General features: G+C 42.7%; 51 protein-coding genes and 1 pseudogene (2 of these 52 running past the window's edge). 34 read left to right on the plus strand and 18 right to left on the minus strand.

Going from position 1 to position 57671, the window contains the following annotated elements; genetic code table 11:
* A protein-coding gene (gene bcaP / locus C6344_RS17145) for a branched-chain amino acid transporter BcaP (RefSeq protein ID WP_106048674.1) crosses the window boundary here: on the minus strand, window positions 1-457 show its beginning. It extends 935 nt beyond the left edge of the window; 457 of the gene's 1392 nt are visible here — the first part of the coding sequence; it begins with the start codon at window positions 455-457; its stop codon lies beyond the left edge, outside the window.
* Between the two features lie 181 nt (window positions 458-638).
* Window positions 639-1712, minus strand: a complete 1074-nt coding sequence (locus C6344_RS17150) for a tetratricopeptide repeat-containing glycosyltransferase family 2 protein (RefSeq protein ID WP_106048675.1) — start codon at window positions 1710-1712, stop codon at window positions 639-641.
* A 133-nt stretch (window positions 1713-1845) separates the two neighbouring features.
* Here C6344_RS17150 and C6344_RS17155 point away from each other — a divergent pair, with 133 nt between their 5' ends.
* Window positions 1846-3735: an ABC-F family ATP-binding cassette domain-containing protein gene (locus C6344_RS17155; protein ID WP_106048676.1), complete on the plus strand. Its 1890-nt coding sequence runs from the start codon at window positions 1846-1848 to the stop codon at window positions 3733-3735.
* Window positions 3736-3760: 25 nt separating this feature from the next.
* On the opposite strand, the gene folE2 is transcribed toward C6344_RS17155, so the two are convergent.
* Window positions 3761-4657, minus strand: a complete 897-nt coding sequence (folE2, locus tag C6344_RS17160) for a GTP cyclohydrolase FolE2 (protein ID WP_106048677.1) — start codon at window positions 4655-4657, stop codon at window positions 3761-3763.
* A gap of 143 nt (window positions 4658-4800) precedes the next feature.
* Here folE2 and C6344_RS17165 point away from each other — a divergent pair, with 143 nt between their 5' ends.
* On the plus strand, window positions 4801-5226 hold the full coding sequence (locus C6344_RS17165; RefSeq protein ID WP_060595739.1) for a MerR family transcriptional regulator: 426 nt from the start codon (window positions 4801-4803) through the stop codon (window positions 5224-5226).
* A 56-nt stretch (window positions 5227-5282) separates the two neighbouring features.
* Complete coding sequence (locus tag C6344_RS17170; protein WP_106073138.1) at window positions 5283-6473, plus strand: MFS transporter; 1191 nt, start codon at window positions 5283-5285, stop codon at window positions 6471-6473.
* A 49-nt stretch (window positions 6474-6522) separates the two neighbouring features.
* Here the strand turns inward: C6344_RS17170 and C6344_RS17175 are convergent, their stop codons facing one another.
* Window positions 6523-8076: an ABC-F family ATP-binding cassette domain-containing protein gene (locus C6344_RS17175; protein WP_106073139.1), complete on the minus strand. Its 1554-nt coding sequence runs from the start codon at window positions 8074-8076 to the stop codon at window positions 6523-6525.
* Between the two features lie 152 nt (window positions 8077-8228).
* Between C6344_RS17175 and C6344_RS17180 the strand changes: the two genes are divergently transcribed.
* Complete coding sequence (locus tag C6344_RS17180) at window positions 8229-9371, plus strand: DEAD/DEAH box helicase (RefSeq protein WP_066031182.1); 1143 nt, start codon at window positions 8229-8231, stop codon at window positions 9369-9371.
* A 35-nt stretch (window positions 9372-9406) separates the two neighbouring features.
* Here C6344_RS17180 and C6344_RS17185 read toward each other — a convergent pair whose 3' ends face one another.
* Both C6344_RS17185 and C6344_RS17190 read right to left on the minus strand, forming a co-directional pair.
* Window positions 9407-10411 (minus strand): NADP-dependent oxidoreductase, encoded by a 1005-nt coding sequence (locus tag C6344_RS17185; protein WP_060595742.1) that lies wholly within the window; start codon window positions 10409-10411, stop codon window positions 9407-9409.
* Window positions 10412-10519: 108 nt separating this feature from the next.
* A complete protein-coding gene (locus C6344_RS17190) occupies window positions 10520-10909 on the minus strand; it encodes a YfmB family protein (protein WP_060595743.1) in 390 nt (129 codons plus the stop codon).
* A 221-nt stretch (window positions 10910-11130) separates the two neighbouring features.
* Between C6344_RS17190 and C6344_RS17195 the strand changes: the two genes are divergently transcribed.
* The 12 genes from C6344_RS17195 to C6344_RS17250 all read left to right on the plus strand — a co-directional run bounded on the left by C6344_RS17195 (window position 11131) and on the right by C6344_RS17250 (window position 27154).
* The gene (locus C6344_RS17195) at window positions 11131-11478 is read left to right on the plus strand and encodes a YflT domain-containing protein (protein WP_060595744.1); all 348 of its coding nucleotides are present in this window, start codon (window positions 11131-11133) and stop codon (window positions 11476-11478) included.
* 962 nt (window positions 11479-12440) lie between these two features.
* A complete protein-coding gene (locus C6344_RS17200) occupies window positions 12441-13097 on the plus strand; it encodes a class I SAM-dependent methyltransferase (RefSeq protein ID WP_106073140.1) in 657 nt (218 codons plus the stop codon).
* Window positions 13098-13445: 348 nt separating this feature from the next.
* Entirely contained in the window at window positions 13446-14171 is a 726-nt protein-coding gene (locus C6344_RS17205) for a GTP cyclohydrolase II (RefSeq protein ID WP_066031179.1), read from the plus strand.
* A gap of 33 nt (window positions 14172-14204) precedes the next feature.
* Entirely contained in the window at window positions 14205-15008 is an 804-nt protein-coding gene (locus C6344_RS17210) for a formylglycine-generating enzyme family protein (RefSeq protein WP_106073141.1), read from the plus strand.
* A 4-nt stretch (window positions 15009-15012) separates the two neighbouring features.
* Window positions 15013-16770 carry a WD40 repeat domain-containing protein gene (locus C6344_RS17215; protein WP_106073142.1) on the plus strand — a complete coding sequence of 586 codons (1758 nt, stop codon included), beginning with the start codon at window positions 15013-15015 and terminating at the stop codon, window positions 16768-16770.
* A 283-nt stretch (window positions 16771-17053) separates the two neighbouring features.
* Window positions 17054-18136 carry a bifunctional diaminohydroxyphosphoribosylaminopyrimidine deaminase/5-amino-6-(5-phosphoribosylamino)uracil reductase RibD gene (gene ribD / locus C6344_RS17220; RefSeq protein ID WP_060595748.1) on the plus strand — a complete coding sequence of 361 codons (1083 nt, stop codon included), beginning with the start codon at window positions 17054-17056 and terminating at the stop codon, window positions 18134-18136.
* Window positions 18137-18252: 116 nt separating this feature from the next.
* Window positions 18253-20433 (plus strand): exosporium glycoprotein BclB-related protein, encoded by a 2181-nt coding sequence (locus C6344_RS17225; protein WP_106073143.1) that lies wholly within the window; start codon window positions 18253-18255, stop codon window positions 20431-20433.
* A 138-nt stretch (window positions 20434-20571) separates the two neighbouring features.
* On the plus strand, window positions 20572-22170 hold the full coding sequence (locus tag C6344_RS17230; protein WP_106073144.1) for a sensor histidine kinase: 1599 nt from the start codon (window positions 20572-20574) through the stop codon (window positions 22168-22170).
* Between the two features lie 3 nt (window positions 22171-22173).
* Complete coding sequence (locus C6344_RS17235; RefSeq protein ID WP_066031780.1) at window positions 22174-22872, plus strand: response regulator; 699 nt, start codon at window positions 22174-22176, stop codon at window positions 22870-22872.
* A 3-nt stretch (window positions 22873-22875) separates the two neighbouring features.
* Window positions 22876-23853: a tripartite tricarboxylate transporter substrate-binding protein gene (locus C6344_RS17240; RefSeq protein ID WP_106073145.1), complete on the plus strand. Its 978-nt coding sequence runs from the start codon at window positions 22876-22878 to the stop codon at window positions 23851-23853.
* Between the two features lie 191 nt (window positions 23854-24044).
* Window positions 24045-25343, plus strand: a complete 1299-nt coding sequence (gene citM, locus C6344_RS17245; RefSeq protein ID WP_034665220.1) for an Mg(2+)/citrate complex secondary transporter CitM — start codon at window positions 24045-24047, stop codon at window positions 25341-25343.
* Between the two features lie 179 nt (window positions 25344-25522).
* Complete coding sequence (locus C6344_RS17250; RefSeq protein WP_106071869.1) at window positions 25523-27154, plus strand: M14 family metallopeptidase; 1632 nt, start codon at window positions 25523-25525, stop codon at window positions 27152-27154.
* 72 nt (window positions 27155-27226) lie between these two features.
* Here the strand turns inward: C6344_RS17250 and C6344_RS17255 are convergent, their stop codons facing one another.
* The gene (locus C6344_RS17255) at window positions 27227-27712 is read right to left on the minus strand and encodes a phenolic acid decarboxylase (RefSeq protein WP_106031346.1); all 486 of its coding nucleotides are present in this window, start codon (window positions 27710-27712) and stop codon (window positions 27227-27229) included.
* 112 nt (window positions 27713-27824) lie between these two features.
* On the opposite strand from C6344_RS17255, the gene C6344_RS17260 reads away from it, so the two are divergent.
* Window positions 27825-28382 carry a PadR family transcriptional regulator gene (locus C6344_RS17260; RefSeq protein ID WP_034665213.1) on the plus strand — a complete coding sequence of 186 codons (558 nt, stop codon included), beginning with the start codon at window positions 27825-27827 and terminating at the stop codon, window positions 28380-28382.
* Between the two features lie 104 nt (window positions 28383-28486).
* Window positions 28487-29593 carry a nitric oxide synthase oxygenase gene (locus C6344_RS17265; RefSeq protein WP_066031173.1) on the plus strand — a complete coding sequence of 369 codons (1107 nt, stop codon included), beginning with the start codon at window positions 28487-28489 and terminating at the stop codon, window positions 29591-29593.
* A 19-nt stretch (window positions 29594-29612) separates the two neighbouring features.
* Here C6344_RS17265 and C6344_RS17270 read toward each other — a convergent pair whose 3' ends face one another.
* Window positions 29613-29882 (minus strand): acylphosphatase, encoded by a 270-nt coding sequence (locus C6344_RS17270; RefSeq protein ID WP_034665208.1) that lies wholly within the window; start codon window positions 29880-29882, stop codon window positions 29613-29615.
* A gap of 122 nt (window positions 29883-30004) precedes the next feature.
* On the opposite strand from C6344_RS17270, the gene C6344_RS17275 reads away from it, so the two are divergent.
* Window positions 30005-30655 (plus strand): MOSC domain-containing protein, encoded by a 651-nt coding sequence (locus C6344_RS17275; protein ID WP_060595758.1) that lies wholly within the window; start codon window positions 30005-30007, stop codon window positions 30653-30655.
* Between the two features lie 41 nt (window positions 30656-30696).
* On the opposite strand, the gene C6344_RS17280 is transcribed toward C6344_RS17275, so the two are convergent.
* From C6344_RS17280 to map, 3 genes are all read right to left on the minus strand, one after another.
* Entirely contained in the window at window positions 30697-30834 is a 138-nt protein-coding gene (locus tag C6344_RS17280; RefSeq protein ID WP_003214303.1) for a YflJ family protein, read from the minus strand.
* Between the two features lie 134 nt (window positions 30835-30968).
* Window positions 30969-31130 carry a hypothetical protein gene (locus tag C6344_RS19070; protein WP_003214360.1) on the minus strand — a complete coding sequence of 54 codons (162 nt, stop codon included), beginning with the start codon at window positions 31128-31130 and terminating at the stop codon, window positions 30969-30971.
* A 123-nt stretch (window positions 31131-31253) separates the two neighbouring features.
* Window positions 31254-32003 (minus strand): type I methionyl aminopeptidase, encoded by a 750-nt coding sequence (map, locus tag C6344_RS17285; RefSeq protein WP_044139748.1) that lies wholly within the window; start codon window positions 32001-32003, stop codon window positions 31254-31256.
* Between the two features lie 191 nt (window positions 32004-32194).
* Here map and nagE point away from each other — a divergent pair, with 191 nt between their 5' ends.
* Window positions 32195-33556: an N-acetylglucosamine-specific PTS transporter subunit IIBC gene (gene nagE / locus C6344_RS17290; RefSeq protein ID WP_223250510.1), complete on the plus strand. Its 1362-nt coding sequence runs from the start codon at window positions 32195-32197 to the stop codon at window positions 33554-33556.
* An 18-nt stretch (window positions 33557-33574) separates the two neighbouring features.
* Here the strand turns inward: nagE and C6344_RS17295 are convergent, their stop codons facing one another.
* Window positions 33575-34333, minus strand: coding sequence for a DUF817 domain-containing protein (locus C6344_RS17295; RefSeq protein ID WP_106073146.1), 759 nt, complete (start codon window positions 34331-34333; stop codon window positions 33575-33577).
* 195 nt (window positions 34334-34528) lie between these two features.
* Here C6344_RS17295 and C6344_RS17300 point away from each other — a divergent pair, with 195 nt between their 5' ends.
* Window positions 34529-35032 carry a DoxX family protein gene (locus C6344_RS17300; RefSeq protein WP_060595762.1) on the plus strand — a complete coding sequence of 168 codons (504 nt, stop codon included), beginning with the start codon at window positions 34529-34531 and terminating at the stop codon, window positions 35030-35032.
* Between the two features lie 44 nt (window positions 35033-35076).
* Here the strand turns inward: C6344_RS17300 and C6344_RS17305 are convergent, their stop codons facing one another.
* Both C6344_RS17305 and ltaS read right to left on the minus strand, forming a co-directional pair.
* A complete protein-coding gene (locus C6344_RS17305) occupies window positions 35077-35664 on the minus strand; it encodes a YjgB family protein (RefSeq protein ID WP_060595763.1) in 588 nt (195 codons plus the stop codon).
* Between the two features lie 99 nt (window positions 35665-35763).
* Window positions 35764-37746 (minus strand): lipoteichoic acid synthase, encoded by a 1983-nt coding sequence (ltaS, locus tag C6344_RS17310; RefSeq protein ID WP_106073147.1) that lies wholly within the window; start codon window positions 37744-37746, stop codon window positions 35764-35766.
* Between the two features lie 578 nt (window positions 37747-38324).
* Between ltaS and C6344_RS17320 the strand changes: the two genes are divergently transcribed.
* The 7 genes from C6344_RS17320 to C6344_RS17350 all read left to right on the plus strand — a co-directional run bounded on the left by C6344_RS17320 (window position 38325) and on the right by C6344_RS17350 (window position 46777).
* Entirely contained in the window at window positions 38325-39983 is a 1659-nt protein-coding gene (locus C6344_RS17320; protein ID WP_060595765.1) for a pyridoxal phosphate-dependent decarboxylase family protein, read from the plus strand.
* A 31-nt stretch (window positions 39984-40014) separates the two neighbouring features.
* Entirely contained in the window at window positions 40015-41739 is a 1725-nt protein-coding gene (locus tag C6344_RS17325) for a methyl-accepting chemotaxis protein (RefSeq protein WP_034665174.1), read from the plus strand.
* Window positions 41740-41818: 79 nt separating this feature from the next.
* On the plus strand, window positions 41819-42205 hold the full coding sequence (locus C6344_RS17330) for a DnaJ family domain-containing protein (RefSeq protein WP_060595766.1): 387 nt from the start codon (window positions 41819-41821) through the stop codon (window positions 42203-42205).
* Between the two features lie 163 nt (window positions 42206-42368).
* A complete protein-coding gene (treP, locus tag C6344_RS17335) occupies window positions 42369-43805 on the plus strand; it encodes a PTS system trehalose-specific EIIBC component (protein WP_034665169.1) in 1437 nt (478 codons plus the stop codon).
* A 15-nt stretch (window positions 43806-43820) separates the two neighbouring features.
* On the plus strand, window positions 43821-45521 hold the full coding sequence (gene treC / locus C6344_RS17340) for an alpha,alpha-phosphotrehalase (protein WP_060595767.1): 1701 nt from the start codon (window positions 43821-43823) through the stop codon (window positions 45519-45521).
* Window positions 45522-45540: 19 nt separating this feature from the next.
* Window positions 45541-46269, plus strand: a complete 729-nt coding sequence (treR, locus tag C6344_RS17345; RefSeq protein WP_060595768.1) for a trehalose operon repressor — start codon at window positions 45541-45543, stop codon at window positions 46267-46269.
* Window positions 46270-46342: 73 nt separating this feature from the next.
* The gene (locus C6344_RS17350; protein WP_106039443.1) at window positions 46343-46777 is read left to right on the plus strand and encodes a terpene synthase; all 435 of its coding nucleotides are present in this window, start codon (window positions 46343-46345) and stop codon (window positions 46775-46777) included.
* 48 nt (window positions 46778-46825) lie between these two features.
* Here C6344_RS17350 and C6344_RS17355 read toward each other — a convergent pair whose 3' ends face one another.
* Window positions 46826-51115 carry a multifunctional 2',3'-cyclic-nucleotide 2'-phosphodiesterase/3'-nucleotidase/5'-nucleotidase gene (locus C6344_RS17355; RefSeq protein WP_106073148.1) on the minus strand — a complete coding sequence of 1430 codons (4290 nt, stop codon included), beginning with the start codon at window positions 51113-51115 and terminating at the stop codon, window positions 46826-46828.
* 254 nt (window positions 51116-51369) lie between these two features.
* Between C6344_RS17355 and C6344_RS17360 the strand changes: the two genes are divergently transcribed.
* A complete protein-coding gene (locus C6344_RS17360) occupies window positions 51370-51888 on the plus strand; it encodes a type 1 glutamine amidotransferase domain-containing protein (RefSeq protein WP_060595771.1) in 519 nt (172 codons plus the stop codon).
* 112 nt (window positions 51889-52000) lie between these two features.
* Here the strand turns inward: C6344_RS17360 and C6344_RS17365 are convergent, their stop codons facing one another.
* Window positions 52001-52216, minus strand: coding sequence for a DUF1128 domain-containing protein (locus tag C6344_RS17365; protein ID WP_003214000.1), 216 nt, complete (start codon window positions 52214-52216; stop codon window positions 52001-52003).
* Between the two features lie 77 nt (window positions 52217-52293).
* Window positions 52294-53649: an alanine/glycine:cation symporter family protein gene (locus C6344_RS17370; protein ID WP_060595772.1), complete on the minus strand. Its 1356-nt coding sequence runs from the start codon at window positions 53647-53649 to the stop codon at window positions 52294-52296.
* Between the two features lie 174 nt (window positions 53650-53823).
* On the opposite strand from C6344_RS17370, the pseudogene C6344_RS17380 reads away from it, so the two are divergent.
* The 3 genes and pseudogenes from C6344_RS17380 (at window position 53824) to C6344_RS17390 (ending at window position 55485) form a co-directional block, all read left to right on the plus strand.
* Window positions 53824-54295 (plus strand): annotated as a pseudogene (locus tag C6344_RS17380) (low molecular weight protein-tyrosine-phosphatase).
* Between the two features lie 20 nt (window positions 54296-54315).
* Window positions 54316-54648, plus strand: a complete 333-nt coding sequence (locus C6344_RS17385) for a YtxH domain-containing protein (RefSeq protein WP_106038429.1) — start codon at window positions 54316-54318, stop codon at window positions 54646-54648.
* A gap of 18 nt (window positions 54649-54666) precedes the next feature.
* A complete protein-coding gene (locus C6344_RS17390; RefSeq protein WP_034665141.1) occupies window positions 54667-55485 on the plus strand; it encodes a YihY/virulence factor BrkB family protein in 819 nt (272 codons plus the stop codon).
* Between the two features lie 210 nt (window positions 55486-55695).
* Here the strand turns inward: C6344_RS17390 and C6344_RS17395 are convergent, their stop codons facing one another.
* The gene (locus tag C6344_RS17395) at window positions 55696-56877 is read right to left on the minus strand and encodes an MFS transporter (protein WP_106043726.1); all 1182 of its coding nucleotides are present in this window, start codon (window positions 56875-56877) and stop codon (window positions 55696-55698) included.
* Window positions 56878-56952: 75 nt separating this feature from the next.
* Here C6344_RS17395 and C6344_RS17400 point away from each other — a divergent pair, with 75 nt between their 5' ends.
* Together C6344_RS17400 and cax are read left to right on the plus strand one after the other, a co-directional pair.
* Window positions 56953-57330: an OsmC family protein gene (locus C6344_RS17400; protein ID WP_060595775.1), complete on the plus strand. Its 378-nt coding sequence runs from the start codon at window positions 56953-56955 to the stop codon at window positions 57328-57330.
* 64 nt (window positions 57331-57394) lie between these two features.
* Window positions 57395-57671, plus strand: the beginning of a protein-coding gene (cax, locus tag C6344_RS17405) for a calcium/proton exchanger (RefSeq protein WP_106073149.1). Its footprint extends 791 nt past the window's final position; 277 of the gene's 1068 nt are visible here — the first part of the coding sequence; it begins with the start codon at window positions 57395-57397; the stop codon falls past the right edge of the window.

A 57671-nucleotide genomic window follows, 5' to 3' on the forward strand; every position in this document is an offset into this window, starting at 1 on the left:
CAGCGGCTCCAGGTGCAGCTGATAAAGCCTTCGGTATGTGCAGACCGAATCCACTGAGCAGTGATTGAAAATAGGACGACCATCCACTTGCTACAGCAGAGAGCGCAATGACATATTCAAGCATGAGATCCCAGCCCATTAAGAAGGCGAGAAATTCCCCAAGTGTGGCGTAGGAATACGTATAGACGCTTCCTGACACAGGAATGGACGAGGAGAATTCAGCGTAGCAAAAAGCAGCAAGGGCGCATGCGATCGCAGCCAAAATAAAAGATATAATAATCGCAGGTCCCGCATCCTTTGCTGCCGCAACCCCCGTAATCACAAAGATACCAGTCCCGACCACGCAGCCAATGCCAAGCAAGATTAAATCAAACGTATTTAACGATCGGCTAAGCCGCTTCGTTTGACTTTCAAGCATGAGCTGGTCGAGAGACTTTTTTCGAAATAAAGAACTCATGTTGACCTCCTAATGGATAAATCTTTTCGTAAGACGAATGTTAGTATATGCGTAATTGACAATTTAGTCAATTGGTTGAAAAACGCTTTAAATCACTAAAGTGTTAAACATCACAATCGAATTTGTGCATAAAAAGAGACATCCGCTGGCAGGTGGAAGGCGGATGTGGTGACGGGGGGATCTATGTCTGTTCAGCAAATATTTTTTCATTGAACAGCACACTTGGATGAGTGGGGTAATGGGCGGAGGAGGCAAGGTGATGTGTCTTGGCTTTTTCCAAATCGCCGAGCTGATAATAACAATAGCAAAGCTGGAGATGTGGATACCACGTTTTATACTGTGTGAGTGTGAAGGCTGTTTCGTTTTCAGGAGCCTTCAGCGCCTGCTCATACCAAAAGATCGCTGCCTGATGTTTATTTTGTATTTTTAGATGATCCCCGATCCGGCAGCAAAATTCTGGACGGGGCTGATCGTATAAGAAAGAACGTAATAATGAGGATAAAGCCGCTTCCTCGAAGCCTGCCGCATAATAGCAGTCGGCTAAATATTGGCATGTGCGAATTTCATCCTCAATCCAGCACTGTTTTGTCGCTAAAAATTCATGATAAAAACGAATCGCCCTGACATGCTGCCTGTTATCTCTTAATTCATTGGCAAAGTAAAAGAGATCACGTGGCGTCATGTCCTCTCCTTTTGCGAGCATGTCTTCATAAATTCGAAGATTGCGCCCGGGCTCACCAGTGGTTGTTTTCTTGCGCTTTTGATGTGTGACGGCTATATCGGCTGGAAAGATGTTGCCATACACTTGAAGAAACTCATGTACGGCCCCGTACCACTGAAAGTTCAAGGCACGCTTCACAAGGCGATTTCTTCTATATTTAAAATTCACCTGACCGTCTTCATCGAATCCCACATGATAAAACATCGAGACGGCGTCCACCGAAGGATCAAGTGTCTCTTTGAGATGAAGAAGTTTTTGACGGTCTTCTTCAAGCAGAACATCGTCAGCATCAAGCCATAAAATATACTCTTTCGTTGCATGTGAGAAAGCGAAATTGCGGGCTTTTGCAAAGTGCTGAACCCATTCGAAATCAAGTACCTGTGCTGAAAAGGAGTGAGCAATCTCCTTCGTACGATCTGTTGATCCTGTATCAACGATGATCATTTCATCTACAATGTCTTGAACAGAGGAAAGGCAGTCCGCTAACACCTCCTCTTCATTTTTCACAATCATACATAAGCTAATGGTTACCATCTTTAGATCACCTCTTCATAGTGTATCGAGCAGCAAAAGGAAACATTCTTTTCAGCAGCGGGTTTTTTAAAACTAGTTTTCTGCTACCGGCTGATTTAAAATAAAGGGAGAATCTATGTAAGGGCTGATAAAAATGAGTTTATTGAATGTTGAAGGATTATATAAAACATATGGCGAGAAAACGCTGTTTGATCATATTTCTTTTCATATAGAACCAAGGGAGCGCATCGGATTGATTGGACCAAACGGAACAGGAAAGTCAACGCTCCTAAAGGTCATTGCGGGACTTGAATCGTATGAGGAGGGTGACATCTCGAAAGCAGGGACACTTGATATCGAATTTCTCGAGCAAGACCCTGAAATGAGCGGGGATGAAACGATTCTTGATTACATTTTTTCTGGAACGGCACCCATGATTCAAACGATGAAGGCATATGAAAAGGCGCTAGCCGATTTAGAGCATGATCCGCAAAATGAAGCAAAACAAGAAGCGCTCATGCGTATGCAAAATCGAATGGATCAGGAAGACGCATGGGATGCGAACCTGTCAGCAAAAACGATTTTGACAAAGCTTGGTGTCAAAGATGTGAGCCGCTCTGTTCATGCATTATCAGGCGGACAGAAAAAGCGTGTCGCGATTGCTAAAAATTTAATTCAGCCCGCGGGATTGCTGATTTTAGACGAGCCAACCAACCATCTCGATAATGCAACGATTGAATGGCTCGAAGGATATTTGAGTCAATACAGCGGTGCTGTCATTCTGGTGACGCATGATCGTTATTTCCTAAACCGTGTGGCCAACCGAATTTATGAATTGAATCAAGGGCAACTCTATACGTATAAAGGAAATTATGAAGTCTTTTTAGAAAAAAGAGCCGAACGAGAAGCAGAAGCTCAGGTGAAAGAAACGAAGCGTCAAAACTTACTCAGACGAGAACTTGCATGGCTGAGAAGAGGGGCAAAAGCAAGAACGACGAAGCAAAAAGCTCGCATTGGCAGAGCCGAAGAGCTGATGGATCAAAAAGGGCCTGATGCGAAAGGAGAGCTTGATTTCGCTATCGGCTCGCACCGCCTAGGAAAACAAGTCATAGAGGCAGAAGACTTATCAATTTCATTTGCTGGCCAGACCCTTGTGGAGCGGTTTACAGATTTAGTCGTGCCGGGCGACCGGATTGGATTTATCGGACCGAATGGAGTCGGCAAAACGACTCTTCTTAACTGTCTAGCGGGTAAAATAGAACCGACTACAGGACAATTGACGATTGGACAAACCGTTCGCATTGGCTATTACACGCAGGATCACAAGGAAATGGATGAAGAACTGACCATCATTGAGTACATCAAGGAAACAGCTGAGATCGTCAAGACATCTGATGGCGCCATCGTGACAGCAGAGCAAATGCTAGAACGGTTCCTATTCCCAAGATCCATGCAGCGGACGTTTATTCGCAAGCTGTCAGGGGGAGAACGCCGCAGATTGTATTTATTGAAAGTCTTAATGGAAGAACCAAATGTTCTCTTTTTAGATGAGCCGACGAACGATCTTGATACGGAGACCCTCAGCATTTTAGAGGATTATTTAGAACAGTTTCCTGGCGTTGTTATGACCGTATCGCATGATCGTTATTTCTTAGACCGAGTGGTTCACCGTCTGCTTGTCTTTGAAGGTAATGGCCGCATTTCACACTTCCAAGGTGCTTACAGCGATTACATGGAGCAAGAAAAAGAGGCGAAGCGGACAGAGACAAAGCCTGCTGAGAAACAAGTAGAAGCGGCGCCTAAAAAGAGAAAAAAACTTTCTTATAAAGACCAGCTTGAATGGGACGGAATTGAAGACCGGATTCAGGCATTAGAGGAAAAACACCAGCAGCTTGAAGCAAGCATTGCGGAGGCAGGCAGTGATTTTGGAAAAATTCAAGAGCTGATGGACGAACAAAAAGCCGTTGCTGAAGAACTAGAACAAGCAATGGACCGCTGGACAGAACTATCGCTGATGATTGAGGAATTAGAGAGTCATGACTAAGAAATAAGAAACCTGTAGAGTTGATCTACAGGTTTTTTTGATAAGAGCATTTCGCATAGGCATCATGCTGATGAATGGATTCCTCATTACGACACTCGACTTGAAAGCCCCTGACCCATGGCTGCTCATATAATTCGATGGCCATTAACCTTGTGAGATCTTCTACAAAGCGTGGATTTTCATAAGCCTCTTCTGTCACTTTCTTTTCATCAGGTCTTTTAAGCACAGGATACAGCGGTGCACTCGCATTGGACTCAATGATATGTAAAAGAGCTGCTTTCATGTCGTTAGGGAATGATGCTTGTTCAAACAACTCTACCTGAATGGAAACAGAGCCACGCTGATTATGTGCACCGTATTCACTAATTTCTTTAGAACAAGGACATAATGTGGTGACTTGTGCATCGCAGCCAATATGACAGGTCCATCCATCCTTTTCATGAAAATGAATGTCATATGTGATTGTCGCATGCATCAAACCCGATTTCCCGGTGACTGGGCTTTGCTTTTCCATGTACCAAGGGAAGGAAACTTGAACCGAGGCAGATGACTGATTCATCTGACGGGCAAGCGCTGCTGTCAATGCTTTTAAGCTATTCACATCAAGCGGCTTTCCGCTTTCGTAAAACGAGTGTAGCTGTTCAGTGAGACGGCTCATATGAATGCCTTTTTCGTGAGCTCTCAGGGAGGTACTCAGTGCAAAGTCAGCAGAAGTTATTTGGTCCTGCGGTGCCGTTTTAGACAAAATTCGTACAGGATAAGACACGCGGCAGATGCCGACTTGTTCAAGATGAAAATAAAAGTCCTGCTCCGTCTTTTGGATGTCAGTCATGTTCTCTTTTTGAGAAGGCTTCGTTCCAAGGCTTGGCGGTACAGATCCGAATTGTTGGTGTCGTTCTTTTTTGGGTGGAAAAGAAAACATGAGATCCCTCCTTTAAATCGTAATAATTCCTATTTATTTTGCATCAAAACACGAGAAAAATCAAGAGTGAGAACATTTACGTTTACGTTAAGGTTATAAAGGTGTATAATAAATCATGAATTGATGAGCAGGAGGCACTGGCAATGGAATGGATGAAAATTGATCAAGTGGCGAAAAGAAGCGGACTGACCAAACGGACGATACGTTTCTATGAAGAGATTGGTTTATTATCAGCACCAAAGCGGACAGAGGGCGGTGTCAGACTTTACTCAGAGGACGACATGGAAGAACTAGAGAAAGTGATGCAGGCAAAAGAGGTACTTGGATTTTCTTTACAAGAGCTTCAATCGTTTATGGAAATAGGAAAGCAGCTTGAGCTGAATAAAGAAGGTTACTTGCTGTCGCTTGATCCGAAGGAACGATTAGAGAAGCTGTTAGATATTGAAGCGCAGCTGTCTGTACAGCATCAATTGATTACAAAAAAGCTTGAAACGATCCAATCTTTTAAAAAGGATCTTGAAGCGATGAAAGAAAGAGCGGCTCATGCAATTGAGCAATTACAAAAATAAACACCTCTGCGTGTTTATTTTATTTTGTCAACATTTGAAGGAAAGGTTCTGATGGAATGAAGGAAGAAGAAGTGTTGAAACAGCGTACAAGTCTGCTTAGGCAGCCGAAAGCCGTCTGGGCTGTTGCCTTTGCGTGTGTGATTTCATTTATGGGGATAGGACTTGTGGACCCGATCTTGCCAGCCATTGCATCACAATTAGATGCATCTCCAAGTCAGGTCTCTCTTTTATTTACGAGCTACTTACTTGTGACCGGCTTTGTCATGTTTTTTACCGGCTTTATCTCTAGTCGGATTGGTGCGAAATGGACGTTATTAATAGGACTTATTTTTATTATTGTCTTTTCTGCTTTAGGCGGTACCTCTTCAACGATTAATGAATTAATCGGCTTTAGAGGCGGATGGGGCATTGGGAATGCCTTATTTATTTCAACTGCCCTCTCTGTGATTGTCGGTGTGTCTGTTGGAGGAAGTGCGAAGGCCATTATTTTATACGAGGCTGCACTAGGTCTTGGGATTTCGGTTGGACCGCTGCTTGGCGGAGAGCTTGGGACGATCTCTTGGCGCGGGCCATTCTTTGGCGTTGCGGTGTTAATGCTTGTTGCTCTTTTAGCCATTACGTTTATGCTCCCGCCGATGCAAAAACCTCAGAAAAAGGTGAAATTATTCGAGGCTGTCGGGGCGTTAAAATATAAAGGGCTATTAACGATGGCATCTGCGGCTTTCTTATACAATTTTGGTTTCTTTGTGCTTTTAGCCTATTCGCCATTTGTGCTTCATCTGGATGAGCATGGTCTTGGTTATGTCTTTTTTGGATGGGGACTATTTTTGGCAGTGACATCCGTCTTCTCAGCGCCGGTCATTCATCGCAAACTTGGGACATTGACTTCCCTTGTGGTTCTGTTTGCTTCATTTGCTGTGATTTTATTCGGCATTGGGGTATGGACTTCACATGTTGTAGTCGTCATCTGCGGAATTGTTATTGCTGGGGGCATCCTTGGCATGATCAATACAGTGCTCACGACCGCTGTGATGGGATCGGCACCGGTTGAACGTTCGATTGCTTCATCCTCTTACAGTGCTGTGCGGTTTATTGGGGGCGCGATTGCTCCTTGGGTTGCCGGCGTACTTGCTGAATCTTACACAGCAAGCACCCCTTACTATGTAGGGGCGGCTGTCGTTCTGTTAGGCATGATCATCCTGCTTCTTGGCCGGAAGCATTTGGTCAATATTCAAGCAGGTCATTAAATAGAAAAAAGCCTTATATCTTCTGAACAGATATAAGGCTTTTTTATCGTTATAATACTTTTGTCGTCCAAGATTCGCAATTCCAAGTTTCAGTTGCTACATCTTGATAAAATTCAGGTTCGTGAGAGATCAATAAGACGCTCCCTTTGTATTCTTTTAATGCACGTTTTAGTTCTTCTTTTGCATCGACATCCAAGTGATTGGTCGGCTCATCGAGAACAAGTAAGTTGGTTTCTTCGTTGATCAGCTTACAAAGACGGACCTTTGCTTTTTCTCCACCGCTTAAAACAGACACGCGGCTTTCAATATGCTTTGTCGTTAATCCGCATTTTGCAAGAGCGGCTCTGACTTCATATTGCGTGTAAGAAGGGAAGGTACTCCACACCTCTTCAATACAAGTGTTGCTGTTTTGCTCTTTTACTTCTTGCTCAAAGTAGCCAATATGCAGGAATTCTCCGCGTTCCACCTCACCAGAAATTGGCGTGATTTCTCCAAGAAGACTTCGCAGCAATGTCGTTTTTCCGATACCGTTAGCGCCGTATAACGCAATTTTTTGCCCGCGTTCCATTTTCAGATTCAATGGACGAGAGAGCGGTTCATCATAACCAATGACCAAATCTTTTGTTTCAAAAATCAATTTCCCGGAAGTTCGTGCCGGCTTAAAGTGGAATTCAGGCTTTGGCTTTTCTGCTGCGAGTTCAATCATATCCATTTTATCCAGTTTCTTTTGACGGGACATGGCCATATTTCTTGTGCTGACACGTGCTTTGTTTCTTGCAACAAAATCCTTTAATTCAGCGACTTCCTGCTGCTGCCTTTTATAAGCTGCTTCAAGCTGCTGCTTTTTGGCTTCGTACACTTGTTTAAATTGATCATAATCACCAACATAGCGCGTGAGCTCTTGATTTTCAACATGATAAATCAAGTTAATGACACTGTTTAAAAATGGAATATCATGTGAAATGAGGATAAACGCATTTTCATATTCCTGTAAATAGCGTTTCAGCCACTCAATATGCTGCTCATCCAAATAGTTGGTTGGCTCATCGAGAAGGAGAATTTCTGGCTTCTCTAACAGCAATTTCGCAAGCAATACTTTTGTACGCTGCCCGCCGCTCAGCTCCGTCACATCACGGTCCAGCCCAAGATCCGTTAACCCAAGACCTCTCGCAATTTCTTCGACCTTGGAATCAATGATATAAAAATCATTGTTTGTGAGCGCATCTTGAATGACGCCAACTTCCTCTAACAGCTTTTCCAGCTCATCAGGATCGGCTTCACCCATTTTGCCGTAAATGTCATTCATCGCTGCTTCCATGGAAAATAAATAGTGGAATGCATCCTGAAGCACTTCGCGGATCGTTCTTCCCTTTTCTAGTACAGTATGCTGATCAAGGTAGCCGACACGGACATTTTTTGCCCATTCGACTTTTCCTGCATCTGGCTCCAGCTTGCCAGTAATAATATTCATAAACGTTGACTTTCCTTCACCGTTGGCGCCAATTAAGCCGACATGCTCGCCTTTTAATAAACGGAAGGAGACTTCGTGAAAAATGGCTCTGTCGCCAAAGCCATGGCTTAAATCTTTAACAGATAATATCATTTTTTACACCTCAAATAGATTCAAAACGGCTAGTGCCTCTCATGATTATATCGAACTGTCCGGCTCGATAAAAGCATCAAAAGAAAAATTGCGTTTCAAAGCTGATTTTGAGATACTAAAGGATAGATTGAATGAGGATAAAGGAGATCGACATGATAGAAAATTGGGCATTTTTGAAAGAAGCAAAGCCATTTATTCAGGAAAACTTTCAAGCGGCTGGCTTCGAAAAACCAACAGCTATACAAGAAAAAACAGCAGAGTGGATTACGGAGAAGCGTGATGTGATCGCGGAATCGCCTACGGGAACGGGGAAGACACTGGCGTATGTGTTGCCGCTTTTAAATAAAATCGATGTGAATATCAAACACCCGCAAGTCTTAATCTTGGCACCTTCAAGAGAGCTTGTGATGCAAATTTTTGATGTCGTGCAAGAGTTCAAACAAGGATCAGACATCAAAGCGGTCTCCTTGATTGGTGGAGCGAACATCAAAAAGCAGCAGGAAAAACTAAAGAAACACCCGAACATCGTTGTCGCAACACCTGGCCGTGTACAGGAATTAATCAAAATCAAGAAACTGAAAATGCACGAAGTCAAAACGGTCGTGCTAGATGAAGCAGATCAGCTTCTTGTGCCAGAGCATATGAAAACGATCCAAGCGATCATTAAATCCACATTAAAAGAAAGACAAATCCTCTGTTTTTCTGCGACGTTAAAAGAGGAAACGGTTCAACTGATTAAACAAATGACGTCTGAACCAGAAGTATTGAAAATTGCCAGAAGTGAGGAAGAAGCGCAGAAAGTAGGACACTATTATCTGTTATGTGATCAGCGTGATAAAGTGAAATTACTGCAAAAGCTATCACGGCTTGAGGACATGCAGGCGCTCGTCTTTGTGCGTGATATTACGAATTTAAGCATTTATGCAGAGAAATTAGCGTATCACCATGTCGACCTTGGTGTGCTTCATAGTGAAGCGAAAAAAGCAGAGCGTGCTATCATCTTAAAGGAATTTGAACAGCGTGAATTTCCGCTTCTCCTTGCAACAGATATCGCAGCAAGAGGCATCGACATTGACGATCTGCCGTACGTGATCCATGCCGACCTGCCAAACGAAGAAGGCTATATCCACCGTTCAGGCAGAACCGGGCGCGCAGGAAAAGAAGGGGCTGTCATCAGTCTTGTCACACCTCAAGAGCATGCAATGCTCAAAAAAATGGCGAAAAAGCTGAATCTTACGCTTCAGGAAATTGTTTATAAGCAAGGCCAGCTGCATCTTGCGCCCAAGCAAGCATAAAAAAAGGACCCTTCCACATGGAGGGTCCTTTTTTATTATGAAATTTTGACAAGCTGTTTTCCGACATTTTCCCCTTTAAATAGTCCAAGGAATGCATCAGGAATGTTGTCAAAGCCTTCAATGATTGTTTCTTTATAAGTCAGTTTGTCTTCTTTAACCCATTGTGCGAGATCTCTTGCAGCCTCTTCAAAACGATCTGAATAGTTGGCAACAATGAAGCCTTGCATCAATGCGCTTGTTTTAATGAGTTTTGTTTGCACACGCGGTCCGATGTCCTCGCTTGCGCTAATGTTATAAGACGAAATCGCGCCGCACACTGGAATACGTGCAAAGCGGTTCAAATGATTCATCACGGCATCAGAAATTTCGCCGCCAACATTGTCAAAATACACATCGACGCCGTTTGGACAGGCCTTTGCTATGGCATCATCTAAATCATTTGTTGTTTTATAATTAATCGTTTCATCAAAGCCTAGTTCTTTTAAATAAGCCAGCTTATCATCAGATCCCGCAATCCCAACGACGTGAGCGCCTTTGATCTTAGCAATTTGTCCCACAACGGAACCAACGGCACCTGCGGCTCCAGAAATGACAACGGTCTCGCCTTCTTTTGGCTGGCCAATCGCAAGAAGTCCGAAATAAGCGGTTTGCCCTGGCATGCCCAAAATTCCTAAATAATAGGACAATGGCGCAATGGATGGATCAATTTTAGTCAGAGATTCAGCTTTGGCTGTAGAATATTCTTGCCAGCCAAGGAATCCAAGAACAAAATCCCCTTTTTCAAATTGAGGCGATTTGGATTCAACGACTTCTCCGACAACACCGCCCTGAATCACTTCATTTAGCTTGAATGGAGGTGTATAGGATTTTGTATCCTGCATTCGTCCTCTCATATAAGGATCTACAGAAACATATTTCGTTTGAATCAAGACTTCGCCATCTTGCGGCACAGGTATATCGACTGTTTCAAAATGAAAAACATCTTTTGTAGGTAATCCTTTTGGACGTTTGGCTAATTGAATTTGCTTTTGTTGACTCATGTCAAATCCTCCCTTTCACTTGCAGCCTAGATTTACATTAACATGATGCTTCTTTTCATTCAAAACATACGGTCTTTTTCAAACACATACAAAAAAGCAGCCGCCATCTCATAGATGAGGACTACTTTTTTGGAAGTCAACAGAGAGGAGCGGCGGCAGACAGCCAAACAGCTGATACGCGTCCGCATCACGTTCTTTTAACAAATATTCGTTCGCATTTTGCATGGAGGCTTTCATCATATCGCGCGTCACAAAAGGAAAAAGGATATTCAAGTATGAGGACAACAGGTCTTGTGGATCTTGTTCAATCGACTCGATATCTCCAATGTTAATGATGATTGAAAAGAGATAATCAATGGAGATGCGAAAGTGCTGTTCAGCAAACAATGTAAGCGGCTTTGCTTTTGCTTCTTCAGGATTCCACTTCTGAAAAAGCTGTTTCACCAAATCACTGACAACCCAAGCATTAAACTGCTGCTCCGCTGAAAAGTAATACATCAGCTCTACCTCATTTCTAGCCTCCAGTATAAGAATTGTACAACAAAACAGCAGGGATGAATACAATATTTCAGAAAATTTAGTCATTTTTTCGGGCTTTTTGTCAAAAATAAGCCAATAGGCACGGTTAGTACACAATGTAAAATGGATGTGCTCAAGGAAGGTTTAATGACAAAAGTGACGGGTAAAAGATTCGTAAGACGCTAAAGGAGGAATATAAAATGAAACCTGTTGTAAGAGAGTATTCAAATGATGAGACACTTCAAAGAGATGTAGAGCAATTAAAAGCACTCGGTGTTGCAAGAGAGGACATTTATGTTCTGTCCCATGACGATGATCGTACAGAGCGTATTGCTGGAAATGCAGATGCTAATACGATAGGTCAAAGAGAAGTTGGACTTAAACATGCTGTTGGGAACATCTTTAGTAAAAAGGGCGATGAGCTCCGAAATAAAATCCATGAAATTGGTTTCTCTAAAGAAGAAGCTGAGAAATTTGAAGAACATTTAGATGAAGGAAAAGTCCTTCTCTTTGTGACAGACCATGAAAAAGTGAAAACTTGGGCATAAACGCCAACTGAAAAAAGCCTCTTACTTTCGTAAGGGGCTTTTTTTCATGCCGATATCTCTGAAGGAGAGAACACATCTTTTTTACTATAATAAGAAAAAATAGCAGATTGGAATAAACAGTAAATCATCTAATTGAAAATGCAGATATACCAAAGAAAATGATAGGAAATGAGAAAAGAATAGTCAAAATTTCACAAAAATCCATTCGGGAAATAATCATTGTATCTTTCGATTTTGTTTCAAAATGTAATAAAAATCTTGTGTAATTCAGTAGATAAATTTCTTAGTTCTATTGGTTTATGTTGTATTTTTGTGTAGAAATAAGTGTTTTGAGGTCAAAAAACCACGAAAAATACCTGTATTTTCAATTAGAAAATTCATTTTAATGTTTAGGAAATAACTTGTTGACAAAATAATCTAAAAACAATATATTTGGCTTATTCCAGTCATTATGGAAGTAGTTGTTAAATTTCTGATGGGTTTATTCAAGGCACATTCTAGTGAGAGGTGGTGTCATAAAACCAAGGTACAAGCGCTTTTAAGAGAAAAATCTTGCTTGGAATATTTCTACTAAAACATAAGAAAACGGTCTTTTACAATGGTAGCCGATCTAAACAGTAGATTGACCTTTCTACTATGATCACTTTGCAAGAGATATTCAAAAGGCGTTATGTTCTTGTCCAAGAGAGAAAGCGGTTTCAATAAGGGCTGTGAGTTGATCGAACGGTGAAGGAGGTGAACTCATATGAAAAAAAGAGACAATAAGCTGAGGCGCTGCAGCTCTCAAATGGCTGCATATGAGGATGCATGCTGAAAAAGAAGAGTGAACATGTGGGATGCTTCTCTCCTTTTTCAGAAAACAGATTTTCCTAAAAAATCCATCTTTCATTTTAACATAAGGTTTTTGGCTTGAAAATGACCTTTGCCCGAAAAGCCGATTTTGAATAGAAGGAGGTCCTGTGATGAAAAAAGCTTTATACCATGAAGACAGTGGGTTGTATCTAGAAAAAATGCGTATGGCATTTCAAGAACATTATGAGAAAAGAACAGATATGTGGTCTACTGATCCATCCTTAACAGATGCAGCCGTGATGTCATTAAAGGCATGGCATTCACGGGAAAAGAATGCACTTGCTTCTGTGCTCGATATCGGGTGCGGGAACGGCCGGGCACTTGAACATTTAAGGGGGCTTTCTGCATATGTCGGTATCGACCTGTATGAGCATGAGGAGTGGGAAGGATTACAGAAAAGAGAAACGGTTCCTGTCCATTTTGTTCATCAAGATTTTATGTCCTGGTCGATGGATCAGGGATGCGGGATGCAGTTTGATTTAATTTTAGATCATGGCTGCTTTCATCACCAGCATCCTGATGATCATGAGCGTTATTTAAAACAGGTCTCCTCTTTGCTTCATGAAGGCGGCGTCTTCTCACTTGTTGTATGGGGAGAAGAGTGGAGAACAGGGTTAATCGGAGAAGATGGCCGTTTCCACTTTTCATTTTCAGACTCTCAGCTTGGAGAAAAAATTTGTTCATCAGGTCTGGAGCTTGTATCGATTACACCATTAAAAGCAAAGGCCGGCATTAGCCAGCATCATGTCATTGCCGTCAAAATCTAGTACAAAGGTGATCACTCAAACCTAGCAGAGGTGTTCATTCTAATAAAGAGCATGCATCATGTAAGAATCGAAAGGCGTTAACATCGTATGAACCAAGATTTCTGCTCCTTTGTACTGGACAAGACCTAGATTGAAACATCGCTAGAAGAGCTGGGAACGGAGACATTCTTGCGAAAATCAGGGTCTGAACGATGAGAGGCATCGCACATCTATATTCTTCTTTTTAGGCATGAGTGCCGTTTGAAATGAGCACACATGTTAAGTAAGGGAGTGCGGACACATATTCATCACTCCATCACTGCGCTATGAGAGTCGATTTGGGTGCAGCGATGAATAGGGGGGAGACAAATGAACAAGTTTGTAGATGAATTACAATCAATGATTCATCATTTTACCTTTCAAGAAAAAAACTATTTGCTCGTGGGGCCAGTGAACCTGCCGATCTCCATTCAACATGAAGAAGTGCCATTTAAATGGTATGCCTTCGCACCTGTTGAAGGGGAGACAAAACCAACGATCGAATCTATTGTCCAAATGAGTACCGCGCAGCAAACCTTTTCCTCTTGTCTCTTATTTGGCGACTTTGAAAATGAGGTGCCGCCGCTAGTGCGAATTCATAGTGTCTGCCAAACAGGGGATGTGTTTGGGTCACTGAAATGTGACTGCGGTCCACAGCTTGCGTTATCGCTGAAGAAAATCACCGATTACGGTAAAGGCATGCTCGTATATATGGCCAATCAAGAAGGGCGGTCAATTGGGCTGATGGCGAAAGCATTGACGTATAAATTACAGGAAATGAAGCTGGATACTTTTGAAGCCAACCGCCTGATTGGCTGCGGAGATGATGACCGGCATTACGAGGAGGCAGCGGCTGTTCTGCACTATTTAAACAAAGGGAAACCAATGCACCTCCTAACGAACAATCCAGATAAAGTCGATTCCATTGCTGCTTACGGTCTTCCTGTATTGCGATTTGATCATACGGTCGAAGCTTCTCTCTATAATGCAGCCTATTTGAAGGCAAAAGCAGCCTCAGGACATATGGTCGATGAGAAAAAATTAATTAATCAGTAGATGAGTTTACTTTAAAGAAGGCGGGAGAAAAGCGTGAAACCTGAAATCAATTGGATTCAAATCCCAAGCGGCTATGCAACGATTGGAAGTAATGAAGAAGATATGAAAAAGGCATCAGAATTCTGGAAGGACAAGCTTCTCAATCCAACCTACGGCCGTGAGAAAAAATTTCAAAAATGGCTGTACAAAGAATTTCCATCCTATCAGCCGTATATCAATGAATTTTTTATTTCAGATACGGTCGTCACCAATGAATGGTATCAAAGCTACTGTGATGAAACAGGCCAGGCGTACCCGGAGAGCTTAACGAATCAAGAGCTTGGTGGCGGGAAAGATCATCCGGCTTGGGGCATGGATATCGAGGAAGCCTTCTCGTTCTGCCAGTGGCTGAGCGGGAAACTTGGGATAGACGTGTCGATTCCTACTGAAGAAGAATGGGAATATGCTGCCCGGGGAAATACGAGAAATCAATACCCGTGGGGAGATGAGTTTGATCCTTCTTTATGTAATACGTTCGAATCAAATATTGAAAAAACGACGCCTGTCCGTCAATACAAAAAGGGCAGATCCTTATTTGGTCTTTATGATATGGGGGGAAACGTCGAGGAATGGGTCAACACCAAATATCATGTATACGAAGGCGGCATCGAGGTCGTAGATGATTTAACGGAGACGCTTGGCAGTGATTACTACATTTTAAAAGGCGGCTCCTTTGCAAGAGGCGGAGATTTATGCAGAGTCGCCAGAAGACACGGGAAGCATCCAGATCCCGTTTTCCGATTTACTGGCTTTCGTATAGTGACTCGTCAAAAACAACATATAAAGGTGGGAGTGTAAAATCATGCATAGAGGACCGATTACATCTGTTTTATCAACTCAGCAGGACCAAATTGTTTACACTGGCGGCTATGACCGTTGTATTTATAAGTGGAACCGGGCAACAGGAGAAGGAACGTTTATTGGAAGTCACGAGCATATCATTAACTCTTTATCTCTTTCTGAAAACGGAAAGTATTTAGCGAGTGCATCGTCAGACTACACCATTCAATTGTATGATACAGACACTCATACTCGAATTCGCACCCTGTTTGGTCATGCAGATGATGTAGAAGCCGTCGCCTTTGCCAAACAGGATACCTTACTAGTATCGGTGTCTAGAGATAGAAGGTGCTTAGTGTGGGATATCGAAACAGGAGCTATTTTAAGAGAATTCCATGGACATAGCAAAGATGTATTAGCTGTATGGATACATGGAGATAAAGCTTATACAACAGGTGATGATGGCTACGTTCTTGTATGGTTGTATGATACAGGAGAAATTGTAGGAGAAATTGGTCCGTTTGATTATGAGCTGGACACAATCAGCGGCAGCAATCAAAAAGAAGTGTTCGCACTTGGCAGAGACGATGGCACCGTCATTATTTATGATGCGGTTACTTTACAGGAGAAAAAAATCATTAAAGCCCATTTACAGGGCGTCAAGCGGGTGAACTTTTCTCCAAGCGGCAATTACTTGCTGACAGCAGGCTATGACCATTTAATTAAGCTGTGGAATTATGAAACAGGGGATTTAGTCGATACGTTGCTGCCTCATAAATATCAGTGGGAGCGTTCGCTTGTCTGGACGGAAGATGAGAAATCCATCCTAGGAGCCAGCTTTGGAAAAACGTATTGTGAATGGTCTATTGAAAAGGGAAAAGTTGTATCAGATGAGATTGAAATGGCGACACCATCTATTAATGATATTGCGCTGACTGATGCGGGAGATATCATCACAGCATCAGATGACGGAAAATTCAGAAAGAACGGGATTGAAATCGCTAAATCGACAGGCGTTTTAACAAATGGAGTGGCTGTCGCACGAGATGGAAGCTATTATGCGTGGGGAGATCATGCAAGTCAGGTGCATATTGTTCATGAATCATTACAGCAAATGGTTTCGTTTGATCTCAACACAGGGCCGGTCAACAGTGTGTATTTCCACGAGGAGGATCGGCAATTCTATATTGGAACTTACGGCGGTTATGTACATGTCATTTCGACAGAACATTTAAAGGAAATTGGCCGTTCCAAAGCACACGATTGTGCTGTTAAAGCATTAAAAGTAGAAGGAGATCATATCATCACAGCCGCGGTAGAAGGAACCATCTGTCTTTTAGATAAGAAGAGCTTGTCTTTAAAAGCGAAATATATCGGAGCGACAGAGCTGTTAAATGATGTATTCATTGATAGTAAAAGAGATCGTATTGCCATTGTCAGCCGTGACAAGAATGTGAGATTGTTTGATTTGCATACAGGAAGAATTTTAGACCAGCATAATGAACACCAGTATTCTATTAAATCTGTCTCTGTCACAGACTCTGGCTATATTGTGAGCGGAGATTATTGGGGCTATGTCGTTGTGTGGAATCCAGAGCTAGATGTCAATACCGGCCCAATTAGAATTGCCAAGAATGGGATTAGTGCCATCAGACAATTAGGCAATGATGTATACGCAAGCTCATATGACGGCGGGATTTATCATATTCGAGAAGATGGCACACATACTGAAGTACTGCGCTTATTTGAACAATTTCCGAAAGAAGTAATCTCTCATTAAGAAAAAGAATGTAAGCGGGGGATTCTCATGATAAGTGTTTGCAAGGAACATATGAAAAAAGGCCTGACTGTACTCAATTGTCCGCATGTGCTCCTCATTAATAAATATGAATTACGCAAATGCTGTTTTTGTAAACAACGAGCATCATATAAACTTTTTTATTCCTTGCCTTACTATGATCGATCTGAAAAGAAACGGATGGAAAAAATATAGCACATGAGAATAGAACTCCTTCATTTCCTGAAGGAGTTCTTTCCCTTGAAAGAGAAGAAAGGAGACTCACATGAAAGACGATGTTTTTTATATGAAGCTGGCGATTGCCAACGCAAAGGCAATGAAAGGGCAAACCTCCCCAAATCCGCTTGTCGGTGCAGTCATTGTACAGCAAGGTGAGATTGTTGGGATTGGTGCTCACATGAAGGCGGGCGAACCTCATGCTGAAATTCATGCGCTGCAAATGGCAGGGGAAAAGGCAAAGGGAGCTGACATGTATGTGACGCTTGAACCTTGTTCGCATCATGGGAAAACGGGTCCTTGCACGGAAGCCATTATCAAAAGTGGTGTGAAACGTGTAGTCATTGCGACGCAAGACCCAAATCCGCTTGTCGCAGGTAAGGGGGTTACCATGTTGAAACAAGCAGGGATCGAAGTAGATGAAGGAATATGTAAACAGGAGGCGGATCGCTTAAATGTGCCTTTTTTTCATTTCATTCAATCAGACCTTCCTTACGTCATCTTAAAATCAGCCATTTCGTTAGACGGGAAAATTGCAACATCTCATCTTGAAAGCAAATGGATCACAGGAACAGAAGCGAGGAAAGAAGTGCAGCAATTGCGTCAAGAAGCCGATGCTGTGATAACAGGTGTCGAAACGATTATTCAAGATGATGCAGGTCTTATTGTGAAAGATTCAATGGCGACCCAGCCCATTCGTGTCATTTTAGATTCCACATTAAGGATTCCGCTTCATGCGAAATGTTTAACAGATCATATGGCCGAAACCATTATTTGCACCTCGCACATGTATGATCAGAAAAAGTATGAACAGCTGGTAGATAAAGGGCATCAAGTCTATGTCACAAGCGGAGAGCAGCGGACAAATATTCATGACGTGTTACGAATGCTGAAGGAACGTTCTGTCATGTCAGTTCTCGTTGAAGCAGGAGGAAATGTGAGTGCGTCCTTTTTAGAAGAATCACTAGTCAATGAAGCCGTCATTTATATGGCACCTTTATTAATCGGTGGAAAACATGCACCTACTTTTTTTGAAGGAGAGGGGGTGAAAAAACTAAAAGAAGCGATCCGTCCAGCAGATATTGAATATAGTATGGTTGGAAAAGATATCAAAATGACAATAAAATTCTAATAAATGTAAGACTTTGTGCATCGAGCGCAAGGTCTTTTCAATACTTCTTGATAAAAATAAAAGTGTACATACACCTTTCCAAGGAATGATGAATACGATGGATGGGGGGTGATTCCATGAGAAGATGTAGACAATGCGGAAAGACATATCCAACTCATTCGACAGACCACTACCAAAAAGGAAGCTGGTATGATGCGTATAAGGATGACGGCTGGGAATGTGATAGTTGTAAGAAAGGGAAATCTGGAAAGCCAGGGAAACCAGTGAAAAATCCTTGCTGCGGAAAAGATCCTTGTGTTTGTGTGATTCAAGGTCCGCCAGGCGGGAGAGGAAGAAGAGGCCCAGCAGGTCCAGCAGGTGCAGTGGGTCCAGCGGGTCCAGCAGGCCCGGCAGGAGCAACTGGAGCCACTGGTGTAGGCTTAACGGGCATCGTGGCATTTGATCCAGCGGTAGCCCCAACCTATCCAGTAGGTCAAGTCGTGACATTCGATGGAAGTACGTATGTGGTGAATTCAGCGCCGCCAACAGGTACGCCAGGTACGTCACCAGATTATACATTGTTAGCAGCTGCTGGTGAAACGGGTGCAACCGGAGCAACAGGTACAGGAGCGACCGGTGCGACAGGAGATACAGGTGCGACTGGAGTTACCGGAGCAACCGGAATCACAGGAGCCACAGGAGCAACAGGTACAGGAGCAACCGGTGCAACAGGAGATACAGGTGCGACTGGAGTTACCGGAGCAACCGGGATCACAGGAGCAACAGGTACAGGAGCAACCGGTGCGACAGGAGATACAGGTGCGACTGGAGTTACCGGAGCAACCGGAATCACAGGAGCCACAGGAGCCACAGGAGCCACAGGAGCAACAGGTACAGGAGCGACCGGTGCAACAGGTGATACGGGAGCGACTGGAGTTACCGGAGCAACCGGGATCACAGGAGCAACAGGTACAGGAGCGACCGGTGCAACAGGAGATACAGGTGCGACTGGAGTTACCGGAGCAACCGGAGATATCGGGGTCACCGGAGCGACCGGAGTAACGGGAGCAACAGGAGATACTGGAGCGACCGGAGTCACAGGAGCCACAGGAGATACTGGCGCCACAGGAGATACCGGCGCCACCGGAGTCACCGGAGCGACCGGAGTAACGGGAGCCACAGGAGATACTGGCGCCACCGGAGTCACAGGAGCCACAGGAGATACCGGAGTCACCGGAGCGACTGGAGTAACGGGAGCCACAGGAGATATCGGGGCCACCGGAGTCACAGGAGCCACAGGAGATACTGGCGCCACCGGAGTCACCGGAGCGACCGGAGATATCGGCGCGACCGGAGTCACCGGAGCGACCGGAGATACCGGAGTCACAGGAGCGACCGGAGATACCGGCGCCACCGGAGCGACTGGAGTAACGGGAGCCACAGGAGATACCGGCGCCACCGGAGCGACCGGAGTAACGGGAGCCACAGGAGATACTGGCGCGACCGGAGTCACCGGAGCGACCGGAGTAACGGGAGCCACAGGAGATACTGGCGCCACCGGAGTCACAGGAGCCACAGGTGATACCGGAGTCACCGGAGCGACCGGAGTAACGGGAGCCACAGGAGATATCGGGGCCACCGGAGTCACAGGAGCCACAGGAGCCACAGGAGATACTGGCGCGACCGGAGTCACCGGAGCGACCGGAGATACCGGCGCCACCGGAGTCACCGGAGCGACTGGAGTAACGGGAGCCACAGGAGATACCGGCGCCACCGGAGTTACAGGAGCAACCGGAGCAACTGGATCGAGTGCGATTATTCCATTTGCATCAGGTACCCCTGCTGTCTTGACTACAATTGCAGGGGGTCTTGTCGGAACTTCTAGTTTGGTCGGCTTTGGTAGCTCTGCAACAGGCGTTAGCATACTAGGTGGTATCATCGACTTAACAGGAGCAGCAGGTACTCTTTTAAATATGGCATTCTCTGTACCAAGGGATGGCACTATTACTTCATTTGCCGGATACTTTAGTACTACGGCAGCATTGGCTTTAGTCGGCACGAGTATTACAGTGACAGCTAGCTTATTTGCTTCACCGACACCAGATAACAGCTTCACTCAAGTAGCGAGTGTCACATTGGCACCACCATTAACGGGGATTTTAACTATTGGTGCTATTTCAAACGGAATCGCTACCGGCCTGAATGTGCCAGTTACAGCAGAAACAAGATTACTGGTTGTTTTCTCTGCGACTGCAACAGGCTTATCTTTAATTAACACTGTAGCAGGCTATGCGAGTGCAGGCTTATCTATCACGTAATTGAAACAGGGATGACTCGATTTGAGTCGTCCTTTTTTGTTTGAATGAATTTTCTCTTAACTTCGTAAGAAAAAATGATATGATTTTCTTAAAGTCTAGTCGATGAATCTACTTGAATTAGGGGTTGTAGCGGTGAGGATGGGCAAAAGGAAAGTCACTTTACAAACGAAAATTTTGGGGTTAATTATCGGGCTTTTGCTTGTTGTCATTGCGTTATTGACCATTTGTTTTGGTTTTCTGCAGACATCAGAAAGGCAGCGGCAAGCTGAACAGCTGGCGGTGCAAACCGCTAGAACAATCTCATATATGCCGCCCATTAAAACATCGGTGGGCACCTCATCAGTGTCTGAGTATGAAGAACAGGCAGTGCTTGAGCAAATGAAGGATCAAGTCAGAGCACATGCCATCTTCATTACCAATCAAAAAGGGAAGGTCCTTTTTCATACGAATCATGAGAATGTAGGAAAAACCATCAGTGTATTTAGAGGAAGAAGTACCCTGCTATTTGGGGGAACCTCCATATCAACGGGTGATTCTAATGGTGAAATCGTTGTCAGAGGCAGTGCCCCGATTATGAAAGAAACAGGCAAGCATGAAGAAATTATTGGCACAGTCACCGTCGAATTTTTAAAAAAGGAAATTGATCAAGCGACAGCCCATCAACTAATCAAGCTTAGCTATATTGCCCTTTTTGTGCTCTTGCCTGGTATATTCGGAGCGATTTTTTTAACAAGAAGTATTCGCAAAGATACATTAGGGCTTGAACCGCACGAAATTGCTTCATTATTTCGAGAAAGAGAAGCGATGCTGCTTGCTATAAAAGAAGGGATTATTGCATTTGACCGCAAAGGCGCGATAACGATGATGAATACATCTGCTGAACACATGCTGCGCGTTTCATCCGAGCTGCCGCTTCATATTGACCAAGTCTTGCCAAAAGCCAATCTCCTTTTCTATTTAAAGGCAGAAACGATTGAACCGAACATCGAAACCGTCGTCAATGATAAAACCTATGTCTTAAATGTGAAAAAAGTGGTCCAGGACAATCGAGTTTTTGGGGGAATTGTGAGCTTCCGAGAGAAAACAGAGCTGACGAAGCTGCTGGATACATTAACAGAGGTCAGCCAATATTCAGAAGACCTGAGGGCACAAACGCATGAATTCTCAAATAAGCTGTACGCCATTTTAGGTTTGCTTGAGCTGAAGCAAGTGGATGAGGCCATCGACTTAATAAAGGAAGAATATACGCTGCAAAACCGTCAGCACGATTTACTCATGAAGCAAATTCGATCTCCTAAAATACAAGCCATCTTACTCGGCAAGTTAGGGAAAGCATCTGAGAAGAAGGTTCATTTCCACATCGATGAAAATAGTTCATTGGAGCCGCTTTCACCACATTTAAGTCTATCTCACTTTATTACCATCATTGGTAATCTTGTAGATAACGCCTTTGAGGCCGTACTAAATAAGGAGACGCGCGAGGTAAGCCTGTTCATTACAGATATTGGGTTTGATATTATCATAGAAGTATCTGATTCAGGTGATGGAGTAAACGAGGAAGAACTTTCACATATTTTCACAAGAGGCCATTCGTCAAAGGGGGAAGGACGAGGCTACGGGCTAGCGAATGTGAAAGAAGTGTTGGACGAACTTGGGGGCTGGATTGAAGTGACGAACCAAAAAGAAGGCGGTGCCATCTTCACTGCATACATACCGAAAGGCACAAAGGGGGAATAAATGGTGATGAAGGTACTCATTGCGGAGGATGATTTTCGAATCGCAGCCATTCATGAATCTTATATACAACAAATAGAAGGATTTCAAATCGCCGGAAAGGCAAAGAGTGCAAAAGATATGTGGGAGGCGCTCCAAAAGGAACAAGTCGACCTCATCTTGCTTGATGTATATATGCCCGATGAGCTCGGTACAAACCTGTTGCCGCTTTTAAGAGAACACTATCCAGAAATAGATGTGATTATTATCACGGCTGCAACAGAAACGACACTTTTAAGAGATGCACTTCATTACGGAGTGGTTCATTATTTAATCAAACCAGTGACCGCACAAAAGTTTGCGCAAGTTTTAACCGAATATAAAGAGAAGAAAGACATCATCAATTCTAAGGATGAAGTCAATCAAACGATGATTGATTTGTTTTTTGGACAGATGCAAGAAGAGCCAAAAGAAAAGGATGGCAGGGACCTGCCTACAGGGATCAATTCGCTGACTTTGGACAAGGTGAAAACATTGATGGCATCAGAGAATAATGGGATTACAGCGGAAGAACTCGGAGAAAAGATGGGGGCTTCACGCACAACAGCGAGACGGTACGTCGAGTATCTCGTGACAACAGGAGAATGCCGGGCAGAGCTTGCGTACGGAATCATTGGCAGACCAGAACGGAAATATTATCCTGCCATAAAGCAAGCGGAGTCATAAAAGATGAAAAAAGGAATATGCCTTGTCATTATGATCTGTCTTTGTATGACGCTCACCTTTAATGAAAAAAAGGGAGGCGACTCTTTCCTGCAGCACAGCCCATTATATATTGTGGTGTCTGGTGTCCCTGACGGCGGCTTTGACCAAACAGCTCAAGTGATGAAATCAGTGCTCGAGAAAGAAAAGCTGGTGAAGCGGCCGGTGAATATCCTTTATCAAAGAGGCGGAACGGTGGATAAAGGATGGACATATATGATGGAGCGAGATACCAACTATGTTAGTTTGAATTCAAGCTTATTGTTAAGCCGTAATTTGCTTGGCAGCAGTAACATGACAATGAACGATGTCACACCGCTCGCCATTTTGGCAGAAGAGTGGCAGGTCGTCGCAGTCCCAGTGGATTCTTCCTTTTCAAATGGGAAGGAGCTATTAAACTCACTAAAGAAGAAACCCGATTCCTTAAAAATTGGATTTGCCCCAGACTTCGGTAATGATGATCAAATCTCATTCGCACGAGCGGCAGAAATGGCAGGAATTGATCCATACCGCATCCAATTTTTGAAATTTGACAGTGCAGATGATTTATTCCAAGCGCTCATAGATCATGAAGTCGATGCAGCAACTACCACGATTACAGAAGTTCGTCATGATTATGAAAAGAAGAGGCTAAAGCTAGTAGCAACCACAACGAATCAGCGTTTAGCGGGATTTGAAGATGTGCCGACTTGGAAAGAGCAAGGCATCCCGCTCATCTTCTCTCATTGGCGTGGTGTGATGGGCCCAAAACAAATGAGTCAGCATGACATTCGTGAGTGGGATCAGCTTCTTCAAAAAATGACACAAACGAAGTCCTGGAAAAAGCAATTAAAGCAAAAGGGCTGGACAAGTCGTTATATGAACAGCAAAGAGGCAAAGATCTTTATGGAGGAGCAATTAAGGCGATATGAGCAGTTTATCCAAGGAGAACAAGCGGTCGAGTGAGACCGCTTTTTTTCATGGAATCCATCAAAATCAAAGTTTGAACAAAATGAACAAAAAGCATTTATCGACCGAAAAAGAATTAAAATTCATAATATTTACTTCAATTTCAACGTCAGATATCATGACAGAAAGGGTTGGAAATGGGATACCAACATTTAATGAAAGCGTATACAACATAAGGGGTGAACAAAGTGTTAGCAATCTTAGGATTTCTTATGATGGTTGTATTTATGGTTTTGATTATGACGAAACGTATGTCTGTTTTAACGGCATTGGTGTTAACACCAATTGCATTTGCTCTTATTGCAGGTTTTCATTTTACTGAAATTTCAGACATGATTGTCAAAGGTGTGCAGCAAGTCGCGCCGACAGCGGTCATGATTATGTTTGCGATTTTGTACTTTGGCATTATGATTGATGCTGGTTTATTTGATCCAATGGTGGCGAAAATTTTAAACATTGTCAAAGGTGATCCATTAAAAATTGTCGTCGGAACAGCTGTCCTGACCATGCTTGTTGCACTTGATGGTGACGGGACAACAACGTACATGATTACAACAACAGCGATGCTTCCGTTATTTACGCTGCTTGGCATCCGTCCGATTATTTTAGCGGGGATTGCCGGAGTTGGCATGGGGATTATGAATACGATTCCATGGGGAGGTGCCACACCTAGAGCGGCGAGTGCACTTGGCGTTGATCCTTCACTTTTATTTGGCCCGATGATTCCAGTCATTGGTGCAGGGGTTTTGAGCATGATTGTGGTGGCATACTTTCTTGGGAAGTCTGAAAGAAAACGTCTTGGTGTCATTGAGCTCGACCAGCCGATTCATGCAAATGAAATGGCAGCGGCACTACAGGATGACATCAAGCGGCCGAAACTTTGGTGGTTTAACTTGACGCTTACGTTGTTATTGGTGCTCCTTCTTGTCTCAGGAAAAGTCAGCTTAACGGTTCTATTTGTTCTTGCTTTCTGTGTGGCGATTATCGTGAACTATCCGAACCTTGAACAGCAGCGTGAACGGATTGCGGCTCATTCAACCAACGTCTTAGCCATTGCTTCCATGATTTTTGCGGCAGGGGTTTTTACAGGCATCTTAACTGGAACGAAAATGGTCGATGAAATGGCGATTTCGATTGTATCTGCCATTCCAGAGCAGCTTGGCGGCTTCATTCCAGTCATTGTTGCGTTAACGAGCGGGATATTTACGTTCTTTATGCCGAATGATGCATACTTTTATGGGGTCCTGCCGATCCTATCAGAAACAGCGGCAGCATACGGTGTTGATAAAATCGAAATCGCGAGAGCTTCTATTATTGGTCAGCCGATTCATATGCTAAGCCCACTTGTTCCATCGACTCATTTACTTGTTGGACTTGTTGGGGTATCACTGGATCAGCATCAGAAGTTTGGCATGAAATGGGCTGTACTTGCAGTCGTCGCCATGACGGTCATGTCGATACTTATTGGGGCCATCTCCATTTGGTAAATAAAAGAGTGTCTGCTACTTGAGCAGGCACTTTTTTTAGGTCATATTGCCGAGCAGGCTCGATTCATTTGCCCTATACAAAGACACTCTTGTTCCTCCAAAAGATATATTTTTGAAAAATACTGACACTTTTACTGTTTTTTTCTTTATAATGCAAATCAACGAAGGGAGAGGATAGCATGTCCAACCGAAAAGGCACGATTCTTTTTACTGCTGTATGCCTCATAGCAGGAAGTTTGTCGATGGTGAGCCCAGCTTCAGCTCATGCAGATACCCCTTATTTTGGAAAGAGTTATGAACAGCCGGCCTCAGTGAAGAAGCTATACCCTGAACCTGACGAGACGTTCGACACCCCTGCCTTTCAGAAAAAAGGAGAAGCCTTTACGACACAAGAAGAGCTTCAAGAATTCTTACGTGATATTGTCCGCAAAAGTCCTTACGCTACGCAGAAACAGATTGGAACATCCATTGAAGGACGGTCCATTTCAGCTCTCTACTTTACAAAGGATCGTCATATCTCTCCACTTTCAAAAAAGCCAACGATCTGGCTTCAAGCACAAATACACGGAAATGAACCAGCCTCCGGTGAATCTGCTCTCGTCATCGCAAAACGATTAGCAGGTGAACAAGGAGAGCGTATACTCAATCATGTGAATATGATCATTGTCCCGAGAATCAATCCTGATGGTTCTTATGCGTTTGACCGCAGGCTTGCAAACGGAACGGATGGAAACCGTGATCATATGACATTAGAATCTCCAGAGCTCACAGCCCTGCATCAAGAATTTAATCGGTATGCACCAGAAGTAGTCATTGATGCCCATGAATACGATGTGGGACAAAAGCAGTTTGATGATATCGGCTCAGCGGGTGCCCTCAAATATCACGATTTACTGATATTATCAGGCAAGAACTTGAATATTCCAGAAAGCATCCGGCTCACGTCAAATGAATTATATGTGAGCGGCGTCCGTGAAACGCTGACAAATCAAGGATTTTCGAATGATTTATATTATACAAGCACAAGAGGAAAGGATGGAAAGATCGATCTCTATGAAGGCGGAACGGATGCACGAATTGGCCGAAATGCCTTGGCGCTCTCGCCAGCGCTATCCTTTCTTGTAGAAAGCAGAGGGATTGGAATTGGAAGAGAGGATTTTACCCGCCGCGTCGCAGCACAAGTCACCACACATGAAAAAATCATTGAAACAACGGTGAAGCATGCTAAGCAGGTGAAGCAGCAAATGGTGACGGAGCGACTGAAGCTGGTGAAAAAAGGACTTCAATCAAATGATGACGATCAAGTGGTTATTCAAGATGATTTCAAAGCGCCGATGGATGATTCGCTTGAAATGGTGGATATTGAAAAAGGACAGACCATCAATGTCCCTGTACGCTTTCACAGTGCGAGCGATGCTGTTCCTGTCATGTCGAGAGAACGACCGACAGCTTATCTCGTTTTACCTGGGCATGAAGGGGTAGAACGGAAGCTACAAACTTTAGGGTTAAAAAGTGTCACATTGCCTGTCGGCGTGAAAGTACCGGTACAAGCCTATCAAGTAACAAAACGAGACGAAAAGAGCAAAACAGATATTCAGCTTGAAACAAAACTCACCCAAAAGAAACGTCAGCTGCCAAAAGGGACAAAGGTATATATCACGGCGCAGCCGCAAACGAATTTATTGTCAATTGCCCTTGAACCAGAATCAAAAGACAGCTATATGTCATCTGGGTTTATTGCTTCAAAAGTGGGCGATGAACTGCCAGTGTACCGGTTCTTGCTATCTCAAAAGACGTTAGGCATTAAATAAAAAAGGGCTAAAATAAACATCATTTTAGCCCTTTGTCTACAATCTAGAAGCGGCACAGTGCGTGCTGCTTTTTTATTTTCGTCCAGCTCGTATTTCATCAGTCATGCCTTCATATGGTGCTTCGGCGATAATGGTTTCGTCATTTACACCTGCATGATGGATATACGTAATGTCCGCAAATTCTGGAACAACATATTTTGGATAGGTGTCGTATTTTTCACGAGATTCTTTCATGAGATCGATATAGTCATTTTGATAGCAAACTGTGATATCTGGACGTTCATGCACCCATTTTGGGAAGAAGATGACGCCATGCATGCGTTTTTCTTCAGGCATAAAGTTCAGAGAGACGTCTGTCCCAGTTGGTTCTGTCCAAGAAACTTTGTAAACGCCTTTTGTCAGCTTCACAATATTCACTTCTTGATCACGGACCCAGCGGCCTCCAACCATTCCGCTATGAATGCGGTAATCAATGGTGTGATCGTTTTTAATGTAAATCTCATATTCCCAGCCATTTTCATACGTATAAATCATATGAAGTCCAACGAATTGATCCATGTTTATTCCTTCTTTCATTAGAATGATGTTATTTCAAACATGTCATGATTTACATGTTTATTTTAAAGTCTATGGTATAATATTGTCAAAGAATAAGCGTTGGAGGCACATTATGAGAGTTTTAAAATATGCCATTCTTGGTTTACTAGATCAGTGTGAGCTGACGGGATATGATATAACCAAACATTTTAAGGATTCCCTTGGACAGTTTTGGAGCGCGAAGCACAGCCAAATTTACCCTGAGCTGAAGCGTCTCACAGAAGAAGGGTTTATTGAATTTGATATTCGTATACAAGGAAAGAAGCTGGAGAAGAAGGTCTATCAAATCACAGAGGCAGGGAAAGCAGAATTGCATCAGTGGTTAAGGACAAAAGACCCGATACCAGAAACAACAAAGGATGAATTCATGCTCAAAACATTTTTCATCTCTTCCATGGACAACAAAGAAGCGGCTGACTTGTTTACACATCAACTGCTAGAGCGCACCAAAAAAATAGACATGCTAGAACAGAAGCTGCACGCTTTAACGGAGGAAGACCCTGCCGCTGAATCGCTTCATTCAGCGCAATTTGGGCATTACTTAGTGCTGACAAGGGCAATTGAAAGAGAAAAAGGCTATGTCCGCTGGCTCGAGCAGACCCTTAAACGGATTGATTCATCCGCGCTCTAAGGACAATGGTCGGATGATATGATAAAAAATGGTTTGAAACCAGTGAATTTATTAATAGAAACCGCTACAATGGATATATTCGTATTAAAGTGAGGCGAGTATGTTTGAGTAATCAAGAAGCGTTGTGGAATGAAGCAGAAGCTTTTATTTCTTTATGCTATGAAGAATTAAGCAAGTCAAATGAAGAGAAAGCAGCACGTCTGCATGAAATAAAACAAGAAATTGACTCTGAAGGGATGTATACTCACACACAAGAGGAATTGGCGCACGGGGCGAAAATGGCGTGGCGCAACAGCAACCGCTGCATTGGCCGTTTGTTTTGGTCAACCCTGCAAGTTCACGACTGCCGGCATGTGAAGACAGAAGAAGAGGTGAAAGAGGCACTCTTTCATCATATTGAGTATGCGACAAATGGTGGGAAAATCAAACCATCCATTACGATCTTTCCTCCAGAAAATCATTCGCAAAAGGAAGTCGTCATTTATAATCATCAGCTCGTTCGTTATGCAGGCTATGAGACGGAGTATGGCATCATCGGCGACGAGGCATCTCTTGAATTAACAACGTTGTGTGAAGCCCATGGCTGGAAAGGGGAAGGCACGCATTTTGATATACTGCCTCTCATGTTTCAGCTAAAGGATCAGCCGCCAGTTCTGTATGAGCTTCCGAAAGAAATCGTCCAAGAAGTCGAGATTACCCATCCTGAATATGAAGGATTTCGTGATTTAGGATTGAAATGGTACGCCGTTCCGATTATTGCTGATATGAAATTAGAGATTGGCGGTATTCATTACAATGCGGCACCGTTTAACGGATGGTATATGGGTACAGAAATTGGCGCACGTAACCTAGCCGATGAAAATCGCTACAATATGTTGAAAAAAGTTGCTTCTATTTTAGGAATGGACACGACAAAGAATGCGTCGCTTTGGAAGGACAAAGCCATTGTTGAGTTGAATGTGGCGGTTCTCCATTCTTACCGAGAAGCAGGGGTGACCATTGTTGATCACCATACAGCAGCACATCAATTCAAACAGTTTGAAAAGCAGGAAGAAAAGGCTGACCGCAAGCTGACTGGGGACTGGACATGGCTGATTCCGCCAGTATCACCAGCTGCTACCCACATCTTCCACAAGCATTACGACAATACCATTGTGAAGCCGAATTATTTTTATCAGGAAAAGCCCTACCATGGGACAGAAAAAGCCTAGCGAGAGCTAGGTTTTTTGATTACCTTATTCGAAAATCCTTATAATGAGCTAATTCAGTGAGCGGCTCCATCTGCATATCTGTGACCTTTGAAAAAGGGCTTCCTTTTCGAACGGTCTTTAAGAAATCAAGCACCTTTTGCTGCTCACCCTCTACCTTTAACTCGACATGACCTTCATCTGTGTTGCGTACCCAGCCTTTCATCCCGCGATTGACGGCTTCTCCTTGAACAAAATAGCGAAAACCGACTCCCTGCACCCGTCCTGCGACAATGGCATGATAATGAATCAATGTCATCTCTCCTTTTTTCTCATCGTACCATAGCATGTAACTGACCTTCACGCATCGACTATGATTTAATTGTCTAACGATGTAAAATAATAGGCATGAGACAACCAAAGGAGATGGTCATCGTGGGACAGAAGAGATATGACATAGTAGGAATCCAAGTAGGACAACCCATCACGACCTATGCGAACGGAAAAGAAATCAAAACAGCCATCAACAAAAAGCGTATTCATGAGCCTGTGTATTTGAGTAAGGTCAATTTTGAGGGAGATGGCCAAGGTGATTTGGTTCATCATGGAGGATATGATAAAGCAGTCTGCGTCTTTCCATATGATCATTATGCTTACTTCGAGCAATTTTTAGGGGTTACATTACAGGAAGCTGCGTTTGGCGAAAATCTGACAGTGCGCAAGCTAGTCGAGACGAAGGTGCGTATTGGCGATGTCTTTCAACTTGGAGAAGCACTTGTTGAAGTGAGCCAGCCAAGACAGCCGTGTGTGAAACTATCTTTTAAGCACGCTAACATGAAGCTTGTCAAGGAAGTACAGCAAACGGGGTATACCGGCTTTTATTTACGGGTGCTGAAAGAAGGCATAGTGCCGCCTGATGGTTCTCTTGTATTAGTAGAAAAAGCGCCCCATCACATTACAGTCCATGAAGTGAACGAAGTCAAATATCGTCAAACAAGTCCAGAGAGGCTGAAAGCCGTTCTTGAAGTAGATGCCTTAGCAGATGTGGTGAGGAAGTCTTTAGAAAAACGAGTTCAGCACATTTAAAAAAAGCCGTACATCTTATACTGATGTACGGCTTTAAGCGTTTATGAGCTAGGTTTCTTTTGCTCAAGAAGATTTGCAAGGAAATATGTTTTTAAGCTTTGAAGCTTTCTTCCTTCATGCTTGGTCACACCAAGCTTCTTTAATTCTTCGACATACCAGCCTTTGCTACCATAATGCATGATAGAAAACTCCTTTCAATTGAAACTGCCTGCATTGTAACATCTCAAAAAAGGACGTGAAAAGTGTGCAGGGGTTAAGAAATGAAAACTGATTCTATCTGCCTATGATCCATGTATATGCTGGAAATAATCATTTATGAATTTGGCGGGTTGAGGGTAACGATGATCATGCCGACCGTCATAATCATGATGACAATACCAAGATAAGTCATCATGGATTGTTTTTTCTTAATACCTACAACCGTTAAGATGATACTTTCTATCAAAAAGATAACTCCTATGATGATGAACCACATATCAAATAAGACCCCTTTCGCATATCTTTGCCTATTTTACCACAGGCATTTTTGTTTAGTCGTGACAGATTCGTGAAAGGGAAACGAAAAAAACCCCTCCAGTGAAGAAGGGGACCTGCTGGCTTACAGCTTCGTTAAAATAATGGGTTCGTCTTTTGTGATCACAATAGTATGTTCAATCTGTGCCACTAGGCTTTTATCTGGTGTTTTAAATGTCCAGCCGTCATCAGTCTGATAAATCGATTCAGCATTTGTTGAAATAAAAGGTTCGAAGGCGATCACTGTGCCATTCTTAAACAAAGCATTATCGAATGGATCATAATAGTTCAAAATATGGTTGGGTGCTTCATGCAGACTTTTCCCGATGCCGTGTCCTGTTAGGTTTTTAATGACGGTAAATCCTTGTTCTTTGGCTGTATTGTAGACTGCACGGCCAATTTGATTTTGTCTTTTACCGGCCTTTGCATGCTTTAATCCTTCGAGGAACGCATCCTCTGCACACTGGCATAATGCTTCAAGACGAGCATCACCTGTACCTAATACGAATGAAATGCCGGTATCGGAATAATAGCCGTCCAGCTCTGCTGAGATATCAATATTGATGAGGTCGCCCTCTTGTAAAATGGTTTTTTCACTTGGAATACCGTGTGCAACTTCATCGTTCACGCTGATACAAGTCGTCCCAGGGAAGTCATATTCCTTTTCAGGCGCCGAATTGGCCCCATGCTCTTCTAATATTTTTTTTCCAATCAAATCTAATTCTTTTGTAGACATGCCTGGTTTCGCTTGGCTTTTCATTTCTTCTCTTGCCAAAGCGACAATTCGACCGACTTTTTTTAAGGCTTCTAACTCATGATCATGTTTGACAATCACTGTTCATTCCCGCTTTCTATAACTTCATTCTATTCAATAGCTTACCACATTTTACGCGAAAAGAGTAAAGAGCGGAATGTCAAATGAATGTGGACAAATTGGTATAGATAACTAGATGTGCATATGATATATTTTTTATGAACATCATGAACGTTTGGTCATGATGAAGACAAAGGGGGAGAAGGCAAATGGTGTTTCAGTTTTTTCAAAAGCTAGGCAAATCATTTATGCTTCCAATCGCTGTGCTTCCGGCAGCAGGGATTATTTTGGCTATTGGGCGGGAGGATGTATTCGATATCCCGTTTATTCATGCGGCAGGGAATGCTATTTTTGCAAACTTGGCTTTAATTTTTGCAATGGGTATAGCGATCGGCATTGCAAAGGATGGTAATGGGGCAGCGGCATTATCAGGTGCGATCTCTTATTTTATTTTATCAGCTGGTACAACGTCGATTAACTCAACGAACAATATGGGGGTATTGGGCGGTATTTTATGCGGGCTATTGGCAGGGTATGTGTACAATCGCTTCAAGGATACAAAACTGCCGGAATACTTAGGGTTCTTTAGCGGAAGACGGCTTGTGCCGATTATGACCGCACTTTTCACCATTCTATTAGCAGCCGTTTTCGGATATGTCTGGCCTCCGATTCAAAGCGGGATCAATGGTTTAGGGGAATGGATTTTAAGTCTTGGTGCGACGGGTGCAGGGCTGTTTGGTTTCTTTAACCGATTGCTCATTCCATTAGGGCTTCATCATGTGCTGAATAACTTATTTTGGTTTCAATTCGGGGAATTCAGCGGGGCAACAGGGGATTTAGCGCGATTCTTTAAAGGAGATCCAAGTGCGGGTGTCTTTATGACCGGGTTCTTCCCAGTGATGATGTTCGGTCTGCCAGCGGCATGTCTAGCCATGGTTGTGACCGCAAAGCCTGAAAAGCGAAAAGCTACAGCTGGCTTGATGATTGGGATGGCGCTTACGTCATTTATTACAGGGATCACTGAACCAATTGAATTTTCATTTATGTTTTTATCTCCACTCTTATATGGTGTCCATGCTGTGCTAACAGGTCTTTCGCTCTTTATTGTGAACACCATTGGAATTCATAGCGGCTTCGCCTTTTCAGCAGGAGCGATTGATTACGTTTTAAGCTTTGGCATCGCACAAAAACCACTCATGCTGCTCGGAGTTGGGGTGCTGTATGGCATTGTGTACTTTGTCGTTTTCTATTTCCTCATTAAACTGTTAAAGCTCAAAACACCAGGCAGGGAAGATGATGACATTGAAGATATTGCAGCCGATGATACGAAGACGGCAGGTGCGAGTATGCTTGTAGAGGGACTTGGCGGCAAAGACAATATCACCACGATTGATCATTGTGCCACTCGTCTACGTTTAACAGTAGAAGATACACATTTATTAAATGAAGGCACATTGAAAAAAGCAGGTGCCAAAGGGGTACTGACTTCAGGGAAAACCTCCGTACAAATCATCATTGGAACGAATGTAGAATTTGTCGCAGATGATCTCCGCAAGGAAGTCGATCGAGATTGAAAAAAGCGTTCAGCCAGGTCAAATGGGCTGAACGTTTTTTTGTTTGCGCTGTTCGATCACCAGCACAATACTGATGACAACAAGTAAAAACCAAGAACTGATTTTCCCAAGATGTACGAGAGACCAAGCGTGCTGTTGATTTGGATATTGCCATGCTCCTAAAAAGGTGGTGACATTTTCGGCAATCCAAATGAAGAAACCAATCAGCAGAAATGAGACGACAAGCGGCATTCGAAAGGTAGAAGAGCCAACCTGAAACGAGACGGACGTTTTTCGAAACACGACAACAAGCAGCAATGTCAGCCACCACCTGAGATCATAGAACCAATGATGCGTAAAGAAATTGAGATAAATGCACAAACTGATCCCGATTGAAAAAAACGGATGGGGCCATGAAGCCATCTGCACTTGAAGCCGGGACAGTGCCTGATAAATATAGCTTGCTACACTCGCATACATAAACCCGCTATAGAGCGGAACCCCAAAGACCTTCGTATAAGCTTCTTCAGGATAGGACCAAGAACCCATATGTACTTTATACATTTCTAAGCCAATTCCAATAAGGTGAAATAGACAAATCACCTTCAGTTCATTCAATGTCTCCAGCCGAAGCGTCAGCATGAGAATCTGTGCCAGGAGGCAAAACAGTAGAATGAAATCATACCGGTGAAGAAAAGGAATAGCCACCATCTTTGATAGGGCAAGCGCCGCAAAGATCATGACAGGGAATAGACACGACATCGCCTGTAAGTAAGCAAAATGGAATAATGTTTTCATACAAAGTTAAACCCCTTCTTATTGTCTGAAATGACTTAGACGGTTTTAGCAAGGGAAAAGTTTACCTCAACTAGATATTCATGAACAATTTGTGAATATATATGTGAAAAAGATCACAAATTAGAAACGGCATAGTATAATAAGATCATAAAGAGAATGTGAAATATTTCACATAAATTAAAAGGAGGCATCATCATGTTTACAAAATTCTTACAAACGAATGTATGGGCAGCGGTTATCCTTTTGGCAGCAAGACTTTATATCGGATGGACTTGGCTGACATCTGGTATAGGAAAACTAACAGGCGGATTCGATGCATCAGGATATTTACAATTTGCGATAGCTGAACCTGTTGTCAAAGATGGCCATCTAGTGTATCCGTTCTATGTATGGTTTTTAGAAAATGTCGCTTTGCCGAATGCGGGACTATTCAGTGTCATGGTCATGTGGGGAGAAATCTTAGTAGGTCTAGGATTAATCGTTGGATTGTTCACAACAACCGCAGCCTTTTTCGGAAGCGTGATGAATGTCTCTTTCTTACTAGCTGGTACCGTCTCTGTCAACCCGCTTCTCTTGCTCATTGCCATCGTCATCATGGCAGCGAAAGGGAATGCAGGCAAATTTGGACTTGATTATGTCGCAGGTCCAGTCTTGAAACGAACAATGAAAAGAAAGCCGCATTTAGAAGTGGCTTCATAATAAAGAAAAAGCATCCTCAGCTTCTGCTCAGGATGCTTTTTTATTTAGGAATCGGCTTTCATCAGGTTAATATGCAGGACGGTGAGTTTATGCTGATTTATATCTGGGTCATGGCCGACGATAAATTCAAGCTCATAATCTCCAGTTCGATACACGTATTTTTTCTCTTTTGTCTGAGGGATGGTGCTGACCGAATCCGCTGGTCCAAGTTGTTTCTTTAATAGGGAAGGGGTCATCCCGCCGATATTTGTTTCTTTTTCTACATTTGTACCGAAATAACGGATTTCGTCAATTTTGCCTTTTGCATCATAATGAAAAGCAAATCCCGGATTCCCCATTTCAGCATGATACAAATCAAAGCTGCTGTGACCTGTTTCTGGATATGGATTTCCTAGTTTATGATGAACGTCTTTTTTTGTTTGAACACCAATTTTTAGTCCTTCTGCATAGTACGGCATTTGTCCTTTATGTGCCAGCTCATACACGTTGTTTAATGTGGTTTTCGGACCTTGAGGAACGGATTGTTCTACTGCTGTTTTGGTCATGGCGTGTGCTGAGACCGCAGGGCTGAAACCAATTAGGGCGGACGAAGCGAGTGAAGCAGTCACGACAAAAGCGGTTGTTTTTTTCAAGATAAATCCCTCCTTCTTCTTTCTATACCCGGTGCAATAGCGGTCAAACGTGAAAAGAACCAGCTGATCAGGGATCGGCTGGTTCTTAAAATGAGAAAGTTATTTTGATGAAGAGCTAGATTCATCTTTGGCGGAAGAGGAATCTTCTTCATCCTGTACTTTCTTTGTATAGTCATATTGATTGCGGTCAATCGGTGTAAAGCCTTTAGGCTTGTAGAAACGGAGTAAATCTTCGGTGACGATCTTATCAGATGTCTCCAGCATCTTTTTCACCGTTTCATTTTCTTGTGATGCTTTATCAGTCGGCTCAATTTTCTCGCCTGTTTTGTTGCTGTAATAGTTATTGCCTACTTTTGTGTAGTCCTTAGAGACGAAGTCACCGTTTCTAAATGGCACAAGCTCTTTGAAGTTCTTCGATAAGATATCAGAACCAGACATTAAATAGTTCTTCGTATCATCGCCGAGCAGGTGCAGAAGGGTTGGTGCGATATCGACTTCTCCAGAGTATTTATGAATCTGTCCGCCTTTTACCCCTGGTACATGAATAAAGAGCGGCACACGCATGAGCTGCGCATTTTCATAATCTCCGATTTTTTGTCCTGTCACTTTTTCCATCGCTTCATTGTGATTTTCAGAAATGCCGTAATGGTCTCCGTACATAATGACGACTGTATTGTCATAGAGACCTGATTTTTTCAAGTCGTTGAAGAACTGTTCAATGGCTTCATCTAAATAATGAGCCGATTGGAAATAGTTATTGACGACAGAGTCTCCGAAGTCACCAGGTTCGAAATCGGTATCACCTTCATCCATTCCAAATGGGAAATGGTTCGATAACGTAATGAATTTCGAATAAAACGGCTGCTTCAAGTTTTCGAGCATTGGCATGGATTCTTTGAAGAAAGGTTTGTCTTTCAGCCCATAGTTCTTCGTATCTTGCTCATTCATATCGTAGTACTCAGAATCGTAAAATCTGTCATATCCAAACGACTTAAACATTTCATTACGGTTCCAGAAGGTTTTCGTATTGCCGTGGAATTCTGCTGACGTGTATTGATCCTTCTTCAAGATGCCAGGAAGTGCTTGATACGTGTTTTGCGCTTTGTTAATAAAAACAGAGCCCTGTGATAATGGGAATAGCCCAGTATCCATCATAAATTCAGCATCAGACGTCTTTCCTTGTCCTGTTTGATGGAAGAAGTTATCAAAGTAAAACGTTTGGTTGTCGTGTGCCAATGAATTAAGGAATGGCGTCACTTCTTTTCCATTTACTTTGTAATCAATGACAAAGTTTTGCAGAGATTCAAGAGAAATGGTGATCACGTTCATGCCTTTCGCTTTCCCGTAATACACCGGGTTAGGATCAGCGCTGTTCGCTTTTAAATAGTTCTCTACATCTGTCACGTCATTTGAATTTGCCAGAGCACGCTGGCTGTTTGATTTCACATTTTGAATGGCATCAAACACAGTAAAGTTATAAGCACCTAAATATTTAACTAAATAATTGCGGTCAAACGATCTTGATAAAAGCTCTGGTCGATCAATCTCTGCGGCGACTAAGTTCATCACAAAGATCACAACAGAGGACACAAGGACGAGTCTAAACGATTTTGACTTTTGAACAGGTACAGTAGCTGTACTTGTTTGCTGCTGCTTTTTCATGCGGACTGCGAGTACGATCAAAATGATTGTATCCATAAAGTAAAACATATCAGTCCAACGCATGAGTGAAAATGCACTATCACCTAATTGTCCGCCATTCGTTCCTGCCTGCATCACGGTAGGCAGCGTGATAAAGTCATTGAAGAATCGATAGTACACGATGTTTGCGTATAGTAAAAAAGACATGAAAAAATGAATCACAATGATAGCGGCAGGCTGCCATTTTTTCTTGAACAATAAAGCAAAGCCAAGAAAGAACAAGCTGGAGCTAATAGGATTCACGAAAAGCAAAATATGCTGAAGCACATTTGATATACCAAGTTTAAATTCAATTAAATACGCTGAATACGTTTTGAGCCAAAGTAAGATGGCTGCAATAACAAAGAAGCCGAGGCCTCGTTTTTGAATAAATGTTTTCATAAAAACACTCCTTTTCTCCGATACACGGAAGAGGCGGAACGAAAGAAAACGAACCATTAGAATATACCATGAAATGCTCAAATAGAAAAGTGTTAACCGGAGAAGAGCGTCAGCAGCCTGTCCGAGCAATAAAAGGGAAGAAAACGAAATTATTCGCTCTTCGAAAAACTTTTTATGAAATTCATCCTATTATTAACAGAAAATTCAGCAATTTTCCAGTTGTTATATCAATAAAACGGGTAAAAAGACACAAGCCTAAAGAATTAATTTGGTTTCTACAATGATGATTTAGAGAGTATTTCCAGTGTTTCTTAATGTTTATGCAGGTTAAGTAAAAAAAATGAGAAAAAGAATGGAGGAGGAACATGGATGAAATTTCCTGTGATGAGATATATCAATATATTTTTTTGTTTCATCAACATAATGTTTTCGATGTGTTTTGTAAGGGTTTTATTTATTTTAATGAATGAACAAATTATCTAAATATACTTAAGTGAACATTTCGAGACTATAAACTTTTAAATTGGGGTCGATATAGACTTTGACAGGAAATCTTCCATTGAAAGGATTGATAGTATATGACTGTACGAGCAGAGAACCTCGTTCAGAACTGGTTTCCGAGTGAGGACGGAAATGCAGCAGAGCGTAAAGAACTCATCAAATTGATGGAGCAGATTGTTTCAGGGGTCGATCACCTGAAAGATCCGAACCGTGCACACCTAAAGGGTGAAAAGAATCGTGGAGAAGATTTTTACCAAAAGCTCACTGAAACAAGTCAAATTCCGGTGAACGGCCAACAAGCGGAACTTGTGAATGAAGAATTACTGAAGCTTTTACATAACCATCCATACCACACAAAGTATTTCTTCACGAACATTTTGCCAATGGCAAGTACACCAGGAATTCTAGGCATGCTGACGGCCATGCTGGTAAATGGAAACAACCTATGGGATGTTTATGGACCAGCAGGAGCGGAAGCTGAGGTCAGAGTGGTCTCAATGATGTCTAAGCTCATCGGATATGATCCAAGTGTGAGCGGGGGATATACAACATGGGGAGGTCAGGGAGCCATTTTCTCAGGACTACGTTTAGCGATTGCAAAAGTTGCGCCGGAGTCACTGCGAAAAGGTGTCCCGCAAAATCTTTATGCGTTTTGTTCTGATGCTGCACATTACAGCTTATTTAAGTCAATGGAAGCAACAGGACTTGGCACAGACAACTTGATCAGAATTAAGACGAATAAAGATCATTCGATGGATATGGAAGATTTGCGTTGTCAAATGGAACGTGTTGCACAAAATGGCGGAATTCCCGTTTATATTGTCGCAACAACCGGAACAACAGATGCCATTGCAATTGATGATGTAAAAGGGGTACGTGAAACAGCAGAAGCCATTGCTGAGGAGTATGGTCTACAGGTGCCGCATATTCATGCGGATTCAGCGCTTGGCGGATTCTTTGCTTTCTTTAATGAGTATGATGTAGCTGAAAACCCGCTGCAATTCTCAGACGGTGTTCTTCGTATGCTAAAAGAAATCAAAGCGAAATTCCAGCATCTTTCTCTTGCTGACACGATGTGCTTTGACTTTCAAAAGCTCGGCCAAACACCTTACACATCTAGTTTATTCTTAGTGAAAAATGCTGCTGACCTAAAGCGTTTAGATCTGGAAGAACAAGAGACACCATATGTTGGTCATAGAGGCTACGGCGAATACCATACGGGTTATACACTGGAATGCTCAAGAATGGGAAGCTCTATCAGTATGCTGAGTGTGCTGTTAACGTTTGGAATTGAAGGCTACCAGCGCTTGCTCGGTCAATTCCTAGAGGTGAACCTTGCCTTCAGAGAAGCACTCAGTCAAGAAATTCCGCAAGCAGAAGTCGTGAATGATGACAACGTCGGAATGGCTACATTATTTAGAATTTACCTAGACGGCTCACCGCGCTTTCAAGAAGAAATTTCAGGCGAAGCGACTGCAATGGAAATTGAGCGGAACAATGAATTGAACAAAATGCTGTTTGAAAAGCTTGGAGAGAAAAGAGACGAAATGTTCTTTGGCGATACAACGAAGTTTTTACTTGTAAATGCAAAAGAAGGACAAGAATTCTATCTAAGTGTTAGTAAGTTTTTTGTCATCTCACCTTATACGTTACCAGAGCATATCCCACATATCGTATCTTATTTAAAAGATGTGATCGCATCTGTTTGTGGACAATTTGAACATGTACATGCTTAAATCAAATCTGAGAGTGGAGATGTAGGAAAAAATGGCGAAACAAAGGAAATTTGGAGGATACACGATATCCTCTAAAATCATGTCAGTCGTTGTCGTAACATTACTTGCAACCGTTGCACTATTCGTTTTAACATTTTATCTAGTCAGCCAGGATTTATCATCCCAGTTATTAAAGCAATTTGATTATCGATTAACAACAGATATTGATACTGCAAAGAAAGAAATCGATAATTTGGATGGAAACGTTCTTGGCATTAGCGGGAAGGATGATCCCCTTTATGTGGAGGTCAAAAAGAAATTCAAGGAGCTTCAAGAAGATCATACGCTTGAGAACTTATACGTGCTATCTAATAAAGGCGGCAAAGAAAGAATTATTATATTAACTGGGGAAGAAAATGATTTTGATCAAGATTATGCCTTTTCAGATGAGATGAAACAAGCACTTTCTGAAGATAAAATGATCAAAAGTGATATTTACAAAGACTCATTTGGTACACATAAATCAGTCTTTTTGCCAATCAAGGATTCAGGCGGTGAGCTGACAGGGATTTTAGGAATTGATTTAGATGCGTCTGTTGTGCCTGAAACAACGAAGAAGCTGACGATCTATATCACGGTTGCATCTGCTATTGTGCTCATCGGTGGGTTGTTTTTCTCCTTTATCATGGGCAGAAGAATTGCGAAACCAGCACGTTCATTGATGGAATCAGCGAACCGAATTGCTGACGGTGATTTAACTGGAATGGTAGAGGTTGAAAGTAAAGATGAGATCGGTCAACTTGCCGCATCCTTCCAAAAGATGCAAGGGCGGATCAAAGAGCTCATTGCGAAGATCTCAAACTCATCTAGTGAAGTGTCGAAAATGTCCTCACAGCTTCGCACCGTAACGAATGAATCGAGTCAAAGTGCGCAGCAAGTGTCAGAAGCCATGACGAATATGAGTGAAGGAATCAATGATTCTGTCGCAAATATTACGGATTGTACAACATCCGTTGCAGAGATCGATACTCAAATCGAAGGTGTCACAAAAGAAGTCGATGAAATGAAATCTGTTTCATCTGACGTACAAGAGCAGTCAGAATCTGGTCAAAAACTAGTGAATCATGTGCTTGAGCATCTGAATATGTTACATGACAAGATGACCAACTCAAAGCAGGCAGCAGAAGAATTACAATCTCATTCAACGGAGATTGAAAGTGTCATCTCGATTATTACGGACATTTCAGCGCAAACGAATCTGCTTGCACTGAATGCTTCAATTGAAGCGGCACGTGTTGGAGAAGAAGGAAAAGGGTTTGCTGTTGTGGCAGATGAGGTGCGTAAGTTAGCTGAGCAATCAGCGGATGCGGCTAAAACCGTTTCAGACCTCGTCATCGGCACACAGGAAAACAGTCAGCGTGTTCTTGAAAGCGTAGAGGAAAGCAGTAAAGCAGTGGAAGAAGGACGTGAACAAATGGAAGGCACGTCACAAAACTTCGCTGTGATTTACGACGGCGTATCTCAGTTTTCAAGAAGAACGAACAATTTGCTTGCTTCTATTAAGCAAGTAGAGCAAGCATATCAAACGATTTCTACATCGATTGAACAAATTTCGGTTGTATCGGAAGAACACGCCGCCAGCTCTCAAGAAGTAGCGGCAGCAACAGAACAGCAAAGTGCTGGCATGCAGCAAATTTCAAGTGCGATTGAACAGCTCTCTGATATGTCAGAGGACTTAGCACAGATGGTTTCTACCTTCAAAATTGACAATAAATAACGAGAAAGCTGACTCTTGTGAGAGAGTCAGCTTTTTTGCTATGCTTAATCAAATCGTTTCAGACGAAAGGAGAAACGCCATGGATTTTGCGCAGAGATTATCAGAAGAACGGATTAAAAAAGCGATGGATCACGGGGCTTTTGAAGGATTATCTGGCTTTGGGAAACCCCTGCCTAAAGATGATGCTGCTCATGTACCTGAAGAACTCAGAATGGGCTACAGGATGATGAAAAATGCTGGCTTTGCTGGGGAAGAAACAGCACTGAAAAAAGAACTCATGACCGTCAAAGAGCTGCTTCACTCCAGTATAGACGGAGAGGAAAGAAAAAAACTTTCTCTCATATGTGAAGAAAAACAAAAACGCCTGGATGAACTCGCATCTAAGCGTCAAACTTTTGCCCGTCCAGCCTCCTCCTTTTATAAAAACAGGGTCTACGAAAAATTAACGGAGCATAAAAAAAGATGATGACACGCTGCCTCTCCTGAGCACATTGAGGGAGCTTTTTTTATGAAAGCGCTACATTTTGTTGTTGACTACATGTATATACAAATATAAAATAAGAAACAAACATGTATATACAAGTTTTTGGTTCTTTTTTCTTATAAAAAACGATCTCGGAGGGGATAGCATGGCTGATTATCAGGCAGCAGCAGATCAGATTGTGAAAGCCATCGGCGGCAAAGAAAATATTGATCAAGCGACACATTGTGTGACAAGGCTGCGCTTTGTACTGAAAGATGAAGGAAAGGTTGACGAGAAAGCACTTGAACAAATAGAAGAAGTGAAGGGATCTTTCTCAGCGAACGGTCAATACCAAGTTGTTATCGGCCAAGGGGTCGTCAATCGGGTATATGCCGAAATGGTGAAACAGACAGGCATTGGGGAAGCCACAAAAGAGGACGTTAAGCGTGCCTCTGATCAAAAATTAAATCCATTGCAGCGTGCTGTGAAAACGCTTGCGGATATCTTTATTCCGATTCTTCCTGCCATCGTCACAGCCGGTTTATTAATGGGGATTAATAATATTTTAACAGCTCCAGATATTTTCTTTGATCAAAAATCGATTGTGGATGTGTATCCGGCATGGGCTGATTTAGCGAATATGATCAACTTGATTGCAGGCACTGCCTTCACATTCCTGCCCGCATTAATCGGCTGGTCAGCAGTGAAGCGGTTTGGAGGAAATCCGCTCTTAGGGATGGTCCTTGGGCTGATGCTTGTACACCCAGACTTATTAAATGCGTGGGGCTATGGAGCGGCTGAAAAATCTGGTGAGATTCCTGTCTGGAATTTGTTTGGACTTGAAGTGCAAAAGGTAGGCTATCAAGGGCAGGTTCTTCCGATACTCGTTGCCTCGTATTTACTAGCGAAGCTCGAATTATTTATCACAAAACGGACACCTGAAAGTATTCAGCTGTTAGTGGTTGCACCGATTACGTTATTAGTCATTGGCTTTTTATCCTTTATCGTCATTGGACCTGTTACATTTGCGATCGGAAACGTTTTAACATCTGGACTTGTGGCTGTATTCCAGCAATTCGCAGCACTTGGCGGTCTATTATACGGCGGATTGTACGCTGCATTAGTGATTACAGGGATGCACCATACGTTCCTCGCTGTCGATATTCAATTGATTAATTCCAAACTGCATGGCACGTTTCTATGGCCGATGCTCGCACTGTCTAATATCGCACAAGGATCAGCCGCACTTGCGATGATGTTTGTTTTAAAAGATGAAAAGCAAAAGGGGCTCTCACTGACATCAAGTATTTCCGCTTACTTAGGAATTACCGAGCCAGCGATGTTTGGCGTCAACCTGCGCTATCGATTCCCATTTATTTTTGCACTTATTAGCTCTGGTTTAGCTGGTATGTTTATCGCCTCTCAAGGGGTGCTGGCAAGCTCAGTTGGTGTTGGAGGCATTCCAGGAATCTTCTCCATTATCCCGAAATATTGGGGCGCATTTGCGATAGGGATGGTCATTGTACTCATCGTCCCGTTCATTGGAACCCTTTTGTATGCAAAGCTAAAAAAGAAGAAAGATGTTTCACAAGAACTTAACTAGTGGTGGTGAAGGAAATTGAAACAACAAACAAACGAACCGTGGTGGAAAAAAGCGGTGGTCTATCAAATTTATCCGAAGAGCTTTTTAGATACAACGGGCTCAGGTACAGGCGATATCAATGGTGTGACAAAAAAGCTCGATTATATTAAAGAGCTGGGGGCGGATTGTATTTGGCTCACGCCAATGTATGAGTCTCCGCAGCATGACAACGGCTATGATATTAGTGATTATACAAAAATCCATGACATGTACGGCACAATGGCGGATTTTGAACACATGCTGAAAGAAGCCCATGATCGAGGTATACGAGTCATCATGGATTTAGCCGTCAATCATACATCCATTTTCCATGAGTGGTTTCAAGCATCACGCGAGTCAAAGAATCATCCTTATCGAGATTATTATATTTGGAAGGAGCCTAAAGCAGACGGATCACCGCCGAATGATTGGCAGTCAAAATTTGGCGGTCCGGCATGGGAGCTAGATGAAGCAACGGGAGAGTATTATCTTCATTTATACGATGTCACACAGGCGGATCTTAATTGGGAAAAGGATGAGGTGCGCAGGCAAGTATATGACATCATGCATTTTTGGTTTGAAAAAGGAATTGATGGATTCAGGCTGGATGTCATTAACAACATCTCGAAAGATCAACGCTTCTTAGATGACGCCGGACAGTCTGTGCAAGGAGACGGCCGGATGTATTATACGGATGGCCCAAGAATTCATGAGTTTCTGCATGAAATGAATCAAGAGGTTTTTTCGAAATATGACAGCATGACAGTCGGGGAAATGTCTTCAACGAATATCGCAGACTGCATTCGGTATACAAGACCGGATCGGCAGGAGCTGGATATGACGTTTAATTTCCATCATTTAAAGGTCGATTATCCAAACGGAGAAAAATGGGCCCTCGCACCATTTGATTTTCATGAATTGAAGTCGATTCTGTCTGAGTGGCAGACGAAAATGCATGAGGGCGGCGGCTGGAATGCGCTCTTCTGGTGCAATCATGATCAGCCGCGTATCGTCTCAAGGTATGGTGATGATGACACGTATCATCAGCAATCAGCGAAGATGCTGGCGACTACCATTCATCTCATGCAAGGGACTCCGTATATTTATCAAGGTGAAGAAATTGGCATGAAGAATCCTCGTTTTGAGGACATATCGTCTTACCGTGATATTGAATCACTTAATATGTATGAAGCCATGCTTGAAAAAGGGAAATCAAAGGAAGAAGCACTCGCCATTTTACAGGTCAAGTCAAGAGATAATGCGAGAACACCGATGCAGTGGACCTCAGAAAAGAATGCAGGTTTCTCAAAAGGAACACCTTGGATTGAGCCAGCCAATAACGACATTTCAGTAGAAGCTTCATTAAAGGATCAGTCGTCTATTTTCTATCATTATCAAGCGCTTTGCAGGCTGCGTAAAGAACTTGATGTGATCACATATGGAAGCTTCACTTTACTCTTAGCAGAAGATCCGAAGGTTTTTGCTTATGTCAGAGAAAGCCATGAGGAGAAGCTTCTTGTGATCAATCATTTTTATGCAGGGGAGGCGGACTTTACGCTTCCTGATGAGCTCGTGCAGGCTATAGATGAGATGGAGGGGCAAGTGCTGTTATCCAATTATGAGGATGTACCGGCAGATATGAAGGGATTTACGTTGCGTCCATATGAGTCAATCGTTTATCATTTAACCAAACGCTAGAAAATGGGGCGGAGGGAAAATGAAAGAGAATAAGTTTCGAGTGATTTATGATCAGCTCGCAAGACGAATTGAACAAGGTGATTGGCAGGATAAAGGCATTCTGCCATCAGAGCATGAGCTATCCTTGATGTACGATACGTCCCGTGAGACGGTAAGAAAGGCATTAAATATCCTTGTGCAAAATGGCTATATCCAAAAAATCCGCGGGAAAGGCTCTGTCTTGCTGAATCGTGAGAAAATGCAATTCCCAGTCTCGGGTCTCGTCAGCTTTAAAGAGCTTTCCCAAACACTTGGCCGAAAGACAGTTACGACGGTTCACGAATTTGGTTTAATCAAACCGGATCAGTATATTCAGTCTCAGCTGAAAATAAGTGGACAGGAGGATGTCTGGGAAGTCATCCGCTCTCGCAATATTAGCGGAGAAGAAGTGATTTTAGACAAGGATTACTTTTTGCAAAAGCATGTGTCAGTCTTGTCGAAGGACATTTGTGAAGGATCAATCTACGAGTACATTGAAGGAGAGCTCGGTGTATCAATCAGCTATGCCCAAAAGGAATTTGTGGTAGAGCCATGTACAGAAGAGGACGCCAAGTATCTTGATTTGAACGGGTTTGACCATGTCGTCGTCGTGAAGAATTACGTGTTCTTAGAGGATACAAGTTTATTTCAATACACAGAAAGCCGTCACCGATTAGACCGCTTCAGATTCGTCGATTTTGCAAGAAGAGAAAAAGTGGACAGAGCATAGGCTCTGTCCATTTCAAGTTTTGGGAGAAGGAGAGAGATAGACGACGAATAGATCACCCTTTTTAGGAGGAAAGATGATTAGATTAAATAGACCACTAAAATTAAGAGATTTAGAAATATTCAGCGTGATGAAAGATCATCAGATTTTATGTTATGTCATCATTGAAGATACGCGAAAACCGTTTACGGAAGAAGACAGAAAGCTAGACCCATTATGTTATATGGATGAAGAAGATATACAAGCGTATTTGAATGTTTTTCATATTTCCATTATCAATGATGAAAAATTAAGTGAAGAGGATTTAACGATGGTAAAAGGTTTTTTTGCTGATTTAGTAAATAATACGAACTTAACGAATTTTATTACGAGAGATTATGTTTTAAAGAATTTATATGATGTCGAGGATGAAAATGACATGATGTTCTTTAATAGAATGCTTCGGCATATAGGGTCAGATGATGTGAAAGAATTTGACGACCGCAATTGGATCTATTTATCTCAAGATTAATGACTATTCCATGAAAAAAGGACAGAGCCTATGCTCTGTCCTTTTCCTTTAGGATGATACATTTTTTCTTGTACGCTTGCGCTGGTAGTAATAAAGGATACCGCCTGCGGCGAGCATGAGCACGCCAATCAGTACAGCTGTATACATCATCGTGGCTGTATTCGGCAGTGTGCCGCCTGGGAGGCCGGTTCCTTCTTGGTTTGGATCTGTGCCTGTACCTCCGCCTGGTGCTGATGTTTCGCCGTCTCCACCATTTTGATCTGGGGTTGTTCCAGCTGCTGCATTTTGATTGAGGACGGTGTATTCGCTGAAGTGATCAGTTTGACCTGATACGACTCCATTTTCGAACGATCCGTTACTTGTTTTGGCGTAACGATTCTTCTCGCGATCCACATAATACACACCAGGTTTTTTCGCCTTTTGAGGCTCGTCTAGTGTAAAGTATAGTGTGACAGGGTCTTTAAAGGTCGAAACCTTTTTCTTGTCTTGTTTGATTTGGAAATCATACGTATCCGTTAATGCGTTTTTCACTTTATCCGTCTTTGTCATCCATATATCTGCGCTTTTCTCGGATAAATTCGAGAGCGGCAATGCGAGTCCCACTTTGTCATGATAGATGGTCACGTTTGGATCTTGCTCTCTTTTCTTCAGCTCGGCTACTTGCGCTTTTGATAGAGACAATTGAACGTTTTTCGCTTTGCTTGCTTTGTCTAAATAGAGAAATGCTTTGTTTGTATGCTGCACATACGTTTGGAATTTCTTATCATCTTGAATGTCATAAGCGCCTTTTCCTTTCACGCGAGGAAGGAACACTTCTTTCACCCTGTGATCGATGACAGGCGAAATCTGCCCGTCTGCCTTTTCAATTTGCTCTTTGAAGATTTCATAGTCGACATAACCTAAGTCTTCGCCGTGAGAGGCTTCTGTAAAGACGCTGTAGCCGTCGCCGCCTGTGCCAACAAAGGCATTTGTGGCTACGCGGTATGTTTTCTCATCATCAATGTCTGTCAGTTGACCTTTTTGGTCTTTCAATTTCACATCAATCAGTCTGCTGCCAGCTGGTTTACTGAGTGTAAACGTATATTCAATGCCAGCTACATGAGGGAATGCACCTCCGCCTTCCTCAATGCCTGACAGCCCCTGTTCGAGTGCTTTTTTAATTTGACTGCCTTTTAAATCTGCGACATAAAGTGTATTTCCGAAAGGCATCACCGTTAAAATATCACCTAAAGTGATATCTCCTTTTTCAATGCTTCCACGAATACCGCCGCCGTTTGTGATGGCAAGGTCAGCACCGGCAGATTCTTGCGCTTTCTGCAGCATGCCGTCGGCAATAAAGTTCCCAAGATTCGTTTCCTTCGCACGGACGTGCTCGCGTTGTCCGTCTAATAGGACATCTGTATAGCCGACTTTTTCTGTTTTTAAATCTTGAATATCTGCTTTGTACCCATCAAGGATCGCTTTTGCATCTGCATCTTCTTTGACAGAGTCATCAATAGAGATCAGGTCAAAAGAAGATTCTTTTGGCTGTACGACGCCTTTTTTGTCAAAGGCTACGTCTACTTTCCCTAAAAATTGTCCGTAGTCTTTCACCTGAGCGACAATTGTAGGTTCTTTTTTATTGATGACCTTTAATTTTTCAACAAGGGTGTGCGTGTGACCGCCAATGATTAAATCAATACCGTCAACTTTTTGAGCCAGCTCAAGATCACGATTGTAGCCAATGTGTGTTAACGCAATGATTTTATTGATTTTTTCTTCTGTTTGAATGGTGTTGACTGTTTCTTTTGCTTTCTTGTACGCATCTTTAAATTGAATGTTAGGACCGCTGCTGGATGTAATGGCTGTGTCTTCAGTCGTTAAGCCGAATACGGCCACCTTTTCACCATTAACATCAAGCAGGATGTAAGGGTAGATCCCGGCTTCTTTTTTCTCACCAGCTTTAAATGAGGCTGGTTTTTTCACTAAGTCGCTCAATTGTTTTTCCTTCGAGACATCCACGTTTGATGACACGACCGGGAATTGAGGCTTTTCAAATTGATGACGGTTTTTCGGATCGACATCTGATGCATCACCTGTCAGAAATTGACGTAGTACAGAAGGACCTTTGTCAAATTCATGATTACCAAACGTCATGGCATCGTATTTCATTAAGTTCATCAATTTCAGATCGGCAAGTCCTTGCCATTTTGTGAAGTATAGGTCACCAGAGAAGACATCTCCAGCGTCCAATAAAATATTGTTCTTGCTTTCAGCACGGATTTCTTTGATCTTTGTTGCGCGTCTTGCCGCATCATCAAGGTGTGCGTGTGTATCGTTCGTATGCATGACTGTTAAATTCCAGTTGTCTGATGAAGGCGGTTCTGTTGTGCCATCCTCTTTAAAGGCTAGCTTGTACACACCAAGACCATCTGTGCTTGCGTTACGAACAAAGTCTACGCTGCTTGATTTCTCAGCAAACGGTTTGGCTAAAAGAGAAGATTCAAATGTTAAAGTTGCGCCTTTCACCGGTGCAATGGCCCAGTTTTGATCAGCACTTGGGTTGATGGTTTTTTGTTCGATAATATAATCCATCAGCACTTGACGGTTCTCATCTGCTGAGGCAAGCACCACTTTATCTTGGGTCAGATGCGGAAAGCCTCCGCCGCCAGAAGCACGATAGTTATTTGTCACGACTAAAAATTCTTGATTGTCAGAGACTGTTTCCCCGTTGTAAGACAGGTTTTTGATGCGGTTTGCATTGGCGTTGACAAGTGTGCCTGTTGTGCTGTATTTAGCAGGCTGCGTCACATCGACTTGGTATGACACACCATCTATTACATCAAAGTTATACGAGCGGTATTCCTCGTTTAAAATCGGCTGTTCTTTTGAAACGTTCGGTTTGATCTGATTAAACTGTCCGGCAGACATCTCTAACCAGTCTTTCACTTCACTGCCTCTCAGTTTCACAATCTGCACAGTGTTATCGTAAAGGTAGAGATCGCCGATGTTCTTAATCGCTAAATCTCCTTTTGCGATATTTGTATAATAATTTACACCGTTTCGTCCGCCTGCTTTAAACGGCGCACCTGCAGATAAAATCGGTAAATTTTGATACGCAGTGTCCTTCATTTTTTCTTGTGCATACCATTTTTGGGCATCTGTCACAATTTGAATCGAAGGGTCATCCATCACTTGAGCGAAAAAGCTATTAATGTCTGCTTCTGTTTTGCCAACAGGCTTTCTCACGTAATCAAGTGTGTTTTGATGCGTTGTTTGAATGGCATCTTTTACTGTGCTTTTCTGAGATGATACTCCGGCAACAGATTCGATCTTGCCTGTTCCGTCGGTGACCTTCCAGCTGCTGCCGTCAGGCTCTAGTGTTAAATCAATGACTCCGAGGTAGCTGCCCCAGTTTTTTGACATGACGACTGGGATGCCGTTGATGGTTCCTTTTGAGACATCGAATTTGTCAACGCCGTTATATTCAGCGCTTGGGAATGTGCCATGCTGGTGCCCAGATACAATGGCATTGATGCCTTTTGTTTTCGTGGCAAGGTCAAAGATCATATTTTCTGATCCTTTAGGTGAAGCTGTTTTTTCAATTCCTGTATGGGCAAGAGCGACAATGACATCTGCGCCTTTCGCCTTCATTTCAGGAATGGTTTCATTGGCAGATTCGACGATGTCCTGCACTTGGACTTGTCCATCTAAATGCTTCTTATCCCACGTCATAATTTGTGGTGGAACAAATCCTATGTAACCAACTTTCACAGTTTGTGAGGCTCCGTTTGCATCTTTAAAGGTTTTATCTTGGATCACGTAAGGTGTAAAACGGTGTTCTCCATTTAGCTTTTTGACGTTCGCATTGACAATCGGGAAGTTGGCGCCCGCAATGGTACCGTCAAGGAAAGATAATCCGTAGTTAAATTCATGATTGCCAAGTGTTCCTGCATCGTATTTTAGTTTGTTGAGTGTATGAATAATGGGGTGAACCTTTGTTTGATTGATGATGCTGTCTTTCTCATGTTTGTAAACGTATTCTCCAAGAGGGGTTCCTTGAATCAGGTCTCCGTTATCAACAAGGAGTGTATTTGGATTTTGTGAACGGTGCTTGTCAATCAGCTCGGCTGTTTTTGCCAAGCCAAATTCATTTGTTTCTTTGTCGCTGTAATAATCATAATTCATCATGTTCGCATGAACATCGGTTGTGGCTAAGATGCTGACCTTTACGGCTTTGCCGTTTTCTGTTTCTGCATGAGTAGGTACTGCTGGGAGAATGAGACTAATCATCATAATGGAAGTGAGCAGAATAGACAGGTTTTTCCTTCGTTTAGACCTATGTGTTTGCTTCTTCACCTGATCTCCGCCTTTCTAATTTTTTTGACCACAATACCTATTGTAGAAATGTTTCGTTAACTTTTGTAGTTATTTTTTGCAGATTATTGTAAAGATAACATAAATCATACGAATTACCTTGTTAAGGGGATACGAATGAGTCGAAATGCTTATTTTTATCGTAAGGGGTTTTCTGATAGGGATAGGATGTTTCATTTCAACATGCCCGGGTATAGTGTGTAGTGTAAACGATAATCAAGCAGGAGGGTTTCTACATGGGTAAGAAAATTGCAGTTGTATTAACAGATTACTTTGAGGATGTTGAATTCACCGAGCCTGCAAAAGCCTTTAAAGATGCAGGTCATGAAATCACAGTGATTGAAAACGAAAAAGGAAAAACAGTGAAAGGGAAGCAAGGAGATGCAGAAGTGAGAGTGGATGCGTCCATTGATCACGTGAAGCCTGAAGACTTCGATGCACTTCTCATTCCTGGCGGTTTCTCACCAGACATTCTGCGTGCAGATGATCGTTACGTCCAATTCACTAAAACATTTATGGATGAGAAAAAACCAGTATTTGCGATCTGTCACGGACCGCAATTGCTTATTACAGCGAAGACGCTGGAAGGAAGAGGCGCAACTGGCTATACATCCATTCAAGTAGATATGGAAAACGCAGGCGCTAAATTTAAAGACGAAGAAGTTGTCGTTTGTCAGGATCAGCTTGTGACAAGCCGTACACCTGATGACATTCCAGCATTTAACCGTGAATCATTAAAACTGCTTGAGAAATAAACCGCAGTTATGACAGGATAAAAAAAGCCAGCACCTTAAGGGGTGCTGGCTTTTTCTGCGCATGATGTAAGGAAACTGCGTGCAGACCGCAAAGCAGCTTCCTGATGCACCATTATTTTCTTAAGTTTTTTAGCTCGCTTGCGATGGCTTGCATTTCACTTGGGCTGAATGAAGATTTTTTCATCACCATTTGGTGAAGAAATTCGATATCTTCGTACTTGTCTGGACTGAAGTCCTCGGCTTTGATGACTCCAATGTTCAGCATATTTAACTTTTGCGAAATGTCTTCAATCAGCTGATTGACTTCAGCCGCTTTTTGCTCTGACAAGGGCGGCACGTCCTTTCCTGCATATATGTCGAATAATATGTCTATTTTAACAGAAATGCAAAAGAATAAAAGGGCTATTAAGATGACACGGAGATGTTTTTCTCCTTTTTCTCCTGCTTAATCTTATCAATGATTCGTTTGGATTCAAATACGACAACCCCTGATAAACCGATGAGCCCGATTAAGTTTGGAATCGCCATCAGCCCATTGAGCATATCTGCCACACCCCAAACGAAGTCATTTTTAAACACGGCACCGAAAAAGACAGCAATGACAAACACGATGCGATAATACATGACGTACGAATCCTTCGCCAAATATGTAAAGCATTTTTCGCCATAATAGGACCAGCCAATGATGGTGGAATAGGCAAACAAGAGCAGACCGATTGCCACAATGGTTGAGCCAACTGGACCGAGGAAATGAGCAAAGGATAACGAGGTCAGCGCATCACTTTTCACTGTTAAATACATATCTGCCATGACAATGGTAATGCCAGTGATAGAACAAACAATGATTGTATCGATAAACACTTGCGTCATAGATACGAGAGCTTGACGGGCAGGCATATCCGTTTTCGCAGCCGCAGCAGCAATTGGTGCTGACCCAAGACCTGCTTCATTGGAAAATACTCCTCGTGCCACACCCCAGCGAATGACAGTTCCAATTGCACCACCTGCCACGGCTTGACCCGTAAAGGCATCTGAGAAAATAAGACCGACTGCGCCTGGAACGAGATCAGCATTCATGACAAGAATGATCAGACCGCAAATGACGTAGAATAAAGCCATGACTGGTACAAAAATAGATGTGACCCGGCCAATGCTTTTAATTCCGCCTAAAATCACGAGTGCCGTAAAAGCCGTAATGATGATACCTGTTACCCATGTTGGAATTTGAAAAGTAGAATTCATGACTCCTGAGATGGAATTAGACTGTACCAGGTTGCCGATCCCAAAGGCAGCACTGGCGCCAAAAACAGCAAATAGAACCCCTAGCCATTTCTGTTTCAATCCATGCTCTAAATAATACATAGGTCCGCCAGACATTTCGCCTTTTTCGTTTTTGATCCTGTATTTAACTGCAAGAACAGCTTCTGCAAACTTAGTGGCCATTCCGAAAAATGCAGCAAACCACATCCAGAATACCGCACCCGGACCACCCGCTATAACTGCCGAGGCCACACCTACGATATTCCCTGTACCGACAGTTGCAGCAAGAGCCGTCATTAACGCTTGGAAATGAGAAATATCTCCTTCTGACATTTTGTCTTGTTTAGAAAAAGCGAGCTTTAAAGAATAAGGAAGTAATCTAATTTGAATGAAGAGAACGCGAAAGGTGAGGTATATTCCAGTACCAACAATTAAAATCAATAGGGGAGGCCCCCACAAAAAATTGTTCATCGTCGTGACAAACTGCTCAATTATTCCCATCTAATATCCCCCTTTGTTTGTGTAATTCTCCTAAAGTTTCTCCTGTTTTTGTGTAATTTGTCAATGGCGATGAGAGCTTTTCTTGCAAAGTTTCCAAAAGAAAAAGGGCTTGATATGATAGAGAAAAGGTTTTCGAAAAGAACTCTTAGGGAAAAGATAGGAGGAGAATGAAGAATGATTCATGTGTTATTCGTGTGTCTTGGCAATATTTGCAGGTCACCGATGGCAGAGGCCATGTTTAGAAAAAGAGTAGAAGATGAGGGGCTTAGCGAGCACTTTGTGATTGATTCAGCAGGGATTGGCGGCTGGCATCAAGGAAGTCCTCCGCATGAAGGAACGCGAAAGCTGCTTGATGAAAAAGGCATCAGCTATGAAGGAATGACTGCAAGACAAATCATGGAGAAGGATATCACCACATACGACTATATCATGGCGATGGATGCTGAAAATGTAGGGGCACTTCGCAGTATAGCCGGCTATGGGAAACATCACTTTATTGGCCGTCTTCTTGATTTTGTAGAAGATGACGATCGAGATGATGTGCCAGATCCTTATTACACTGGGAACTTTGAGGAAGTCCAATGAATTAATTGAAACAGGAATTGACCGTTTTTTGACGTATGTAAAGAAAGAGAACCACCTTTAACTGAAAGGAGATCAGACGAGATGGAAGAAAAAAATCAAATCGTGCTCCGAGGAGCTGTCATAGGGGCAGTTTGCGGCGCATTGCTAACTTTATTTCATCGGCCAACGAGAATTGCACTCAAAGACAAATGGAATGACTGCCAGCAAAAGCTGGATGAATACCGCCAGGAGCCAGGCAGAATATCGGCTTGCATGAAAGAAAAGATGGAAGAAACGAAGCAGCTGATGCGAACAGTCTCAGATGATTTGTCATTTTTAAATGAACAGGTCAATCAGTTAAAGGAAACAACCCCAAGGGTATTAGAAATTATTGAAGAAACAAAGGATCACTTTCAATCGAAACAGACAGATTGATCATTGGAGATGAGGCGTATGGGTTTTATTAAAGCGTTAATTGAACGCTTTTTGCTGCATGAAGGACCGGCAAAATCTGCTGAGCTTGCGTATTTCTTTTTGCTTTCATTATTTCCGTTTCTCATCTTCGTGCTGACACTGGTTGGGTATTTGCCGCTGACGTCAAAGGATGTCCTGAGCGTCATTTCTGGTTATGCGCCAGAAGGAGCGCTTTCGATGATTGAATCCATTGCCGATCAGACGCTGAATAATCGTAACGGCGGATTATTATCGTTCGGGATTATTGCCGCCCTTTGGTCAGCATCTAACGGCATTAATGCCGTCGTCAGAGCTTTTAACCATGCTTACGAAGTTGAGGAGAATCGTTCCTTCATTCTCGTACGTTTAACATCGATCATCTTAACGATCGCGATGGTTTTGACCATTATTTTTGCCTTGATGCTGCCTGTCTTTGGAAAAGAACTTGGTTTATTTGTCGCTAAATTAGTCGGGCAGTCAGATGCCTTTCTCACCGTATGGACTGCGATGAGATGGATCATTAGCCCGCTGATTTTGTTGATTGTTTTTACATCCTTGTACTATTTTGCTCCAAACATTAGGCTGAAATTGAAATTTGTTCTGCCAGGTGCCATTTTTGCATCGATTGGATGGATTTTGGTCAGCATGCTGTTTTCATTTTACGTAGGCGAGTTTGCCAACTACAGTGCGATGTACGGAAGCATTGGGGGAATCATTATTTTAATGATCTGGTTTTATTTAACCGGCATCATGATTATCCTTGGCGGCGAGCTCAATGCGCTTTTACATAAACGTAAAATCGTACCAGGCAAGCTATAAAGAAATCCGGGCATCCTAAAGAAGAACGAACAAGTTCAATCTGAATGGATGGGGGAAATCACATATGTCCAAACAATCGAAAAAAGGCGGAAGCAATACGAAACAAAACAAAGGTCATCAGCCTAAGCACAAAACAAGCGGCAGTGCGAACGGGCAAAATGGATATCACTAAATGAAAAAACTCCTCTGCATAGCGCAGGGGAGTTTTTTTCATTTAGAAATGGATGCATTGGAACTTTCAACCACTGCTGCCGTTCGCCCAAATCGAACGCAGAAAAACACGAATAATATCACGATGCTGACAAGGTAAAGTAAATTCATTCCTTCAAACGTTTGCACAAAGATTCCACCGAGAACAGGCCCGAGAATACTCCCCGCACTAAACGCCATCCCGCACATCAAATTTCCAGCAGGAAGCAGATGCTTTGGCAATAAGTCGGTCATATAACTGATGCCAAGTGAGAAGGTAGAGCCTACAGCCATTCCGGCAATAAAGAAACAAATCGCAACAGCCAAAACCGATTGAATGAAAATTCCTGCTAGTAGGAAAAAGAAAGACCCGACGAGTGTGACACATAAAATGATGCGGCGCCTGCCAAACCGGTCGCTGAGCATCCCGAGAGGTAGCTGAAAGACAATACTTCCAATGGCAAACGCAGGTAAAATAAACGCCACTGCATCCACTGTTACCCCGCTTCTAAGTGCATACACAGGGAAGTTGCTATTGAGTGTCGTTTCTAAAAAGCCATAGCAAAACGGCATCATAAAGGCGACCCAGCCAAATTGAAAGGCTTTCTTAAAGCGCTTCAAACTGTTTGTCTGCTCTGACGTCTGCACTTCGCCCGTATCTGGATATGTATTTTTCAAAACAAAAACAAGCAGCCAAATACATAAACTAACGGCACCAGAAACAATGAAAGGTAAAGATGGGTTGATTTCAATGAGTGGTGTTAAAAAAGGTCCAGCGGCAAAACCGAGTCCAAAGGATAACCCATACAATGAAATATTTCGCCCGCGATTTCTCGATGACGACGCATAGGTCACCCACGTCTGTGTAGAGAAATGCAGCATATGATCACCAATCCCGATCATGAGCCGCAGGAAGAACCAGACGACATAAGATTCAAAAAACACAAAGCTAAACAAGCTTAAAAAGACAGCAGCGCCCCCAATGACAATTAACGGCTTAAACCCAAACCGGCGAAGCGGCGCTTCCATAAAGGGAGATGCTAGCAGCACGCCAAGATATAAGCCTGTGGCATGCAGACCGTTTAACGTAGGAGAAGTGCCGGCATGTTCAAAAATAATCGAAATGACAGGCAATAACGCTCCCTGCGAAAAACCAGATACAGATACAAGTAAAATTAAAATCATAAAGTGAATTCTCGACATAAGAAGCTCCTTACAAGTTCATATTTTCATCGTACAATGGAACCATAGGGGTTTCAATAGAAAGGTGGAAAAGGAATGAAACTGATATACGAAACGGACCGGTGGATTGCGGGAACAGATGAAAAGCAGCTGTATATCTCAGGAAAAGAAGAAATGGGGTACAGGCCATCTCAATTGTTCACCTCAGCTATTGCAGGCTGCTTTGGAGAAATGCTCATTCATGTATGCCGGAAAAAGCGAATATCCTGTGAAGGGCTGTCGATCACACCTGAAACGACAAGAGCAGGAGCTGTAAACAAAATCTCCCGTATTCATTTACATATCATTTTTGAACACATCAATACATCTAAAGAACAAATAGATAAAGTCATCACAATTGCTTTGAAGCATTGTTCGATGGTGCAGTCTGTGAAAGGAAGTATTGAGGTCACCTTCTCACACGAACGAATCTAAATGTATATGATGCCGGCACTCACGAAAGAATAACAATCAGACATATGTAAAGGAGAATGGCTGTATGAATCGTTTGTTTCTTGTGATTGTCGCAATTGGTGTGCCGCTATCGGTCATTGGCAGTTTTCTTCATTTCCCGCAGGTCATCATGTTTGCCGTGTATTGTATCGCCATTATTGGTCTTGCTAGTTTTATGGGAAGAGCCACAGAAAGTCTTGCCATCATAGCGGGCCCAAGAATTGGCGGGCTTTTAAACGCCACATTTGGAAATGCGGTAGAGTTAATTATTTCATTTTTTGCATTAAAGCAAGGACTGACAGCTATTGTACTTGCTTCATTAA

The organism is Bacillus sp. GBSW19, assembly GCF_002998655.1.
Lineage (GTDB): Bacteria > Bacillota > Bacilli > Bacillales > Bacillaceae > Bacillus.

Bases quoted from the DNA above. Each gene is read 5' to 3' on its own strand.
- C6344_RS17325 (WP_034665174.1), top strand. From the start codon at position 40,015: ATGGCGAAACAAAGGAAATTTGGAGGATACACGATATCCTCTAAAATC.
- C6344_RS17180 (WP_066031182.1), top strand. From the start codon at position 8,229: ATGATAGAAAATTGGGCATTTTTGAAAGAAGCAAAGCCATTTATTCAG.
- C6344_RS17260 (WP_034665213.1), top strand. From the start codon at position 27,825: ATGAGAGTTTTAAAATATGCCATTCTTGGTTTACTAGATCAGTGTGAG.
- C6344_RS17350 (WP_106039443.1), top strand. From the start codon at position 46,343: ATGATTAGATTAAATAGACCACTAAAATTAAGAGATTTAGAAATATTC.
- C6344_RS17230 (WP_106073144.1), top strand. From the start codon at position 20,572: ATGGGCAAAAGGAAAGTCACTTTACAAACGAAAATTTTGGGGTTAATT.
- C6344_RS17390 (WP_034665141.1), top strand. From the start codon at position 54,667: ATGGGTTTTATTAAAGCGTTAATTGAACGCTTTTTGCTGCATGAAGGA.
- C6344_RS17255 (WP_106031346.1), bottom strand. From the start codon at position 27,712: ATGGATCAATTCGTTGGACTTCATATGATTTATACGTATGAAAATGGC.
- ribD (WP_060595748.1), top strand. From the start codon at position 17,054: ATGAAAGACGATGTTTTTTATATGAAGCTGGCGATTGCCAACGCAAAG.
- C6344_RS17300 (WP_060595762.1), top strand. From the start codon at position 34,529: ATGTTTACAAAATTCTTACAAACGAATGTATGGGCAGCGGTTATCCTT.
- C6344_RS17200 (WP_106073140.1), top strand. From the start codon at position 12,441: ATGAAAAAAGCTTTATACCATGAAGACAGTGGGTTGTATCTAGAAAAA.
- C6344_RS17155 (WP_106048676.1), top strand. From the start codon at position 1,846: ATGAGTTTATTGAATGTTGAAGGATTATATAAAACATATGGCGAGAAA.
- C6344_RS17150 (WP_106048675.1), bottom strand. From the start codon at position 1,712: ATGGTAACCATTAGCTTATGTATGATTGTGAAAAATGAAGAGGAGGTG.
- C6344_RS17175 (WP_106073139.1), bottom strand. From the start codon at position 8,076: ATGATATTATCTGTTAAAGATTTAAGCCATGGCTTTGGCGACAGAGCC.
- C6344_RS17320 (WP_060595765.1), top strand. From the start codon at position 38,325: ATGACTGTACGAGCAGAGAACCTCGTTCAGAACTGGTTTCCGAGTGAG.
- C6344_RS17385 (WP_106038429.1), top strand. From the start codon at position 54,316: ATGGAAGAAAAAAATCAAATCGTGCTCCGAGGAGCTGTCATAGGGGCA.
- C6344_RS17165 (WP_060595739.1), top strand. From the start codon at position 4,801: ATGGAATGGATGAAAATTGATCAAGTGGCGAAAAGAAGCGGACTGACC.
- C6344_RS17205 (WP_066031179.1), top strand. From the start codon at position 13,446: ATGAACAAGTTTGTAGATGAATTACAATCAATGATTCATCATTTTACC.
- C6344_RS17190 (WP_060595743.1), bottom strand. From the start codon at position 10,909: ATGTATTACTTTTCAGCGGAGCAGCAGTTTAATGCTTGGGTTGTCAGT.
- C6344_RS17240 (WP_106073145.1), top strand. From the start codon at position 22,876: ATGAAAAAAGGAATATGCCTTGTCATTATGATCTGTCTTTGTATGACG.
- C6344_RS17400 (WP_060595775.1), top strand. From the start codon at position 56,953: ATGAAACTGATATACGAAACGGACCGGTGGATTGCGGGAACAGATGAA.
- C6344_RS19070 (WP_003214360.1), bottom strand. From the start codon at position 31,130: ATGTGGTTCATCATCATAGGAGTTATCTTTTTGATAGAAAGTATCATC.
- C6344_RS17215 (WP_106073142.1), top strand. From the start codon at position 15,013: ATGCATAGAGGACCGATTACATCTGTTTTATCAACTCAGCAGGACCAA.
- folE2 (WP_106048677.1), bottom strand. From the start codon at position 4,657: ATGTTTTCTTTTCCACCCAAAAAAGAACGACACCAACAATTCGGATCT.
- C6344_RS17370 (WP_060595772.1), bottom strand. From the start codon at position 53,649: ATGGGAATAATTGAGCAGTTTGTCACGACGATGAACAATTTTTTGTGG.
- C6344_RS17395 (WP_106043726.1), bottom strand. From the start codon at position 56,877: ATGTCGAGAATTCACTTTATGATTTTAATTTTACTTGTATCTGTATCT.
- C6344_RS17280 (WP_003214303.1), bottom strand. From the start codon at position 30,834: ATGCATTATGGTAGCAAAGGCTGGTATGTCGAAGAATTAAAGAAGCTT.
- C6344_RS17170 (WP_106073138.1), top strand. From the start codon at position 5,283: ATGAAGGAAGAAGAAGTGTTGAAACAGCGTACAAGTCTGCTTAGGCAG.
- treP (WP_034665169.1), top strand. From the start codon at position 42,369: ATGGCTGATTATCAGGCAGCAGCAGATCAGATTGTGAAAGCCATCGGC.
- C6344_RS17330 (WP_060595766.1), top strand. From the start codon at position 41,819: ATGGATTTTGCGCAGAGATTATCAGAAGAACGGATTAAAAAAGCGATG.
- C6344_RS17295 (WP_106073146.1), bottom strand. From the start codon at position 34,333: ATGAAAACATTATTCCATTTTGCTTACTTACAGGCGATGTCGTGTCTA.
- C6344_RS17185 (WP_060595742.1), bottom strand. From the start codon at position 10,411: ATGAGTCAACAAAAGCAAATTCAATTAGCCAAACGTCCAAAAGGATTA.
- treR (WP_060595768.1), top strand. From the start codon at position 45,541: ATGAAAGAGAATAAGTTTCGAGTGATTTATGATCAGCTCGCAAGACGA.
- C6344_RS17195 (WP_060595744.1), top strand. From the start codon at position 11,131: ATGAAACCTGTTGTAAGAGAGTATTCAAATGATGAGACACTTCAAAGA.
- C6344_RS17250 (WP_106071869.1), top strand. From the start codon at position 25,523: ATGTCCAACCGAAAAGGCACGATTCTTTTTACTGCTGTATGCCTCATA.
- ltaS (WP_106073147.1), bottom strand. From the start codon at position 37,746: ATGAAAACATTTATTCAAAAACGAGGCCTCGGCTTCTTTGTTATTGCA.
- C6344_RS17225 (WP_106073143.1), top strand. From the start codon at position 18,253: ATGAGAAGATGTAGACAATGCGGAAAGACATATCCAACTCATTCGACA.
- C6344_RS17360 (WP_060595771.1), top strand. From the start codon at position 51,370: ATGGGTAAGAAAATTGCAGTTGTATTAACAGATTACTTTGAGGATGTT.